This is a genomic window from Sphingopyxis sp. GC21 (assembly GCF_025727575.1).
Taxonomy (GTDB): domain Bacteria; phylum Pseudomonadota; class Alphaproteobacteria; order Sphingomonadales; family Sphingomonadaceae; genus Sphingopyxis; species Sphingopyxis terrae_A.
The window spans coordinates 509728-567006 of the sequence record NZ_CP095845.1; the positions used below are offsets into that span (position 1 = coordinate 509728).

The window sequence follows — 57279 nt, forward strand, 5'->3', positions numbered from 1 at the left end:
GATGCCGAACCGGTGCTTGCGCACGCCCAGCTTGGCGATGCGGTGGCGAGCCGCCTGCCCACGGCGCTGGCCTTCAACCATGTCATCGTCAAGGCGACCATCGGCGGCGAGCCGCTGTGGCTCGACGGGACGGGCCTTGGCACGCGGCTCGCCGATATTCGCGATACGCCGGCCTTCGGCTATGTCCTGCCGGTGCGCGCCGAAGGAGCGGAGCTGGAGAAGATCGCGCTGCGCCGTCCGGCGCGTCCGACGATCGACCTGGCGCTCGATGCCGACGAAAGCACCAGCATCGACCTTCCGTCGGTCATCAAGGTCGACATGGTCGTGCGCGGCCAGCTCGCCAGCCTGCTTACCCTGTCGACCGCGCAGCTCGGTCCCAAGGAGCAGGAGGACATGCTGAACGGCCTGCTGCAGAATTTCGTCGGGCAGGCGCAGTTCGACAAGCTGGAAGCCAAACCCGACGCCGCGGACGGCAGCGTGACGATCACCGCGCGCGGCGTGTTCGGATCGGGGTGGGAGCGCGAGGATAATCACAGCGAGCGCTGGCTATCGCGCGTCGGCAATCTGATCGAATTTTCGCCCGACCGCGCGCGCGCTTCCTGGGCGAATATCCCCGTAGCGACGGGCGCGCCTGACTATGCGCATTATCGTTTGCGCGTCCGGCTGCCCGACGGTGGCCGTGACTACAAGATCGAGGGCGAAGGCGCGCTCGACGCGCGGCTCGCCGGCGTCGATGTCAAGCGCAGCGTGACGATGGCCGACGGCTATGTCGTCGTCGACGAGGTGCTGGCGAGCAGTGGCGTCGAAATCGCGCCGACGGATGTCGCGGACGAGCGCGACCGCGTTGCCACCGTCATCAGCCAGACCCCGCGACTGGTCGCGCCCGAGGATGCGCGGCGGCGCTGGAACCTGAAAGGCGCACCATCGACGTCGCAGCTCGACGCAGTGCGGTCGATTTATGCGGTCAACGCCGCCAAGGCCGATGAGGAAAATGTGTCGGCGCTGATCAGCGAAGCGTCATTCCAGCGCGGCATCGGCGATTACAAGGGGGCGGAGCAGACGCTGACCCGCCAGATCGCGCTGCAGCCGTCGGAGGACGCCTATCTGTCCCGGTCGGGAGTGCGCAAGGAGTTGGGGAATATTGCGGGCGCGCTCGCCGATGCCGAAGAGGCGCGCAAGCTCGACCCCTCGTCGCTGGGCGCGATCGGGGCTGTCGCGATGCTGACCGCGGAAAAGGGCGATGTCGCCGCGGCGACGCGGATGTTCGACGATCGCATCGCGCTCGGCGGCAAATCGAAAAGCGACCTCCGGCTCGCCAAGGCGGCGATGGTCGGGGAATTCGGCGATCCCAAGGCTGCGATCGACGAACTCGATGCGCTCGTTGCGACAAAGCCGGGGTCGCCCGACCTGCTCAACGCACGCTGCTGGGTGAAGGCGTCGCGCGAAGTCGCGGTCGACAGCGCGCTCAAGGACTGCACCTCGGCGATGGAGCTGGCGGACAGCACGGCGCATATTCTGGACAGCCGCGCGCTGGTGTGGCTGCGCCTTGGCCGCAACGACGATGCGCTGCGCGATCTCGACGCGGCGCTGCTGCAGGTGCCGTCGCTCGCATCGAGCCGCTTCCTGCGTGCGATCGTCTACCAGCGGCTGGGCCGCGCCACCGATGCCGCGGCCGATCTTGCGATTGCGCGCCAGCTGTCGCCGTCGACCGAACGCGATTATGCCCGCTTCGGGCTGAAGCCGTAACAACAGCGAAATCGATGCGGGAAATGCATCCGGGGGGCGGGGCCTGAAGGCCGCTCCGCCCCCCGTCTGCGTCGGGGGCAAGTGGGGATGTCCCGGTGGGGGCAGGGGGCATCAGGGACCAGACCGATGCCCCCCACCGCTCCATTGAGCGGAACACTCGGGAACATATCTTACTATACAAGTGCCGTGCCATTTTCGGGCCGTCGCGCAAATCAGCGGGTTACGCTGGTTAGCGATTTCTTACCGCGCGCCCGACTTGTCAAAAATCCCGACACCGGCCGGAAAAATCCCGTTCATCGACCGTTCAGTCAATTGACTACATTTGTAGTCGCATAAATTGTCGCAGCCGAAGGGAGGGGTTCACCGTGGCGGAACGACCAAGCGAATCCGAAATGCAGGTGCTGGCCGCACTGTGGGACGACGCCCCGCAGTCCGCGGCCGATCTGACCGCGCGCGTCGGCCGGGCGAATGGCTGGACGCAGGCAACGGTCAAGACGCTGCTCGCGCGGCTCGTACAGAAAGGCGCCGTTTCGGCGGAGGCCGACGGCCGGCGTTATCTCTATCGTCCGGCGGTTGATCGCGACGCGGCGGTGGGCGACGAGTCGCAGCGTTTCGTTGACCGCCTCTTCGGCGGCCGCGTCAGCCCGCTCATCGCGCATCTCGCCGACCGCGAAGCCTTGACCGACACCGACATCGCCGAGATCGAGGCGCTGCTCCGGAAGCTCAAATCATGAGCGGCGCGACCATCCTCCAGATATGGGGCGACACGCTCGTCACCACCGCTCTGCTCGTCTTCGCGGTGCTGCTGGTGCGCAAGCCTTTCGCGCGCCAGTTCGGTCCGCGCCTGACCTATGCGCTCTGGCTCGTGCCGGCGCTGCGGCTGGTGCTGCCGCCATTGCCCTTGGCCGATCCGGTGGCAGCGCCGGTCGCGGCGAGCGTCCCGGCCGATGTGATGCTGATCGAGGCGACCGACGCGGCGCGGACGATCGGGACGCCGGCGGCGATGCCGCAACCGAGTTGGGGGCTGGCCGACGCGCTGCCGCTGCTGTTCACCCTGTGGATGGCGGGCGCGCTGTTGCTGATCGCGACGGCGATCGTGCGGCATATGCGTTTCCGGCGGCTGGTGCTGGAGCAGGCGGTCGCGCTCGAACCGATCGGATCGATCCGTCTCGTCATGAGCGGCGCCGTCGATGGTCCCGTCGCCTTTGGCCTTTTCAGCCGATATGTGGCGGTGCCCCACGACTTTTTCGCCCGCTACGCCGCCGAAGAGCGCGCGCTAGCGATCGATCATGAACTTGCGCACCATCGCCACGGCGATCTGTGGGCAAACAGCGCCGCGCTGCTGCTGCTCGCCTCGCAATGGTTCAACCCGCTCGCGTGGCGCGCGATCCGGGCGTTTCGTTTCGACCAGGAGGCGGCGTGCGACGCGCGCGTGCTGACGATGGCCGACACCGCCGAACGCCGCGTGCGCACCGCCCATTATGCCGCTGCCATCGCCAAGGCAGCGGTCGGTGCGCGCCTATCACTTGCCGCCCCGATGGCGGTTCACGATAATCTGCAGGAGAGGCTGACCATGTTGACGCAGCAGGATATTTCGAAAAAGCGACGCCTTGCCGGAAAGCTTCTCGTCGGCAGCGCAACGCTGGCCGTGCTCGGCGCGACCGCGACGCTCGTCCCCGCCGGGACCGCCACCGCGCATGTCCAGGACGCCGGCGTGATCGCGCCGCCCGCACCGCCGGCACCGCCCGCCGCGCCCGAAGCGCCCCCGGCCCCTCCCGCACCTCTTGAGCCGGTTGCGGACGGTCCGCACCATATCATGATCGTCACCACCAAGGGCGATGGCGAGAGCGAAACCGTGACGACCTCGGCCGACGGCACGCGGCGCGAAGTGAACCGCGTGGTCGTGCGCCAGATCGTCGATGGCGACGGCAAGGCGGCGCGTGTCGCGCTGGCGCCCGGTACCGGAGAGGGACGGCGGTTCGAGCTTCACTTGCCGGGGAATCTGTCGCGCGAGGACATTCTGGCGACGCTGAAAGAACAGGGCATCAGCGGCGCGCGCGCCGAGGCCATTGCGGACAAGCTGGAAGCCAAGCGCACCGAGCGCTTCCGCACCGCGCTGGCTCCAATGCCGCCGATGCCGCCACTCCCGCCGATGCCTCCGATGGGCGAAGGCGCCTGGCGCTCGAAGGATGGCAAGGCGATGGCGACGGCCACCTGCAAGGACGGGCAGAAATCGGTTCGGCTGTTTTCCAGCGACGAACAGGAACAGGGCGGCCGCAACCGCATGGTGATGATGGTGTGCGGCGATGCCGGGGCGAGCAAGGCCGATCGGGTCGCGGCGCTCAAAAAGGCGCGCGACCGGTTGGCGGCCGACAGCCGTAGCGCGATGTCCGGCGAAATGCGCGCCAAGGTGATCGCCGACATGGATCGCGCCATAGCCGAGGCCGAAAAGGGCCAATAACCGGATCAGCTTTGACGCCGGTCTTTGCTCCCCGGTTGGGATCGGCGGCAGGGGCGGGGAAAGGGAGCGCGGTTCTTCCCCGTTTCCTTTCTCCGCCCCCCCTTTTGCCCTTCTTTCGGCGGGCGCGGGCTTTTCCTTTCGCCCGCGCGATGCCACATGGGAAGGGTGAGCGAAGAAAAACCCTGGCCCGACACGATCCGTGCCGGCGACTGCGAACAGCATGAGCCGCTGGTGCGCCGCGTGCTTGCGCCCAATCCGTCCCCCTATACCTTCACCGGCACCCAGACATGGATCGTCGGTGCCGGGCGCGATGTTGCGATTATCGACCCCGGCCCGACGGGATCGGGGATGAGCATCGGCGATCCGCCCGACGCGAATGGCGCGGGCCATGTCGATGCGATTTTGCGCGCCGTCGAAGGGCAGCGTGTGGCGGCGATCCTCTGCACCCACACGCACCGCGACCACAGCCCCGCGGCAGCGCCGCTGAAAGAGGCGATGGGCGCGCCGATCATCGGCTGCGCACCGCTCGCGCTTTCGGACGATGGCCCGCGCGCCGATTCGGCCTTCGATCCCGATTATGCGCCCGACCGCGTGCTGACCGACGGCGAGCGGATCGCCGGTGATGGCTGGACGATCGAGGCGGTGGCGACACCGGGCCATACGTCGAACCATTTATGCTATGCGCTTGTCGAAAGCGGCGCGCTGTTCACCGGCGACCATGTCATGGCCTGGTCGACGAGCGTCGTCAGCCCGCCCGACGGCGACATGGCCGCCTATATGACGAGCCTTGCCAAGCTCTATGACCGCGACGACCGCGTCTATTATCCGGCGCACGGCCCGGCGGTCGCAAAGCCCAAACAGCTCGTCCGCGGCATGCTGGGGCATCGCAGGCAGCGCGAGCGCCAGATATTGCGGGAACTCGAAAAGGGGCCGCGCGTCGTCCCTGATATGGTGAAGCATATGTACAAGGGGCTCGACCCCCGCCTGACCGGCGCCGCGGGCCGATCGGTGCTCGCCCATCTTCTCGACCTTGAAAGCCGCGGCCGGGTGGCGCGCGACGCGGACTGCTGGCGTCTGGTGGCATGACCAGGGGATCGTTCCGCGTCCTGATCGTCGCGCTGCTGGCGCTCGCCATCTTTCTGGGATGGCGCGCGTGGGACGGGTGGCAGAAGAGCTATGATCCGCAAACCGTGGTCGCGGCGAGCCTGCAGGGGCTTCAGGAGCAGAATGTCCTCGTGCCCTTCACCGCCCGCTATGTCGCGGTCGTGACCTCGACGCAGAGCCGGCTGGGGCTGGAAGCCAAGAAGACGCTGATCATGCCGGGGACGGTGCGGTACGAGGTCGATCTCGCCAAGCTGAAGTCCGCCGATCTCGACTGGGATGCGGCGACCAACGCGCTGACCGTGACCTTGCCGCCACTACGCCTCGCGGGCCCGGAAATCGACATCGACGCGATCAGCGAATATCGCGACGGGCTGATCCTTCTGACGCTCACCGATGCCGAACGGGCGCTCGATGCCGCGAATCGCAAGGCGGGGCAGGCCGAATTGATCAGACAGGCGCGGGGCGACACGCCGATGCGGCTCGCCGAAAATGCCGCCCGGACGGCGATCGAGCAAAGCTTTTCGATGCCGCTCAAAGCCGCGGGGATCGACGCCAAGGTTACGGCGCGCTTCGGGCGCTGAGCCTCACCGAAATTCGGCTTTCGTCCGAGCGGGCTTCACGCTAGCTTCCGCCGCCTGTCCGGCCTGAGGGGGGTATGGCATGGCAACGACCGCAAATCGCGCGCTCGCCGGCGAGCGTTTCTGGCAGCGTATGGCAATCGGCCTCGCGCTTTTCATCTTTGTCGCATTCGCCCAGTTCGCATTTCGCGGGCTGGCCGATCCGGTAGCCGCACCGATTTGGGTGCATCTGCACGCGCTGGCGATGTTCGGCTGGCTCGGGCTTCTCGTAGTCCAGCCTCGCCTGGCGGCGGCGGGCAACCGGACGCTGCACCGCCAGCTTGGCTGGACCGGCGCCGCGCTGGCGACGATCATCGTCGGGCTTGGCATCTTCACCGGCTTTGCCGCGGTGATCCTGCACCGCCAGCCGCCCTTTTTCACCGCACCCTATTTTCTCGCGCTGACCGCAATCGAAGCGATCGCTTTCGGGGTGCTTGTCTATGCTGCGATCCGCCGCCGCCGTGCCACCGACTGGCACCGGCGCCTGATGCTGGGGGCGACGATCATCGTCCTCGAACCGGCGCTTGGGCGCGTCTTGCCGCTACCGCTGATGATCGGCTGGTCCGACATTCCGATCGGCCTCATCGAACTCGCGATCGTCGGCCTGATCGCGCTCCATGACCGCCGCACGATCGGGCGCGTGCACCCGGCGACGATCCGGGTCGCGCTCGCGGTCGTGGTAACCCGCATTGCGGTCTACTCGCTCGCATTGGCACCGCCGGTCGAGGAGCTTGCGCGGCGCCTTGGCGGCGGCTGACCGGCCGCAGCCGACATATGGCGCGGCGGGCGCGTTTGCCCTCGCGCTGACGGCGGTGTAGGGAGCGCCCGACAAGCACCGACAAGGAACCGCCATGACTGCTCCCGTCCGCGAAAATCTCTCCGGCCTCGACCTGCGCGCCGAGATCGATCGTCTGCGCAAGGAGCGCAATGCGGTGATTCTGGCGCATTATTACCAGAAGCCGGAAATTCAGGATCTTGCCGATTTCGTCGGCGATTCGCTCGAGCTTTCGCGCAAGGCGGCCGAGACCGATGCCGATGTCATCGCCTTTTGCGGGGTCAAGTTCATGGCCGAGACCGCGAAAATTCTCAGCCCCGAAAAGATCGTGATCTTGCCCGATCTCAACGCCGGGTGCAGCCTGGAGGACAGCTGCCCGCCCGAACAATTCGCGCGGTTCCGCGCCGCCCATCCCGACCATATCGCGCTGACCTACATCAACTGCTCAGCGGCGGTAAAGGCGCTCAGCGACGTAATCGTGACCTCATCGAGCGCCGAGACGATCATCAGCCAGATCCCGCCCGAACAGAAGATCATCTTCGGTCCCGACCGCCACCTCGGCGGCTATCTGAACCGCAAGTTCGGGCGCGACATGCTGCTCTGGCCCGGCGTGTGCATCGTCCACGAAGCCTTCAGCGAAACCGAGCTGCTGAAGCTGAAGGCGCAGCATCCGGACGCGCCGGTCGCGGCGCACCCCGAATGCCCGCCCTATATCGTCGATCATGCCGATTATGTCGGATCGACCAGCGGCATCCTGCAATTCGCCAAGACCTTCGACGGCGATACGCTGATCGTCGCGACCGAACCGCATATCATCCACCAGATGCAGCTCGCGCTGCCCGAGAAGAATTTCATCGGTGCGCCGGGTGCGGACGGCAACTGCAACTGTAACATCTGCCCCTATATGGCGCTCAACACGATGGAAAAGCTCTACATCGCGCTGCGCGACCTGAAGCCGCAGATCGAACTCGACGAGGACCTGCGCCTTGCCGCGCGCAAGAGCCTCGACAGGATGCTCGAAATGGCGTCGGGAACCGTCGGCAAGGGCGATCTGGGCGCCCGCTGAGTCGCGAGTCGTCGTCGCGCGGGGCGAGTCGGATCGGCGAGTCGTCGGTCAAACCGCCTCTGGGCGAATCCGAAAATGCTGCAGCGCTGTTACAAAAATGCTGCACCGAATCCGCTTGTTGCTAATGCCGGACTTATCCACAGAAGGCGGAGTGTACTGCGCGCGAAAGCGCGTTTTTTATTTGGCGCTCCGTGGCCTTCATGTCAGCTTCAAATCATCGGACGACAGAGACGTCGGACCGCCGGGACACGAAGGGTGGTTGCAAGACTAGCCAGAAGAGAACGGGCCGGTTGACGAGGAAATTGACCGATAGCTCGATCACGGAACGCCGCGATTCCCACGAGTTGAGGCGAACCCGATCGGGTACGGGAAAGCAGACCGTCGCTTGGACGGCGACCGCTTCGGCGGACGCGCAGACCGGATGACGAAGGGCTTTCCGGGTGAGGCCGGCCCCCGAAAGGGGGCCGACCGAACCATCGCCGGATCGAGCCGGCGCGCGCCGCGACGCATCGTTTGGCGGGCTGCTGGTCGCCAGGCCAGCGGTTCGGGATGAAGCGGAACGGACGCGCAACGATCGAAACCGGATAGTGGGGGTTGGCAGCGATGTCGGCCCCCATTTCGTTTGCGCGGTGCGCATTTCGCTGCCGCTGCCTGCCTTCGGCACTTTTTTTGGCGCCTGTGATGTCTGTCACAACCGCGGCGCACCAATCCCCCTAAATCCCGTCCTGCGACCCGGAGCAGTTCCCCGACCGGAACTGATCCCACTGTCCCGGCCGTGACCTTTCGGGGAAGCGGCCGGGAACTTTTCGCCCTCCATCGACATTATGATCGCATCGTTGAAGCGATGTCGCACCGCGACCGGCCGAGCGTCGGAACGGGTGCCGCATCGATGTTCGACTGTGTCCAAGGAGGAGATTGCAACATGATCGGCATTATCATCTGGCTCGTTGTCGGCGGTGTGGTCGGCTGGCTCGCCAGCATCGTCATGCGCACCGACGCGCAGCAGGGCATCCTGCTCAATATCGTTGTCGGCATCATCGGCGCCTTCATCGGCGGCTTGCTGATCGGCGGCGGTTCGATCAACAACGCGATTACGCTGTACAGCTTCCTCGTGTCGCTGCTGGGTGCGATCATCCTGCTGGCGATCGTGAATCTGGTGCGCCGCGGCAGCGTCCGCTGACGTCCGATGGCGGCGTCCTTCGGGTCGCCGCCAATTCGTTAGGCAATCGGGGCCGTTCGCGTTATCAAGCACATACCCGCAGACAGGCGGGCAACAATGATCGTAGGGGGTCAATGTCATGATCGATTTCATCATCGCTATCGTCGTGGGCGGCATCATCGGCTGGCTTGCCAGCATCGTAATGCGTACCGACGCACAACAAGGCATTTTCCTGAATATCATCGTCGGCTGCATCGGCTCTATTCTGGGTCGGTTTCTGCTCGGCGGTCTGATCGGCGGCGGCCATTTGCGTGGTGACGCGTTCGATCCGAAGACGTTGCTGACGGCCTTTCTGGGCGCCGTGATCCTGCTTGCCATCGTCAATCTGGTCCGGCGGGGCAGGGTGCGCTGAAGCGCTGAAACCGACATAGCTCCAAAACGGAGCGAAGGCTCGAAAAAGGGTGGTCTGCGGCAGCAGGCCGCCCTTTTTCATGGGCATAAACGCTGGAAAAGACGGATGATTTCGCCTAGTCGCGCGCAGCTGTGTGCGGGGTGTGCACGGGCTCAATCGCCTCTTGTATGTGGTGATGTAATAGGGTAATACACCTTCGACATATTTGTCCTACCGTTCGGAAGAGGGGGCGGTCGTCGTTGACGGCTGCGGCACACGTCGGCGCGGAGGGATGGGGAGTTCGATGTGAACTACGAGCGGAAAGTGGATTCGATGGATAGCCTGGCGGGTTCGACCCAAAGCTTTTACGAAGAGGCGGACAATCGCCGCAAGCGTACGATCCTGATCGTCGCGCTGGTGTTGACCGCGATCGTGCTTGCCGTCGCCTGGTTTGCGTTCGGTTCGGGCAAGGCCGGCGACGGCGCGGCCTCGGGCGGCGCCGCGGGCGCCGCTGCGGGCGCCAGCACGCCGACCGTGACGGTGATGATCCCGGGCCGCCAGTCGGTCGAAGCGGTCATCGCCGCCAATGGCACCATCGCCGCACGGCGCGAGATGCCGGTCGGTATCGCGGGCGAGGGCGGCCAGGTCGTCAGGGTTCTGGTCGAACCCGGTCAGTGGGTCGGCGCGGGCCAGACGCTCGCGGTGATCGACCGCTCGGTGCAGGCGCAGCAGGCCGCAAGCCTTTCCGCATCGATCCGCGTCGCCAGGGCGGACGCCGATCTGGCGCAATCCGAACTCGATCGCGCCGAAGCGCTGGTCGGACGCGGCTTCATTTCGAAAGCGGACCTCGACCGCAAGCGCGCGACGCGCGATTCTGCGAACGCGCGGGTTCGCGTTGCCGAAGCGCAGTATAAGGAAGCCGTTGCGCGCAACGGCCGTCTGAACATCGTCGCGCCTGCGGCGGGTCTGGTGCTTACGCGTCAGGTCGAACCGGGCCAGGTCGTCGGCGCCGGCAGCGGCGTGCTGTTCCGCATGGCCAAGGCCGGCGAAATGGAAATGCTCGCGCAACTGGCCGAGGGCGATCTCCAGCGCGTCCGCACCGGAACACGCGCGACCGTAACCCCGGTCGGCACCAACCTGCAGATCGCCGGACAGGTGTGGCAGGTGTCGCCGGTCGTCAATCCCGACACGCGGCAGGGCACCGTGCGCATTGCCGTCCCTTACAGCGATGCACTGCGTCCCGGCGGCTTCGCCGACGCTCGCCTGGTCTCGGGTTCGGCCGAGGCGCCTCTGCTTCCCGAAAGCGCGGTGCAGAGCGGTCCCGAGGGCAATTATGTCCTGATCGTCGGCAAGGACGACAAGATCGAACGGCGTCCGGTCAAGGTCGGCACCGTCACCGATGGCGGCGTGTCGATCGCGTCGGGTCTGACCGGCAACGAAAAGGTCGTCGTGCTGGCGGGCGCCTTCCTCAACGTCGGCGACAAGGTGAAGCCGACGATCCAGAAATCGCCGCAATAAGCCTTTCCCCGGACCGACTGCGCACAAGGGCGTTTGAATCATGAGCTTTCGCAACATCTCCGCCTGGTGCATCCGCAATCCGGTGCCGCCGATCGTCCTGTTCGCGCTGCTGTTGCTGGCGGGGATCGTCAGCTTCAACCGGATGGACGTCAACGACAATCCCGATATCGAATTCCCGGCGGTGCAGGTCATCGTCGCGCAGCCGGGCGCTGCGCCAGCGGAACTCGAAACGCAGGTGACGCAGCGCGTCGAAGCTGCGGTGCGCAGCGTCAGCGGCGTCGACGAATTGTCCTCCTATGTCAGCGAAGGCAGCAGCCGTACGATGGTGCAATTTGCGATCGGGACACCGATCGATCGCGCCTATAATGACGTCAATCAGGCGATTTCCCAAATCCGCAGCAATCTGCCCGACGGGATTCTCGAGCCGCAGGTGATCCGTGTCGATATCGCCGGCGGCCCGATCACCTATTTCTCGGTCGAAGCGACCGACATGACGCTCGAACAATTGTCGTGGTTCGTCGACAATACGGTCGCAAAAGAGCTGCTGTCGGTGCCGGGTATGAGCCAGGTGCGCCGTTCGGGCGGGGTCGACCGCGAAATCCGCGTGATCCTCGATCCCGCGCGGATGCAGAGCTATGGCCTGACCGCGAGCCAGGTGAACCAGCAGCTCCGTCAGGTCAATCTGAACGCGGCGGGCGGGCGCACCGAAATTGCCGGGTCGGAACAGGCGGTCCGCGTCCTCGGCAACGCGCAGAATGCATTCCAGCTCGGCGAAACGCGCATTTCGATCGGCAACGGCCGGACGATCCAGCTTTCCGACGTGGCCAAGGTGACCGACGGTTATGCCGAACAGCGTAATCTGGCGAAGATCAACGGCCGTCAGGTGCTGTCCTTCTCGATCGAAAAGGCGAAGGGCTCGTCCGACGTCAGCGTCCATGACGAGGCGATGAAAAAGCTGGCGGAGATCGAGAAGAACAACCCCAAGGTGAAGTTCAAGATCCTCTTCACCCGCACCGAATATACGAAGGAACAATATCGCAGCTCGATGGCCGCGATGATCGAAGGCGCGGTGCTCGCCGTCGTCGTCGTCTTCCTGTTCCTGCGCGACTGGCGCGCCACGATGATCAGCGCGATGGCGATCCCGCTGTCGGCCATTCCGACTTTCTGGTTCATGGATCTGATGGGCTTTTCGCTCAACAGCCTGTCGCTGCTGGCGCTCAGCCTTGTCGCCGGGGTACTGGTCGACGACGCGATCGTCGAGATCGAAAATATCGTCCGACATATGCGTATGGGCAAGACGGCCTATCAGGCTTCGATCGACGCCGCCGACGAAATCGGGCTCGCGGTTGTGGCGACGACGATGTCGATCGTCGCGGTCTTCCTGCCCGTCGCGCTGATGCCCGGCATCTCGGGCCAGTTCTTCATCCAGTTCGGGATGACCGTGGTGTTCGCGGTGCTGATGAGCCTTGCCGTCGCGCGTATGATAACGCCGATGATCGCGGCCTATTTCCTGGCCGCGCATGGCGAACAGGCGCACGCCGAAGGGCCGTGGATCGATCGTTACGAGCGCGTGCTGCGCTGGACGCTCGACAATGGCAAGCATCACGCGGTGCGCGCCCGCTACGAAGCGGTTCCGACCCGGCTCGCCTTCCTCGCTGTTCCCCTGATCCTGTCGGGCATCTTCGTCCTCTATTCGGCCTACGCCTATTTCCAGCCGGTGCCGGTCGGTCAGGATGCGCCGAATACGGCGCTGTATTTCCTGCTGCGCACGCCGGCGCTGACCGTGATCGTCTTCCTTGCGACCAGCTTGCTTGCGATCTTGCTCGGTGCGCTCGCCTGGATTGTCGGTATGCGCCAATGGGCCTTTACCGGCTGGGCCAAGTTCATGCTGCAGCGCGCCTGGGCACGGCTGTTCGATCACCGCGTGTGGATCGTCGGCATCGGCGCCGCGGCCTTCGTGCTGAGCATCGTCCTGTTCGCCACGCTGCCGCAGCAGTTCCAGCCGACGATCAACAGCGATTACAGCCAGATCAAATATGAGCTGCCGCCGGGATCGACGCTGGCGCAGAGCGAGCATATCGCGAACCAGGTTTCGTCGATCCTCAGCGCAAGCCCCGCCGTCGATACGGCCTTTTTCGACGTCAATGTCGGCGGCGGCAATGCCTTCCTGACGCTCAAGAAGGACCGCGATATCAGCAGCGTCGAATGGGAACGCAGCCTGCAGCCGAAGTTGACGGCGATTCCCGATGCGCGCGTGTCGTTCCAGAGCCAGTCGGGCGGCTTTTCGGGCCGCGACATCACGATGGTGATCGGCGGCGACGATCCGGTCGCGCTGGAAAAGCACGCGCTCAAGATCGTCGACGAAATGAGCAAGCTCAAGGAACTGCGCGCGCCGCGGATCGAGGGCGACATTCCGCGGCCCGAGATCATCGTCAATCCGCGCATGGATCTGGCCGCCGAACTCGGCGTGACCACCGCGGCGCTCAGCCAGACGATCCGCATCGCGACGCTGGGTGATATCGATCAGAATGCGGCGAAATTCTCCCTGTCCGATCGCCAGATACCGATCCGCGTGCTGCTGTCAGAAGATTCGCGCCGCAGCCTCGCGACGATCGAGAATCTGCCGGTGCCGACCTCGCGCGGGACGACCGTGCCGCTGAAATCGGTGGCAGAAATCGGCTTCGGCGCCGGTCCGACCGAATTGCGTCGCTACAATCAGACGCGGCGTATCGTCATCGGGGCGGATCTTGCGCCCGGCCTTGTCACGGGCAATGCGCAGCAAAAGATCGATGCGCTGCCCGCGGTCAAGAATATGCCGCAGGGCATCCGCAAGGTCATCCAGGGCGACCAGAAGTGGCAGGCCGAGCTGATCAAGAACTTCCTGATCGCGGTCGTGTCGGGCCTGATGCTCGTATTCTCGACGCTCGTGCTGCTCTATCGCCGCTTCCTGTCGCCGCTGGTCAACATGTCGTCGCTGCTGCTGGCACCGCTCGGCGGGTTGCTCGGCCTGCTCGTGACCGGGATGCCGATCTCGATGCCCGTCTATATCGGCCTGCTGATGCTGCTGGGGATCGTCGCCAAAAACTCGATCCTGCTCGTCGATTTCGCGATCGAGGAAATGGACAAGGGGATCGGCAAGGTCGAGGCCCTCGTCGATGCAGGGCGCAAGCGCGCGCAGCCGATCATCATGACGACCGTCGCGATGGTCGCGGGCATGGTGCCGACGGCGCTGTCGCTGTCGGGTGACGGTGCATGGCGCGCGCCGATGGGCGTGGTCGTCATCGGCGGCCTGATCCTGTCGACGATGCTGACGCTGCTGATCGTGCCCGCAGGCTTCAGCCTGGCCGACAGCATCGAAAAGCGCCTTGGCCGCTTCTTCTCGAGCAATCTGCTCACCTACAAGAAGGGCGACGATACGCGGCCGCACGGCGATGCCGCGCCGCAGCCGGCCGAGTAACCGGACGCGACCGGCGACCGCGCGCGCGGTCCGCCGGTTGCAACCTTTGGCGGGCTGCCCCATTTGAACGGCATGACCAGCGTATCGCCCCCGACCGAAAGCAGGCGCGCCCACCCCGCCGGAGTGGGCGTCGCCGTTCCGACCGGCGGCATCAACGTCCGCATTGTGGCAACCGGACTGCTGCTCTTCATGGCCGCGGTCTTCGTGACCGCAAAATATTATCAGGATGTGCATCCCGCCGTCGGCTTCGTCCGCGCCTTTGCCGAAGCGGCGATGGTCGGCGGGCTGGCCGACTGGTTTGCCGTGACCGCGCTGTTCCGTCACCCGATGGGGCTGCCGATCCCGCACACGGCGATCGTGCCGCGTAACAAGAATCGCATCGGCGACACGCTGGCGCGCTTTCTGCTCACCAATTTCCTGTTGCCGCGCCTGATCGCGCGCAAGATGCAGACGGTCGATGTTGCGGGCGCAGTCGGCAAATTCCTCTCGCAGCCTGCCGAGGGCGGCGGGCGGCTGAGGCTCGGCGCGTCGCGGATCATCGCCGACGGGCTCGGCGCGCTCGATCAGCAGCGGCTCGGCGGCATGGTCAAATCGGCGATCGCGGACCGGCTGCGCGAACTCGATGTCGCGCCGCTGCTCGGGCAGGCGCTGCAGGCGGCGCTGGCCGAGGGGCGGCATCAACCGTTGCTCGATGCGATGGTCAAATGGGGGTCGAAGACGCTCGACCTCAACGAGCATCTGATCCACCAGATGGTCCACGACAATTCGGGGGCCATCGTCCGCTTCACCGGCCTCGACGAGAGCATTTCGAACCGCATCGTCGCCGGCCTGTCGAAGCTGCTCAGCGAAATGGCGGTCGACGAAACCCATCCGATCCGCATCCGCGTCGAAGAGGGGCTCGCAAAGCTGGCGCTCGATCTGCAGCATGACCCGGAAATGCAGGAAAAGGTTGCGCGGGTGCGCGACGAACTGCTCGACAACCCGGCGGTCAAGCGCTGGCTCGACGGATTGTGGGAACAGGGGCGGGGCGCCTTGCTGCGCGCGGCGCGCGATCCAGAGACGATGCTCGCGGGCCGGATCGGCGAGCTGGTGACGCAGTTCGGCGCGATGCTGGGCGAGGACCAGGCGATCAAACGCACGCTCAACCGCTACGCCCGCCGCGCCGTCGTCGGCGCGGTCGACAGCTATGGCGAGACGGCGCTGAAGCTGGTGTCGGACACGATCCGCGGCTGGGACGCGAAAACGATCACCGACCGGCTGGAAAATGCGGTCGGCGACGATCTGCAATATATCCGCATCAACGGCACGCTGGTCGGCGGACTGGTGGGCGTTTTGATCCACACAATCGATATCTGGATTTGACCGTCGCCCCGTGGAGGGTGGAGCCGCTGGCCTAAAGACAGGCCGCCAGTCCCTCGCGAAAACTCGGGTAGCGCGGAATCCACCCCAGCAGTCGTTTCGCCTTGCCGTTCGCAACGCGGCGATTCTCGGCATAGAAGGCGCGCGCGGCGGGCGACAGGCCGGCGGCGTCGAGCGATTGCAGCGGCGGCAGCGACGCCCCCAGTAGCGCGCAGCCCCATTCGACGAGGCGGTTCTGGTGGCACGGCGCCTCGTCGGCAAGATTGTAGACGCCCGCCGGGCCGCGGAAGGCGGCGATCACGCAGCCTGCGATATCGTCGACATGGACGCGGCTGAAAACCTGGTCGTGCAGATCGATCCGGTGCGCACGGCCTTCGCGGATACGATCGAGGATGCTGCGGCCGGGACCATAGATGCCCGGCAGCCGAAAGACGCACATGTCGCCGCGCAGTGCGGCCCACGCCGCATCGGCGGCGTTGCGGTCGGGACGGCGGCCCTTCACCGGTCCGCTTTCGTCGACCCACGCGCCGCCGGTATCGCCATAAACGCCTGTCGAGGAAAGATATCCGGTCCACCCCGCCGGCGCGAGCGCCACCGCCTCGCCATAGCGGGCGAGCACTGGGTCGGTGCCGTCCGCCGGGGGCACCGACGACAGGATATGCGTCGCCGATCGCAGCGCGCCCAGCACCGCGGCCTCGTCGGCGAAGGCGATGCTGTCGCCGCGTCCGTCGCGCGTCGTCCCGCTCACCTCCCACCCGCGCGCGCGCAACCGGTCGGCGATATGGCCCGCCGCATAGCCCATTCCGAAAATCAGCATATGTCCCATCGCCGCCCTTATTGCGCGGCGCGCGGCGCAAGCCTAGACCCGCATTATGACCGACGCTTCTTCCTCCCCCGTTCCGCCCGTCACCATCCACCGCAGCGATTATCGCCCGCCCGAATGGCAGGTGCCCGACATCGCGCTCGATTTCGCGCTCGGCCTCGATACGACGCGCGTGGGTGCGGCGCTGTCGGTCGTGCGCCATGCCGATGCGCCGGCCGCGCTGACGCTGCGCGGCGACGGCCTGACCCCGCTCGCGGTGCGCGTCGATGGCGAAAGCTGGAACGATTGGCATATGGAGGGCCCCGACCTGATCGTCGATCTCGGCGACCGGGCCCGCGCTATCGTCGAGGTCGATACCGCGATCGATCCCACGGCCAATACCCAGCTCATGGGCCTTTATGCCTCGAACGGCATGCTCTGCACCCAGTGCGAGGCCGAGGGGTTCCGGCGGATCACCTTCCATCCCGACCGTCCCGACGTCCTCAGCCGCTACAAGGTGCGGATGACGGGCGACAAGACGGCCTTTCCGATCCTGCTGTCGAACGGCAATTGCGTTGCAAAGGGTGCGGGTGACGACGGCAGCCATTGGGCTTTGTGGGAAGATCCCTGGCCGAAACCTTCCTATCTTTTCGCGCTCGTCGCGGGCGATCTTGTCGTCAACCGCGACAGCTTTACCACCATGTCGGGGCGCAAGGTCGAACTGGGCATCTGGGTGCGCGCGGGCGACGAGGGCCGCACCGGCCACGCGATGCAGGCGCTCAAGGACAGCATGGCGTGGGACGAGCGCGTCTATGGCCGCGAATATGACCTCGACCTGTTCAACATCGTCGCGGTCAGCGATTTCAACATGGGGGCGATGGAGAACAAGGGCCTCAACATCTTCAACACGCGTTATATCCTGGCCGATCCCGACACAGCGACCGACCTCGACTATGACGGGGTGCAGGGGGTGGTCGCGCACGAATATTTTCACAATTGGTCGGGCAATCGCGTCACCTGTCGCGACTGGTTCCAGCTCAGCCTGAAAGAAGGCTTCACCGTCTATCGCGACCAGAGTTTTTCGGCCGATATGGGTTCCGCACCGGTCAAGCGAATCGAGGATGTCCGCCTGCTTCGCGCCGCACAGTATCCGGAGGATGCGGGGCCGCTCGCGCACCCGATCCGGCCCGACAGCTATCAGGAGATCAGCAACTTCTACACCGCGACCGTTTACAACAAGGGCGCGGAGATCATCCGGATGATGGCGACCCTGCTCGGTCCGCAGCGCTTCCGCGCCGGCACCGACCTCTATTTCGACCGCCACGATGGCGAGGCCGCGACGTGCGAGGATTTCGTGCGCGCGATGGAGGAGGGCGGGGCGATCGACCTGACCCAGTTCCGCCGCTGGTACGAGCAGGCGGGGACGCCGCGGCTCAAGCTGACGCTTTCAGAGGATCAGGGGCAGTGGGCGCTCGATGTGGTGCAGACCGTGCCGCCGACCCCCGGCCAGCCCGAAAAACTGCCGATGATGATGCCGCTGCGTATCGCGGCCTTCGATAGAAGCGGCGGTGCATCGCTGCCCGATACGCTGGTGACGCTGACCGGTGCGACGCAGCGGATCGCGCTCGGCGCCTTCGACGGGCGCCCTGCCTTGTCGGTCAACCGCGGCTTTTCGGCACCGGTCATCGTCGATTTCGATCGCGCGCAGGGGGAACTCGCCTGGCTTGCGGCGCATGATCACGACCCCTTCGCGCGCTACGAAGCCTTGCAGCAGCTCATGCTCGACACGCTTGTCGCGGCAGCGGCGGGGAATGAAGTCGATCATCGGGCGGTGGTCGATGCGGTGGCGCAGACGTTGCGTGGGCGCGGCGAAGATCCGGCCTTCGTTGCCGAGGCGGTGCTGCTGCCCAGCGAGGCGTTCATCGGCGACCAGATGCTCACCGTCGATCCCGACGCAATCCGCCGCGAACGGCTGGCGCTGCAGGCCGCGATCGGCCGCGCGCTCGAGGAGGAATGGCGCGCGATACTGGCGGGCAAGGCACCGCCGGCGACCGACCTGTCGCCGCACGCCAAGGGTGAACGGCGCCTGCGCGGCGTCGCGCTCGCCTATCTTGCCGCGACGGGGATCGCCGATATCCCGGCGCTTGTCTTCGGGGTGTTTTCGGATGCCGACGGCATGACTGAGCGTCAGGCGGCGCTGGCGACGCTCGCGCATGGCGACAGCGACGAACGCGCCCATGCGCTCGACATCTTCTATCAGCGCTACCGCGACAATCCGCTCGTGCTCGACAAATGGTTCCAGGTACAGGCGTGGTCGATGCGCCCCGACACGGTGGAGGCGGTGCGCCAGCTGGCCGAGCATCCCGATTTCACCCTGTCCAATCCGAACCGGGTGCGATCGCTTTATGGGGCGTTCACGGGCAATCAGGCGGCCTTTCATCAGGCCGATGGCGCGGGCTATCGGCTGATCGCCGACCTTGTCATCGCGCTCGATCCGCGCAATCCGCAGACCGCGGCGCGAATGATCCCGCCGCTCGGGCGGTGGAAGCGCTTCGACGAGGCGCGCGCCGCGATGATGCGCGCCGAACTGGAACGCATCCTCGCCCAGCCCGGCCTGTCGCGCGACACGACCGAACAGGCGTCGAAGAGCTTGCTGGGCTGAGCGATCAGGCCGGCGCCGACAGCTTGGTGCCGACGACGCCGATCACGATCAGCGCCATGAAGCCGATCTGCACGGTGCCGATTTTTTCGCCGAACAGGACGATACCGCCGATGATGACGCCGACCGCGCCGAGGCCGGTCCAGATTGCATAGGCGGTGCCGGCCGAAATCTCGCGCATCGCAAAGGCGAGCAGCGCCATGTTGAGGAAGCTGAGCGCGATCGGCACCGTCGAGGCCTGCCACGTGCCCAGCGTTGCGGCCCATTTCAGGCTGAGTGCCCAGCAAATTTCGGTGAAAACGGCGATTGCCAGGATGAACCATCCCATGCGCGAGTCCTTTCGTCAGGCGGGCTCGTGCGGGAGGCGCACGCCGGAAACCCGAAAGAGGCGATGCGCGAAAGAGGCGGCTATCGCGGCCGCGGCTCGCCCCTAAGGGGCAGGCGCGCAAAGTGCAAGAGTGGAGCGACGAAGAGGCGCGGCGCGCGTCAGCCTGCGAGCCAGGCCGCGACGTCCGCGGCGACCTTGTTAGCGGCGCGGGTCAGCGCCTCGCCGACCGGCTTTGCCTCGATCTTGCCGCCGATCGGTTCGCGCACCTCGAAGCGGCGCTGTGTGACCGTCTTGCCGCCCGCCGCGACGCGCATCGCCTGGAGCGAGACGACCGCTTCGTTGGTGCGCGCATCGACGCCGAACTCGAGCAGCTGGCTGGCAAGCTGTTCGCCCGGTGCGGTCAGATACTGACCTTCGTCGAGCACGACCAGCGGGGTTTTTGCCGCAACGGTTTCCGACAGGAGCCGCTGGAACAGGCGCTGCGGCGCCTCCACCCACTGGGCGTCCTTGACATAGGCGACGCTCGCATCGTCCTGCTGCACCGGGATGCGCGTGGTGCGCAGCTTTTGCGGCGCATTCGGGATCAGGATCGTCAGCGTCTGCGCTTCGCCCGCCGAGCGCGCCTCGCCGACGACCGGGGCGACATCGGAATCGAGCGTGAGCAGAAAGGGCGGCGCCTTGCCGCCGAAACTGACACAGGCCGAGAGCGACAGCGCGCCCAGCGCGAGCAGCGCGGGGGTGCGAAGACGGCGAAGCGGGTGGGGCATGGCGGTCGTCATCCTCATTTCTTGTAATCGGGCAGCTTGCTGCCGCCGAGCACCGCGCCCGCGCCTTGCTGATCGAGCTTGTCGGTCAGGCTCGAAAGCGAGGAGGAGGTGCGGCGCAGGTCGCGGATCAGCGCATTCGCTTCGGGAATCGTCGTTTCGCTGAAGGTCTTGAGGCCGGGCCGGGCGTCCGAAATCGCCGATTCGAGCGTCTGCATCGACTTGTTTGCGGAGGCGAGCGTGTCGCGCAGATTGCGCATCGCAGGATCGACATTGCGGTCGATCGTGCCCTGCGTCGCGGCGGCAAGATTGCCGATCTGTTCGGCCGCGGTCCCCGTCTGCTGGATCGCAACGCGCGTGTCGGCGAGCGCGGCTTCGATCGCCGGTCCGTTGCGCGCGAGGATCGCGGTCGATTGCTCGACATTCTTCAGGATCGCCGCGAAGCTCGCCTGATTCTTGTCGTCGGCCAGTTCGGCCAGCCGCTCGGTCAGCGTCGACAGGCGCTGGAGAAGCTGCGGCGCGGTGTTGAGCAGTTCGCCGAGCCCACCAACGCGCGTCGGGATGACCGGTTTGCCGGCGGGGCCCTTGTCGGCGATCGGCGGCGCGCCCTTGACCGCGCCGTCGAGCGAGATTTGCGATACGCCGGTGAAGCCGACGCCTTCCAGCGCCGCGGTCGTCCCCTGCAGCACCGGCACATGCTCGTCGACTTCGATACGCACGCGGACGAATTGCGGATCGTCGGGCCACAGCGCGATCTGCCGCACCTGGCCGACGGGAACGCCGGAGAATTGCACCTGTGCGCCTTTGTTCAATCCGTCGACAGACTGTTTGAAAAATATATCATATTCCTGACGCTTGCCGCCGCTGTCGTTCGCCAGCCAGACCACGAACAGCGCGAGCGCAACGGTGAACAGCAGGACGAAGGCCCCGACCAGAACATTGTTCGACCGCGTTTCCATCAGCTCTTCCTATCTGCCCGCGTCAGCGCGTCGTTGCTGCCAGAGGCGGCGCGTCCGCGCGGTCCGTTGAAATATTCCTGTATCCAAGGATGCTCGGTGGCAAGAAGTTCCGGAATCGTGCCGACCGCGATCACTTTTTTCTCGGCCAGCACCGCGACCCGGTCGCAGGTGGCGTAGAGCGAATCAAGGTCGTGGGTGATCAGGAACACGGTCAGCCCCATCGTGTCGGCCAGTTCGCGGATCAGCTCGTCGAACTTCGCGGCGCCGATCGGGTCGAGCCCCGCGGTCGGTTCGTCGAGGAACAGCAGCGCCGGATCGAGCGCCAGCGCCCGCGCCAGCCCCGCACGCTTGACCATGCCGCCCGACAGCTCGGCCGGATATTTGGGGCCGGCATCGTTTGGCAGGCCGACCATCGCGACCTTGTAGGCCGCGATTTCGTCGAGCAGTTCAGAGTCCATGCGCGGATAAAATTCGCGCAGCGGCACCTGGATATTCTCCGCAACGGTGAGCGTCGAGAACAGCGCACCGCCCTGGAACATCACGCCCCAGCGACGGCGCAGGTCGCGCGATTCCTCTTCGTCGACGATCGTGTCGAGCGTCTTGCCATAGACTTCGACCTCGCCCGCGGTCGGGATCTGCAGCCCGATGATCGACCGCATCAGCACCGACTTGCCAGTGCCCGATCCGCCGACGACTCCCAATATCTCGCCCGACCGCACGTCGAGATCGAGGTCTTCGTGGATCACCGCATCGCCGAACTGGTTGCACAGGCCGCGCACCTTGATCGCAATGTCGAATTTTTCGGGTTCGATGAGCTCGGCCATCAGTTCCAGCCCAGCGAGGTGAAGAAAACGGCGAAAAAGGCGTCGAGAACGATGACGAGGAAGATGGCGGCGACAACCGCCGAGGTCGTCCGCTTGCCGACTTGCTCGGCATTCTGGCGCACCTGCATCCCTTCGTAACAGCCGGTGACGCCGATCAGGATGCCGAAAACCGGTGCCTTGATCAGCATGATCCAGAAATCGGTCATCGGGATGATTTCACGGATGCGCTGGACATAGGTCAGCGGCGGGATTTCCAGCCCGACCCAGCAGAAGATGCCGCCTCCGATGATCGCGCAGATGCTGGCATAAAAGCCGAGCAGCGGCATGGTGATCGTCGATGCCGCGACGCGCGGCAGGACGATCGCCTCCATCGGCGACACGCCGATCGTGCGCATCGCATCGACTTCCTCGGTCAGCTTCATCGTTCCGATTTGCGCGGCGAAGGCCGAACCCGACCGGCCGGCGACCATGATTGCGGTCATCAGCAATCCCAGCTCGCGGATCGAGGCACGGCCGACGAGGTTGATCGTGAACACCTCGAGCCCGAATTGCTTGAGCTGCACCGATCCCTGCTGCGCGATGACGATGCCGATAAGGAAGCTCATCAGCCCGATGATGGGCAGCGCGTCGACGCCGACGGTCTGGAACCGCGTGACGATCGCATTCCAGCGGATCGCGCGGCGCGCGCGGATCTGGTTGAACAGCGCGACGACCATCGCGCCGAAAAAGCCGATGATGCCAAGCAGTTCGTTCCAGATCGCCACACTTGCGGTGCCGAGCTGTTCGAGCATACGCACCCAGGCAGGGCGCCGGTCGCCATGGATGCGATACTCGCTGGTGTCGTTCGCCAGCGCGTCGAGCAGCCGCTGCGCATCCTGGCTCGCGCCGACGACCTTCGCGTCGTGGCGATGCATCGTGCGCGTCACGATCCACGCCCCGACGGTGTCGATGCGGGTAATATTTGAAAGATCGAGGAGCGAAATCGGTCCAAGCTCGTCGAGCCGCTGCGGCAGGTCGCCCATCCGGGCGAGCGTCAACCGGCCCGAGAAGCGGACCTCTGCGCCGTCAGCGCCATCATTCGTTTCGAAGTCCGCCCAAACCGCCATGACGCGGGCGACATTGGATTATTTGCCAGGGCACGGCAAGCGAATTGGCCGCGCTTGCGGCAGGCTGCGCTCTTGGCCGGCGGTGGGCGCGCGGTTATAGCGGGGTCATGGAGGTTCCGACGCTCGATCCCGTCCGCGACTATGCGCATCGTGTCGCGATGTACGACATGGACCGCACGATCACGCGGTCGGGGACGTATAGCGGCTTTCTGATGCACGTTGCGCGGCGGCGCCAGCAATGGCGGCTGCTGTTGCTGCCGCTGGTGGCGCTTGCCGCCGCTGCCTATTCCTTGCGGCTGATCGACCGGTCGCGGCTGAAGGCGATCAATCTGCGGCTGCTGGTCGGAAAGAGTTTCAACCGCGCCGAGATCGCTCCGCTCGCCGAAAGCTATGCCGATCAGGTCATCGCGCGCGGCGTGCACGCGGCGGCGCTCGACCAGATCGCGGCCGACCGCGCGGCGGGTTACCGCGTCCTCCTCGCGACCGCGTCCTTCCATCTCTATGTCGATGCGATCGCGCGGCGGCTGGGCATCGACGATGTGCTGGCGACCCGCCTCGACGCACCCGACGGCGCCGATCATATCCACGCGCGGCTGGCGGGCGACAATTGCTATGGCGCGGCCAAGTTCGCGCGCATCGGCGAATGGCTCGCCGATAATGCCATCACCCGCGAAGACGCGCACATCCGCGCCTATTCGGATCATGTCTCCGATCATCCGATGCTGGGCTTCGCCGACGAGGCGGTGGCGACGACGCCGTCGCGCGTGCTGAAGAAGCTGGCGCCGCAGCGGGGATGGGCCGTCGTCGACTGGCGGCAGAAGACATAGTCATCCCGGCGGTGCGGGAGGGCTTGCCTCGCTTCCGCTCAGACCGCGTCCAGTGCCTGCGCGAAGTCGGCGATCAGATCGTCAGCATCCTCGATCCCGATAGAGATGCGGACGAGATTGTCGGTGATGCCCAACGCTTTCTTGCGTTCGTCGGGGACCGACAGATGCGTCATCGCCGCCGGATGGCTCGCGAGCGTTTCGGTGCCGCCGAGGCTGACCGCGAGCTTCGCGATCTTGAGCGAGTCGAGAAAGCGGAAGCTCTCTTCCTCGCCGCCCTTGATGAACAGCGAGAAGGTCGATCCCGCGCCGCTGCAGTGGCGGTCGAAGATGTCCTGCTGGCGCGGGTCGGCAATGAAGCCGAGATAGCCTAGTCCTTCGACCTTGGGATGATCGCGCAGGAAGGTGCAGATCTTCAGCGCATTCTCGCCCGCCCGGCTCATGCGCAGTTCGAGCGTCTCGAGGCTGCGCAGCAGCATCCACGCCGTGTTGGGATCGCAGATGGTGCCGATCGTGTTGCGCATCGGCCGGATGATGTCGATCAGCCGCTGATCGCCCGCCACACCGCCCGCGACCAGGTCCGAATGACCGCCGGCATATTTGGTCAGGCTATAGACCACGAGTTCGGCGCCCTGCTTGAGCGGCTGTTGCCAGAGCGGGCCGAGGAAGGTGTTGTCGATCGCGATCGCGGGCTTGTGGTCGCCGGGGAAGGCGGCATCGCGTGCGCCGCGCACCGCCTCGACATCGACGAGCGCGTTGGTCGGGTTGGCCGGGCTTTCGAGATAGACGAGCGCGACCTTGCCGCCCTTTTCGTCGGCGAGCGCCTGGGCGCGGGCCAGCACGTCGTCGAGTTGTTCGCGCGTCGCGCCCGCCGGGAAATCGACGAAGCCGACGCCGAAGCGCGACAGGGTGCGTGCAACCAACGTTTCGGTCGCGGCATAGAGCGGACCCGAATGAACGATCACGTCATTCTGTCCGACGAGCGCCAGCATCAGCGTCGCGATCGCCGACATCCCGCTCGAAAAGACGAGCGCATCATCGGCGCCGTCCCACAGCGCGAGCCGATCTTCGACGATCTCCTGATTGGGGCCGTTGAAGCGCGAATAGACGAGGCCGTCGGCGGGGCCCTGCCTTTTGCCGGTGATATGTTCGAAGAAGCGCTTGCCCGCCGCCGCGCTTTCGAACGCGAAGGTCGAGGTCAGGAAGATCGGCGGCTTCAGCGCGCCTTCGGACAGAAAGGGGTCATAGCCATGCCCCATCATCTGCGTCGCGGGGGTCAGCTTCTTGCCGCCGACTGCTTCGATATTCGCCTTGTTCTTGCCGCGCGTGGCCATGACATGCTCCTGAAAATGATCACGCAGCTATAGCAAGGCTGGTTACGATTGAAACCGGTTCGCGGTCAGCCGGGTCAGGCAAGCGCGGCGATGGCCCAGATAATGCCGATCAGCAGCGGTACGCCGAGCAGATCGAGCGCCAGCCCCGCCTTGAGCATACGCGGCAGAGCGATGTTGCCCGTCGCCCAGGCAAGCGCGTTGGGGCCCGTTCCCGATGGCAGCATGAAGCCCCAGCTTGCCGCCATCGCGACGGGCAGGGCAAGGAGGACGGGATCAGTGCCGGTGGCCGCGATCAGCGCGGCGAGCACGGGCATGATGCCGCTCGCCGTTGCGACATTGCTGGCGAATTCGGTGATCAGTATCGTCAGCGCGACAATCACCGCCGCAAGGAGGATTGTCGGGATCGAACCGAGCGGTGCGAGAACCGCGCCCAGCCAGGCAGCAAGTCCGCTCTCGGTGATTGCGGCGGCGAGGGCAAGCCCGCCACCGAACATCATGATGACGCCCCAGGGCGCGCGATCGGCTTCCTTCCAGACGAGCAGCGGCCGGCCGGTACCGTCGGGCACGACGAACAGCAGCAGGCTGCCCGCCACCGCGACGGTGCCGTCGGTCAGCGCGCCCTTCGGGAACAGCGGTTCGAGCCAGGGCTGCATCACCCAGGCGATCAGCACGAGCAGAAACACGGGCACGACGCGCCGCTCGGCGGTCGACCAGATTGCCTGGTTGCCGAGCGCGGCCGCCGCCGCGCGCCCGTCGAACGGATGCTCGGCAAGCCGCTGCACCCGCGCAAGGACGATCATCGCAAAGGGCACCGACACAAGCACCACCGGCACGCCATAAATCGCCCAGTCGAGGAAGGAGATGTGCAGCCCGAGCGTCCGCTCGATCAGGCCCGCGGCAATGGCGTTGGTCGGGCTGCCGACCAATGTGCCCAGTCCGCCGAGCGAAGCGGCGAAGGCAATCCCCATCATCACGGCGCCGGGGAAACCCTCGGTATCGCCCTCGCGGGCGCCGGCGGCTCCGACGACCGCCAGCGCGATCGGCACCATGATGAGCGCGGTGGACGTGTTGGAAATGAACATGCTGAGCAGCGCGGTCGCCGCCATGAAGGCGAAGAGCAGCCCGGTCGCGGTCGGCGACGCGCGCTTGAGCAGCGCCAGTGCGAGCCGGCGGTGCAGCCCGACGCGCTCGATCGCGAGCGCGAGGAACGCGCCGCCCAGGATCAGAAACAGGATCGGCGAATAATATTCCTTGGCGATGGCATTGGCGTCCATCACCCCGAAGGCCGGGACGGTCAGGAAGGGAAGGAGTGCGGTGACGGTCAGCGGCATCGCTTCGGTCATCCACCAGATTGCCATCAGGACGGTCAGCGCCGCAACGCGCCACGCCGTCGGTTCCATGCCCGCGGGGGCCGGCAGCGCCAGCATCGCGACGAAAGCCAGCAAGCCGCCGATCAGCCCGAGCAGGCGCGTGCGCGTCATCCGTCCCCCAATCCGATCACCGAAAGCTGCCGGCCATAGCTGTTCTCGCTTTTATGGCAGGCGCGGCGATAGCTGAAATATTCCTCTGCTTCGGCGTAGGTGTCCTGCCCGCCGATGGCAACCTTGGCGACGCCCGCGGCCGCGAGGCGCGCCGCGACATAGGCGGCGATGTCGAACATGGCGTGTCCCGGCTTGCCAGCCGCGAAGAAGCGTTCGTTCGCGGGATCGTCGGCGATGAAGCGCTGCACGAAGCCGTCATCGACCTCATAGGACGCGCGGCCGATGCAGGGGCCGATCGCCGCGACGACATCGCTGCGTCGCGCGCCGAGGCTTTCCATTGCGTCGAGCGCCGCGTCGGTGATCCCGGCGATCGCGCCTTTCCACCCGGCATGCGCCGCCGCGACGACCCCCGCCGAGCGATCGGCAAACAGCACCGGGACGCAATCGGCGGTGAGGATGCCGAGCAATATGCCCGGCGTGCGCGTCGCCAGCGCGTCGGCTTCGGGCCGGGCGGCAAGGTCGCTGTCCGCATCGACGATATGGCAGCGATTGCCATGCACCTGATAAAGCCCTGTCAGAGTAGCGCCGGGCAGCACGGCGGCGACGACGCGGCGGCGATTTTCCGCAATCAGCGCGGCATCGTCTCCCGATCCCACGCCGCAGTTGAGCGAGGCAAGCTCGCCGGTCGACACGCCGCCGCGCCGTCCGAAAAATCCGTGCGCGACCCCGGCGAGCGGCGCGGCGGTGGTGAAAGGCGGGGTCACAGGTCGAGCCTCCAGATCCGGTCTTCGTCGATATGGTTGCCGACGCGGAATGCGTTGCGGCCGACATCGACGAAGCCATAGCGGCGGTAAAAAGCCTGCGCGCGCTGGTTCTCGGTGAAGACCGACAGATAGAGGATCGATGCCCTTTGGCGCGCCCAGTCGATGCCCCATTGCATCAGCGCCGCGGCAACGCCCGTCCCTTTGGCTTCGGCGGCGACATAAAGCTGGTGGAGTTCGGTCGCGCCCTCCGCCGGCTGCCCATCGGGCAGATCGAAATCGATGGGGCCAAGCTTGATATAGCCGAGGATCGCCTCGTCGGCGCCGCGGACGAGCGCGACTACCATCGCGGGATCGGCGATCTGCGCGCGCAGTTTCTCGGGCGGATTCCAGTCCGCGAGAAAGCTCGCCAGGTCGGCGGGATCGTAGATATGACCGAAGGTATGGACGAAGGCGGCTTCGGCAAAGCGCGACAGCGCGTCGGCGTCGGCAGCGGTCGCGAGCGTGACGTTGGTCATGCAATCTCTCCCGAACTATCGAATCCGGCGGGCTGCGGCCAGCCGGCGCCGGTCAGCGCCATCGCCTGGAACAATGTTCCCATCTGATCGCCCGCGACCAGCCGGTCGCGCTGTCCCTGCAAATCGCGCGCGCGTGCGGGCGAGGCAGCGACCAACGTCTGCAAGCGGGCGTCAATGCCCATCGCCTGCAACCACGCGCCCTGATCAACGGGGCCGAAGACGTTCGTGCCGGGGCGCCGCGCGGCATGGGCGAGCGCTGCGAAGTCGACATGGGCGGTCAGGTCGACCTCGCCCGGATCGGCGAAGGGATCGGCGAAACGATGCGCCTTTACCGCCTGCAGCGTGTCGCCGGTGGCGGGGCCGCAATAGCCATAGTCGATCGCGAGCATTGCGCCGCCCTGCCGTGCGAGCCGTGCGCTGCACTGATGCATCACCGCGGCGGCGACGGGCGCGGTTTCGACAATCGTGCCTTCGGCGCGGTCGCGCAGCGCCGGCGGTATGGCCTCGTCCGCGGGAACCGTGTCCGGAGCAGCGGTTATGCCGTTGCCCCCACGCACGACGATGCGCTCGCGCCAGCCGTCCTTCGTTGCCACATATTGATGGACGGGCAGCGCGTCGAAAAATTCATTGGCGATGACGATCAGCGGCAGGTCGTCCGGCAGGCTGTCGATCTCGTCATGATGCTCTGCGTCCGGCAGGCGCGCCGACTGCGCCGCGCGCAGCGCCGGGCTCGTCTCGACGAGGTGGAGGCCTTGCGGCTTGCAGTCGAAGCGGGCGGCGGTGCGCAGCGCGTCGGCGGCGAGTGTGCCGCGCCCCGGCCCCAATTCGACATAATGAAAGGCGGGGCCGCCCGCACGGGTCCACAGGTCGGCGATCCAGACGCCGACCATTTCGCCGAACATCTGGCTGATTTCGGGCGCCGTGGTGAAATCGCCCGCGGCGCCGAGCGGGTCGCGCGTCGCGTAATAATGCGCGTTCGCCGCCGCCATATAATCGGCGACCGTCACCGTCCGCGCCGCGGCAATTTCCCTCATCAAATCGTCGGGGGTCGGCGGTCCGTCAGGCAACGCTCTCGGACCCCGCGACGGGTTCGACGCGCTTGCGCCGACCCTTGGCGGTCGCGACGAGCCATATGCCGGCGAGCAGCATCGGCACGGTCAACCACTGGCCCATCGACAGGCCGGTCATGTCGACGACCCACTGGCGCTGAACATCGGGTTCGCGGAAATATTCGACGACGAAACGGCTGACGCCATAGAGGATCGCGGCCATGCCGAACAGGAATCCGGGCTTGTAGCGCGCATCGGTGCGCCAGAAGAACCAGGCGAGCACCGCCATCATGACGATGCCTTCCAGTCCCGCTTCGTAAAGCTGGCTGGGATGCCGCGGGTCCATCGTTCCGCTTTCGGGAAAGATGATCGCCCACGGCACCGTCGTGGCGCGACCCCACAGCTCGCCGTTCACGAAATTGGCGAGGCGGCCAAAGAAGAGGCCGAAGGGCACAACGCACGCGACATAGTCGCAAAAGCGCAGAAAGCTGAGCTTCTCCTTGCGCGTTACATACCAGATCGCGACCAGCACGCCGAGTACGCCGCCGTGCAGCGACATGCCGCCGTCCCAGAGGCGGAAGACTGCGGCGGGATCGCGGATATAGGATTCCAGATTGTAGAACAGGACATAGCCGATGCGTCCGCCCAGGATGATTCCGAGCATTGCATAGAAGATCATGTCGTCGGCGTGACGGCGCGCCATCGGCGAGCCCGGCTGGTCGATCAGCTTGGTAAGATACCAATAGCCGACGAAAATGCCCGCGAGATAGGCGAGGGCGTACCAACGGATCGGAAGCCCGAATACCGAAAAGGCAATCGCGCTATTGTCTCCCATCAGGTCATGGAAGTTCACATATTGCGTTGCTTCGGCTAGGGTTGCAAAAAGAAACATATATTCTCGGAACCTTCCCCAGGAGAGGCCTCCCCATAAGGGGTAAGCGCCACGAGACCAAGAGGAGAGATACAGGATGCCATCCGCGCTCGATCTGCGCCTGGACGCCGCATATGAACTGATCACCGGCCCCGGCGGGCCGATCCAGGTCGGATCCATCGAAAAGGACGGGCGTTCGCTGCCCTTCATCACCAATGCGCCGACGAATCTGGGCGACTATGTTGCGTTTTTTTGTGCGCAGCATGGCGACGCCACCTTTCTGGTCGAAGGCGATGAAAGGCTGAGCTTCAAACAGGTCTATGCCGCCGCGCGGAAAGTTGCGGCGGGACTGATCGAAACGCACGGCGTCGCGCGCGGCGACCGTGTCGGGCTGGCGATGCGCAATGCCAATGTCTGGTGCGTCAGCTACCTCGGCATCCTGCTTGCGGGCGGCTGCGCGACCCTGCTCAACGGCTGGTGGCAGGGCGGCGAGCTGGCCGCGGGAATCGAGGATGCGGAGGCGAAGCTGGTGATCGCCGATCCGCAGCGCGCGGCGCGACTGGCCGAACCCGGCGCGACGCACAGTGCCAAGGTCGTGACGCTCGACATCACGCGCCCGATCGCCGAAGCGATCGCGCCGGTCAGCGGCAGCGCCGACACCGCCTTGCCCGCGCTGACGGGTGATGATCTGGCGACGATTCTCTTTACCTCCGGTTCGACGGGTCAGTCGAAGGGCGCCTATTCGCGTCACCGTTCGGTGGTCCAGGCGATCTTCAACTATGTCACCCAGACCGCGAGCATCGTCCATCTTCTGACCGAAGACGGGCAGATGTCCGATATTCAGCCCGCGACGCTGATCTGCACCCCGCTGTTCCACGTCACCGCCGAAATCCCCGTGTTCCTGCAAAGCTTCGCGCTCGGCCGGAAGCTTGTGCTGATGCCGAAGTGGAATGCCGAAGAGGCGATGCGGCTGATCCAGGACGAACAGGTCAATTATTTCGTCGGCGTGCCGCTGATGAGCTACGAGATTCTCGTCCATCCGAACCGCAAGAATTACGATCTGTCGACGTGCAAGAGCTACGCCGGCGGCGGGGCGCCGCGCCCGCCCGAACATGTGAAGCGCCTGGCGACCGAAATGGGCGAGGGCAAGCCGCTGCTCGGCTATGGCCTTACCGAAACCAACGCCGTGGGCTGCGGCATCATCAACGAAAATTACGTCGAAAAGCCGCTTTCGACCGGCCCGGCGTCGAAACCGCTCGTCGATCTTGCGATCCTCGACGACAATGGCGCGGCGCTCGCGCAGGGACAGGTCGGCGAAGTATGCATCCGGTCGATCTGCAATTTCGAAGGCTATTGGAACAATCCGGCGGCGACCAAGGCGGCCTTTTTCGACAATGGCTATTTCCGCACCGGCGACCTCGGCTATCTTGATGCCGACGGCTATCTGTTCATCGTCGATCGCAAGAAGGACATCATCATCCGCGGCGGCGAGAATATCAGCTGTCAGGAGGTCGAGGCGGCGATCTACGAACATGCCGACGTCAACGAATGCGCGGTGTTCGGCCTGCCCGACGAGCGGCTGGGCGAAGTAGTCGGCGCTGTCGTGTGGCTGAAACCCGAGAGCAGCGTCGATGCAAACGAACTGACGGCCTTCCTGCAGGAGCGGCTGGCGGCGTTCAAGGTGCCCTATCGCATCTGGATGGCAACCGATGCGCTGCCGAAGCTGGGCAGCGAAAAGATCGACAAGGTCAGCCTGCGCAACAAATATCGCGAGGAATTTGCGGCTCAGCCCGCGGCATGATCGCAACGACGGCGTAACCGGAGAGGGAGCGGGAGCGAATGAGGGATATGGAAGAGGACCAGTCCCCCGTCGCCCCCGCGGCCGCCCCGCCGCCGCGCGTCTATCGCCATCGGCTGCCGACGCGGCTTTGGCACTGGATCAACGCCGCGACGCTGCTCGTCATGCTGATGAGCGGGCTGATGATCTTCAACGCGCACCCGCGCCTCTATTGGGGGCAATATGGCGCGAACTACGACCAGCCGTGGCTGTCGATCGGGTCGAAGGCGAATCGCGGCTACCTCCGCATTGCCGCGGTCGAGATCGACACGACGGGTGTGCTTGGCCGCTGGACCGACGCCAATGGTGCGACGAAGACCTGGGCCTTTCCGGGCTGGGCGACGATTCCCACCAGCTACAGCCTTGCCGACGGGCGGCGCTGGCACCTCTTCTTCGCCTGGGTGCTGGCGATCAGCCTGACGCTCTATATGCTGTGGACCGCGATCGGCGGGCATTTGCGCAAGGATCTGCACGTCCGGCGCCCCGAATGGTCGCCGGGGCATATCTGGCAGGATATCAAGGATCACGCCCGGCTGCGCTTTCCGACGGGCGAAGCGGCGGCGCGGTACAATATCCTGCAAAAGCTCAGCTATATCGGCGTGATCTTCGTGCTGCTGCCGCTGATGATCGCAACCGGGCTGACGATGTCGCCGGGGATGAACGCCGCGGCGCCGTGGCTGCTCGACCTGTTCGGCGGGCGCCAGTCGGCGCGCTCGATCCATTTCATCCTGGCCTGGGCGCTCGTCGCCTTCTTCCTCGTCCATATCGCGATGGTGCTGCTCGCCGGGCCGGTCAACGAACTGCGCTCGATGCTTACGGGCTGGTTCCGTCTGCCGGCCGACAAGCCTCGCGTGGGAGAAAACGCATGACCGGCCTGATCCTGCCGCGACGCGAACTGATCGTCCGCGCGGGCGGTATGGCGGCCGCGCTGCCGCTGCTCGCTGCGTGCGATCGGGTCAACGAGGCGCCCGCAGTGCGCAAGATCCTGTCGATGGGCGAGGAGATGAACCGCGCCAGCCAGCGGGCGCTGACGGATCGCGACGCCCTCGCCCCCGAATATGGCCGCGCCGACCTGTCGCCCGTCTTTCGCGCCAACGGCACCCGCCTGCCCGAAGGGGCAGACTATGCCGCGCACGCCGCGAACGGCTTTGCCGACTGGCGTGTTCGCGTATCGGGGCTGGTCGCGCGGCCCTTGTCGCTGTCGCTCGCCGATTTGCGGGCGATGCCGCAACGTCGGCAGATCACCCGCCACGACTGCGTCGAGGGATGGAGCGCGATCGCCGAATGGATGGGGCCGCAACTGCGCCAAGTGTTGGCAGCGGCAGGGGTGCGCGATGCGGCGCGCTATATCGTCTTTCATTGTGCCGACCGGATCGGAGGCGCGGCTTATTATGAAAGCTGCGACATGGTCGATGCGCTTCATCCGCAAACCATCCTTGCGTGGGCGCTCAACGGATCGGTATTGCCGATCGCCAACGGCGCGCCGTTGCGGCTGCGGATCGAGCGGCAGCTCGGTTACAAGCATGCCAAATATCTGACCGGCATCGAAGCGGTCGCCAGCCTCGAAAAGGTGGGGGCGGGGAAGGGCGGCTTCTGGGAAGACCGCATTGATTATGAATGGTATGCGGGTATTTAGGGGGCCGCAGGGGGCAGGCAAGACGCAAAAAAAGGTCGCACCCATGTCCATTCTCCGCCCGTTCCTGGCCCGCGTCATCCGTCACGGCCAGCTGACCGTCCTGTCGCCGGACGGGAGCAGCGAAAGCTTCGGCGCGCCAGCCGCCGGCTATCCCGAAGTGACGGTGCGTTTTACCACGCGAAAGGGGATGCGCCGCATCATCCTCGATCCGCGGCTCGGCGCCGCCGAAGCCTTCATGGACGGCGAGATGGAGATCGTTCAGGGCGATATCATGGAGCTGATCGGCCTGCTGCGCGCGAACACGCCGTGGGACCGCGGCGCAAAGCTCAAGGACAAGACCGCGCTCGGCGAATGGATCGAGGGGATGAAGACGCGGCTCAATTCGATCAACCGCCGGCGCTCGTCGCGCGCGAATGTCGCGCATCATTACGACATCGGCAACGACCTCTACCGCCTCTTCCTCGACAGCGACATGCAATATAGCTGCGCCTATTGGCCGCGCCCCGACATGACGCTGGAGGAGGCTCAGGCGGCGAAAAAGGCGCATATCGCGGCCAAGCTGGCGCTCGCGCCGGGGCAGCGCGTGCTCGACATCGGCTGCGGATGGGGCGGCATGGCGATCGCCCTCGCGCAGCTCGAACGGGTCGAGGTGCTGGGGATCACCCTGTCCGAAGAACAGCTCGCGCTCGCCCGCGAACGCGCCACGGCGGCGGGTGTGGCCGACCGGGTGCGCTTCGAACTGATCGACTATCGCGACCTTGCCGAGCGCGAGGTCGGGGGTTTCGACCGGATCGTGTCGGTGGGCATGTTCGAACATGTCGGCGCCGCCAATTTCGAAACCTTCTTTCGCGCCTGCGCCAATCTGATGACCGCCGACGGCGTGATGCTGCTCCACACCATCGGCCGTTTCGGTAAACCCGGCGCGACCGACGCCTTCACGCGCAAATATATCTTCCCCGGCGGCTATATCCCCGCGCTCAGCGAAACGGTCGCGGCGAGCGAAAAGAGCCGGCTGATCGTCACCGACGTCGAAACGCTGCGGCTGCATTATGCGCTTACGCTGCGCCAATGGTATGCGCGCACGCTGGCGCATCGGGGCGAGATCGTCGCCATGATGGACGAACGCTTCTATCGCATGTGGACCTTCTACCTGGCCGGCGCCACCGCGGCCTTCGAAAGCGGCGGGATGGGCAATTACCAGATCCAGTTCGCCCGCAGCCGCCACGCCCTGCCGCTGACCCGCGACTATATGGCTGAAGCCGAGGGGCATTATCTTTAGCCTCGCGATGGGAAGGGCGACAGGGGTCTGCTTCGGGGTGGAAGGGGACTTCGCCGCTCACCGCTTCGTGTTCCCCGGCGAAAGCCGGGGTCCAGGGCGTCGAACGCTGACGTCGGTGCCGTAAAGCCCTAGGCCCCGGCCTTCGCCGGGGAACACATATAGATGCTGGGCTCCACCTCAGTCGTCATCCCGGACTTGATCAGGGATCCATTATTCCGACGCTGCGTGAATGGATCCCTGATCAAGTCCGGGATGACGAAGGAAAATAAGTCCGCAACCGGTCGGATGCCGCCATTTCATCCCAGAAAGTCGCTGTCCTACAAAACCGGGTCGCGCTAGCCTCCTGTTTATGCCGTTTATTTCCACCCATATTGATCGCTTCGCCGCTTCGCCGCTTCGCCGCTTCGCCGCTTCGCCGCTTCGACCCGATCGCCCCTAAAGCGAAGAGGGAGATAGTTTGACCCTGCGCCTCGGTTCTCTTGTCGCGTTTGGGCTGCCGTTGAGGCCGCCAGCGGCTGCGCGACTATGATTTGCGCGTGAAGTTTCGCAGTTTTCCGTCTCTTTTTCCGATCGGGCCGTTGCGCCGCGTCGGCAGTCCTGCTAGCCGCGCCCGCGTCATTTCCCGCCAGAAGGTGCTGCCATGTCCGAATCCATCAAGCGCGTCGTCCTTGCCTATTCAGGGGGACTCGACACCAGCGTCATCCTGAAATGGCTGCAGGTCACCTATGGGTGCGAGGTGGTGACCTTCACCGCCGATCTGGGACAGGGCGAGGAACTCGAACCGGCGCGGGCCAAGGCCGAGCTGATGGGGATCAAGCCCGAGCATATCTATATCGACGATGTGCGCGAGGAATTCGTGCGCGACTTCGTTTTCCCGATGATGCGCGCCAATGCGCGTTATGAAGGCGATTATCTGCTCGGCACGTCGATCGCGCGGCCGTTGATTTCGAAGCGGCTGGTCGAAATCGCGCGCGAAACGGGCGCCGACGCGGTGGCGCACGGCGCGACGGGCAAGGGCAATGACCAGGTGCGCTTCGAACTGTCCTGTTATGCGCTCAACCCCGACATCAAGGTGATCGCGCCGTGGCGCGAATGGGATCTGACGAGCCGCACCGCGCTGATCGACTTCGCCGAAAAGAACCAGATTCCGGTGCCGAAGGACAAGCGCGGCGAAAGCCCCTTCTCGACCGACGCGAACCTGCTGCACACGTCCTCGGAAGGCAAGGTGCTCGAGGATCCGTGGCAGGAAACGCCCGATTACGTCTATTCGCGCACCGTGAATCCCGAGGATGCACCCGACGCGCCCGAATATATCACGATCGATTTCGAACGCGGCGATGGCGTCGCGCTCAACGGTCAGGCGATGTCGCCCGCGACGCTGCTTGCGGCGCTCAACGACCTTGGCCGCAAGCATGGCATCGGCCGCCTCGACCTCGTCGAAAACCGCTTCGTCGGCATGAAGTCGCGCGGTATGTACGAAACGCCGGGCGGCGAAATCTATGCCCGGGCGCATCGCGGGATCGAAAGCATCACGCTCGATCGCGGCGCGGCGCACCTAAAGGACGAGCTGATGCCGAAATATGCCGAGCTCATCTACAATGGCTTCTGGTTCGCGCCCGAGCGCGAGATGCTGCAGGCCGCGATCGACCACAGTCAGGAAAAGGTGAGCGGCACCGTCCGCCTGAAGCTCTACAAGGGCAATGCCAGCGTCGTCGGCCGCAAGTCGCCGAACAGCCTCTACAGCGAAGCGCATGTAACGTTCGAGGATGATGCCGGCGCTTATGACCAGAAGGATGCGGCGGGCTTCATCAAGCTGAACGCGCTGCGTCTCAAGTTGCTCGCGAAGCGCGATCGGTGACGCAGACGGGCAAGACGGCGATCCGGCAGGCCCGGGTGCCGTGGCGCTTTGTGCTGTTCACCGTCCTGCTCGCCGACATACTGCTCTTTCATCTGCGCTTCGCTTGGCCCGAGGCGGCGCTGCTCGGCTTCGTCGCCGCAGCACTGGTCTTCTTCGCAACGCTGGTGCCGCTGTTCCGCGACGGCAATGGCGCGATCCGCGAACAGGCCCAGCGCAACGATCCCGATCAGCTCATCTCGCTCGCGATCACCGTCGCGGTGCTGATGCTTGTGCTGTTCGGCGTCGGCTTCATTCTCCACGGCCGCGCCGACGCGCCGCTGCTCTGGCAGAAGATTTTGGTGCTCGGCACGCTGCTCGTCGCCTGGCTGTTCTTCAACATGGTGTTCGCGCTGCACTATGCGCATCTGTTCTACGCGCCCGATCGCAAGGGCGAGTATCGCGGCGGCATCGAATTTCCCGGCGAGCGCCAGCCCGGATATTGGGATTTCGCCTATTTCGCCTACACGCTGGGGATGACCTTTCAGACCAGCGATGTGGAGATCCACAGCCCGCATTGGCGCCGCATCGCGCTGGTCCAGAGCTTTGCCGCTTTCGTCTTCAACATCGGCGTCATCGCTTTCACGATAAACAGTCTCAGCGGCGGTTGAACCGGATTGCCGGGCCGATGGTCGCGCGACATGCCGTTTCCGGTCTTCATTTCCGGTCGCCTATGCTAATTTGCGGCATGGGGCGGACTCGGAGAACAGCATATGGATGCGCCGCCCGCCCATGATTCCGCCCGTCACGAATGGATGCCCTGCCTTGTCTGGCTGCCACGCTTTGCCCTGATCGTAACGACGCATGGCATCGCCACGCGCCTGCTACTGCCCGGCGCTTATTACGTGCGCTGGTCGCGCTCGCTGGGCCGGAAAATCTATCGCCGTCGCCATTAACTTCCTTTGGAAAGTATATTGTCTCGATTTCGCGAACGAATGGCACTGAATTTCACAAATAACGGCTTAGCATGACGTCACATCCTGCGCTAAGGGCGACGTCATGACCGCCATGCGCTTTTTTTCGGACAATGCCGCCGCCGTCCATCCCGCCGTAATGGAGGCGCTCGTCGCCGCCAATCATGTCGACACCGCCTATGACGGCGACGCGATCAGCCGGTCGCTCGACGCGGCCTTTTCAGACCTGTTCGAAACCTCTTGCGAGGTGGTGTGGATCGCGACCGGCACCGCGGCGAACAGCATCATCCTCGCCCATTTCGTGCGGCCGTGGCAGGGCATCCTCTGCTATGAAGAGGCGCATATCGAAGTCGACGAATGCGGCGCGCCGACCTTCTATTCGGGCGGCGCCAAGCTGATGACGCTGCCGGGCGCGGGCGCGAAGATCGACGCCGATGCGCTGAAGGCGCGGATCGCCGGTATCCGCAGGGATGTGCATCAGGTGCAGCCCGCCGCGATCAGCATCACCAACGCCACCGAATATGGCCTGGCGTGGCGGCCGGACGAAGTGCGCGAAATCAGTGAAATAGCGCGCGCCAATGGCATGAAGCTGCATATGGATGGCGCGCGTTTTGCCAATGCAGTCGCCTTCGCCGGCTGTTCGCCCGCCGATGTGACGTGGCGCGCGGGAGTCGATGCGCTGTCGTTCGGTTTCACCAAAAATGGTGCGATGATGGCCGAGGCACTGGTTTTCTTTGGTGGCAGCGGCGGGGCGGGGGTGCGCGAGCTCAAGAAGCGCGGCGGACATCTGCTCAGCAAGGGACGCTTCGTCGCAGCGCAGATTCGCGCGATGCTGAAGGACGATCTGTGGCTCGCCAATGCGCGCGCCGCCAACGCCGGCGCGCAGGCGCTCGCGCAGGCGTGCGGCGACCGGCTGATGCACCCCGTCGAGGCGAACGAACTCTTCGTGCGGCTGAGCGCCGAGGAAGCCGCCGACCTGCGCGCCCGGGGCTTCGACTTTTACGATTGGGGCGAGGGCGCCGCTCGTCTTGTCACGAGCTGGGACCAGGATGCCGCCGCAGTGGCGCCGCTCGCCGCCGCGATCGCGGCGCTATGACCGCACCGTCGGCGTCGCTGCTCAGCCCGCGCGTCCTGCTTCCCTTTGCGCTGGTAACGCTGATCTGGGGGTCGACCTGGATCGTCATCAAGGGACAGCTTGGCATCGTACCGCCGAGCTGGTCGGTCACCTATCGTTTTGCGGTTGCGGCGGCGGCAATGTTCGCCTTTGCCGTCGTCCGCCGTGAGCAATTGATGCCGGGTCCGCGCGCGCTGGCATTTGCCGCCATGCTCGGCGTCGCGCAATTCGCCTTCAACTTCAATTTCGTCTACCGCGCCGAACAGCATATCACGTCGGGGCTGGTGGCGGTGCTGTTCGCGTTGCTGATCGTTCCCAACACGTTGCTTGGCCGCCTGTTCCTCCGCACGCCGGTCGAGGGGCGCTTTCTGGCGGGGGCGGGGATTGCGATCGTCGGGGTGGCGATGATGATCCTGCACGAATATCGCGCCGCCGCGCTCGACGCGCACGCCGTGCTGATCGGAACCGCGCTCACCCTGTCGGGGGTGCTCAGCGCCTCGATTTCCAATGTGATGCAGGGGACGCATTTCGCGCGCGCGCAGTCGATGATCGTGATGATCGCGTGGGCCATGCTGTTCGGCGCGCTTGCCGACGGCGCCTTTGCGTGGATCACCACCGGTCAGCCGCAGATCGACGCGACGCCGGCCTATATCGGCGGCGTCTTCTATCTCGGCGTCATTGCGAGCGCAGTGACCTTTCCGCTCTATTTCGGCGTCATCCGCGCGGTGGGGCCGGGCCAGGCGGCGTGGTCGAGCGTGCTCATACCGATCATCGCGATGGGCTTTTCGACCGCGCTCGAGGGGTATCACTGGGCGCCGCTGTCGATCGCGGGCGGCGCGGTCGCGCTTGTCGGACTGGTGATCGCGGTCGCGAAACGGCCTGCCAAACCCTCCGTCAGCGGCAATATGGTGTCGATGCCGGTCGAGAGCGACTAGCCCGCGCTGATCCGTTCGATATCGGCGCCGACCGCCTGCAGCTTTTCCTCCAGCCGCTCATAGCCGCGGTCGAGGTGATAGACGCGGTTGACCTCGGTCTGGCCCTGCGCCGCCAGCCCCGCGATGATCAGGCTCATCGATGCGCGCAGGTCGGTCGCCATCACCGGCGCGCCGACCAGATGATCGACGCCGCGGACGATCGCGGTGCGGCCCTTGACCTGGATGTCGCAGCCCATGCGCGCGAGTTCGGGGACGTGCATGTAGCGGTTTTCAAAGATCGTCTCGGTGAACAGCGAGGCGCCCGTACCGAGCGTCGCCATCGCCATGAACTGCGCCTGCATGTCGGTGGCAAAGCCGGGGTAGGGCGCGGTCGATAGCGTGACGGGCTCGGCGCGGCCGTCCATAGCGACGCGGATCCCGGCCTTGGTCGTCTCGACCGTCGCACCGGCTTCGCGCAGCGCGGCGAGCGTCGCTTCCATCTCGTCGGCCTTGGCACCGACCAGTTCGACATCGCCCTGGGTGATCACCGCGGCGCAGGCGTAGCTGCCCGCCTCGATGCGGTCGGCCATCACGCGATAGGTCGCGCCATGCAGGCGGTCGACGCCTTCGATCGTCAGCGTTTCGGTCCCGATGCCGTCGATATGCGCGCCCATCGCGACCAGGCAGTTGCACAGATCGACGATCTCGGGCTCGCGCGCGGCGTTTTCGAGAACGCAGGTGCCCTTGGCGAGAACTGCCGCCATCACCGCATTTTCGGTCGCGCCGACCGAGACGACGGGGAAGGTGAACTTGCCGCCGGCAAGGCGCCCGCCGGGGGCGACGGCCTTCACATAGCCCGACGCGAGCTCGATCTCGGCGCCGAACGCTTCCAGCGCCTTCAGATGCAGGTCGATCGGGCGATTGCCGATGGCGCAGCCGCCCGGCAGCGACACGGTGGCTTCGCCCGCGCGCGCGAGCAGCGGGCCGAGCACGAGGATCGACGCGCGCATCTTGCGGACGATGTCATAGGGTGCGACGGTCGAGGTCAGCGTCGTCCCGCGCGCGGTCATCACGCGGCCGAAATCCTCGGGCCGCGATCCTTCGATCGTCGTCGAACAGCCGAGCTGGTTGAGCAGATGCCCGAAGCCATCGACGTCGGCGAGCCGCGGCAGGTTGCGCAGGGTCAGCGGCTCGTCGGTCAGCAGCGCACAGGGTAGAAGGGTGAGCGCGGCGTTCTTGGCGCCCGAGATGGGGATACGGCCCTTGAGTCGCTGGCCGCCGCGAATGACGATCTGATCCATCGGGCGTCTTTAGCGGATGCGTGGGTGCGTGCAAGCGGATGCGGTGGTCGGGTTGCGACCGAAGTACGATATTTACGGCATCGTCATCCCGGACTTGCACCCCGGCTTGCGCCGGCGAACGCAAGGCGATTTGCCGCAACGTCCGCTCTCCAACCCAATGCCGCCAATCCGCCAAACGCCGCCGCAGTCGCCACCGACCCGCCATTTGTTGCAGCTTGCCAGCGGCGCCGCGCTCGGCCAGACGGTTTTGAAATGAAACCAGAGGAGCGATGCATGAGCGGCGATTTCGATCAGGTGCGGGTCAGGCTGGCGACGGGGGTCGAACTCGACGTTGTTGATATGGGGCCGCGCGATGCGCCGGTGCTGATATTCCTCCACGGCTTTCCCGAATCGCACCGCACCTGGCGCTTTCAGCTGCCGCATTTCGCGCAGCATTTCCGCTGCATCGCGCCCGATCAGCGCGGCTATCGCGGGTCGTCGAAGCCGCAGGACGCCGCCTCCTACACCCCCGACAAGCTGATCGCCGATATCTTTGCGCTCGCCGACGCGCTGGACGTCGGCGATTTTACGGTCGTCGGGCATGATTGGGGTGGGGCGATCGCGTGGGGCGTGGCGCTCGGCGGTCAGCCAGGAGGGCTGCATCCCGAATGGTCGGGCCGCGTCACGCGGGCGGTCATCGCCAATGCGCCGCACCCTGCGATCTTTCAGCGCCTGCTGCTGACCAATGCCGAGCAGCGCGCCGCGAGCCAGTATATCCGCACCTTCCGCGATCCTGCCAGCGATGCGATTATCGAGGAGCATGGCATCGCGGGCATCCTTGCCCATGCCTTTGCGGGCAGGGTGCCGAGCGGCGGGATCCAGCCGCCCGACGAGATCGCCCGGCTGCTCAAGGATTGGGAGGATCGCGACACCTGCCGCGCAATGATCAACTGGTATCGCGGTTCGCCCGCCAATGTGCCCGCAATGGACGACCCCTATGCCGAGCCGCCCGCGATGCCTTTTCCGAAGCTGACGATCCCGACGCTGGTCGTCTGGGCGCTCGACGATGTCGCGCTGCCCCCGTGCAATCTCGACGGGATCGAAGAACTGGTGCCCGATATCTCCATCGTGAAGGTGCCGGGCTGCGGCCATTTTGTGCCTTGGGAAGCGCCCGATGCGGTCAACGCCGCGATGGACGAATTTCTCGCCGCAAACTGACCCGCGTCGCCGTTTAGCGGAGCCCGAAAAACGGCGGACGACTATAACAGTCGCCCGCCGGAGGGGTCGGTTTTGGGGTGCACCTTCAGTCCGTCCACTGGTTTGCGACCCAAAAACTGAAGGTGCGATTTAACCATAGATTTGGCCTATATTGCAGGCTTTCAGATTCTCCCGCATTCGGCATATTCGCTGGATGAACGCGGGAGAAGTCAGGGCAATCGCCAAGGTCGACCGGATCGACGGCCCGAGCAGTTGGACGGTGTCTGGCGATTGTCACATGCTGATCCTTTACGAAGCGGGCAGCTACCACTGGCTCGAGACCTGGCTCGACGGACGGCGAACATCGCTTGGCGATCCGATCCCCGGCGAAATGTGGCTGGCGCCCTTCGGTCACGAATATCGTGCGACGGCGCAGGGCGGCGCGGTGCGTAGCATCGAGGTCGAAATTCCGCACCACCGGCTCGCCGTTTCGCCCCATGCGCGGGCGATCGCGGGGCATGACGATCCGGCGATGGCGGCGCTCGCCCGCGCGCTCGCGGCGGGCGATGCCCAGGCGGGCGACGCGCTCATCGCCGCGATCGCCGAACGGCTCGCAACCACGGCAACGCTTCCGGTACAGCCGGGCATCGCGCGGCGCATCGACGATCTGATGCGTTATATCCAGAAGGGCCTCGAAACCCAGCTGTCGGTGCACGAACTTGCCGAGGAAGCCGGCATGTCGGTCAATAATCTGATCGTCCAGTTCGCGCGCGCGACGGGGCGCACGCCGGCGCAATATGTGCTGCATCAGCGGCTGCGCCGCGCCTGCTGGTTTCTGCTCAACCGGCCGCTGAGCGTCGCCGAAATCGCCTTTGCAACCGGCTTTTCGAGTCACGCGCATCTTTGTTCTGTGTTTCGGCGCAGGCTTGCTATGTCTCCCGGCCAGTGGCGCAAACTTATGAAGGGGAGGGCGAGCGTCGATGGCGAGGACCAATCTGTTTCGGGCGCGTGACGCGCACGGCCATGCGCCAGTCACCTATATCGAGCTGTTCTTCGACCTCGTTTTCGTCTTCGCGATAACCCAGCTTTCGCACGGTCTGCTCGCGCATCTGTCGCTGATGGGGGCGTTGCAGGCGCTGATCCTGCTGTTCGCGGTCTGGTGGGTGTGGATTTACACGACCTGGGTTGCGAACTGGCTCAACCCCGACCGCGCCAATGTCCGCCTGATGCTGATCCTGCTGATGCTCGCGGGGCTCGCGCTGTCGAGTGCCATTCCCTACGCGTTCGGCAAGAATGGCTGGCTGTTCGCCGCCGCTTATTGTTCGATGCAATTGGGGCGGTCGCTTTATGTCGTCTGGGCAAGCTGGGGGATCCACGACGGGCGCGCACGCAATTTCGCGCGCATCGCCTTCTGGTCGCTGCTCACCCTGCCCCTGTGGATCGCGGGCTGCTTCGCCGATGCCGAGGTGCGGATGCTGTGCTGGGCGGCGGCGCTCGCCATCGAATATGCCGGTCCCTTCGCCTTTTTTGCGACGCCAGGGCTGGGCCGGTCGAACGCGGCTGACTGGGACATCGCCGGGGCGCATATGGCCGAACGCTGCGCGCTGTTCATCATCATTGCGCTGGGTGAGGGGGTGCTCGTCACCGGCGCGACCTTTGCGACGTTGCCACAGGACGCGCTCCACTGGACGGCTTTCGTGACCTGCTTCCTGGGCAGCGCGGCGCTGTGGTGGCTCTATTTCGACACCGGCGCGGTGCGCGGGAGCAAGCTGATCGAGGTGAGCGGCGACGCCGGCCTTCTCGCGCGCAACGCCTATACCTATTGGCATATCCCGATCGTCGCGGGGCTCGTCGTCTCGGCGGTCGCCGACGAAATGCTGCTCGCCCACCCCAAGGGGCATATCGAGCCGGCCTATCTCGCCGTTGCCGTCGGCGGCGCGCTGCTCTTCCTCGTCGGCAATATGGGGTTCAAGCGCGCGACGAACGATCGGCCGCTGCCGCCCTTTTCGCATATGCTCGGCTGCGCGCTGCTGCTCGCGATCGGCGCCGCGGCCTGGTTCGGCCATTGGCAGCCGCTGACGCTCGGCATGGGAATTTTCGGCGCGCTGTTGTTCACCGCGATCTGGGAATGGGGATCGCTCAACGGCGGCTGGCAGCGCTGGGCGCCCGGGCTCGGCCGCTTGTTCGGCGCCGATCCCGATGCCTAGCCGGATGTTTCAGGGGAGGAATCCATGTCGCACACCATGATCATGCTCATCGCCGCGCTGGCCCTGCTGGTCCTGCTACGCCTGTCCATTCGCGATGCCGCCCGCGCGACCCGGCTTTTTCTGGTCCTGTGGTTGGTCGTATCGGTCGCCAATCTGCTCTTCGGCGTGCTTTCCGCCGGCTATGGCTGGGACGAGGAGGCGACGGTGTGGCTGCTCGTCTTCGGCGTCCCCGCGGCTTTCGCGCTGATCACGAAGCGGTTCAGGGTGCGGGATTGATCAGGCAGCCATTGGCGCCGGCATAGCGCGCGCTGCGTGATGCGAGCAGCGGCACGCTGCCCGTCACCGTCTTCGTCGCCGGATCGTCGCTGAGCGACACCAGTTCCATGCCGGGTTCGAAGTCCGTCTGGCAACTGTCGAGGCTGCGTCCCTGGACATAGCGGCACGAACAACCGACGCGCGCGGCATAGGCCGAGCCGAGTTCGGCCTGCGCCTTGAACGACGGAAATTGCCAGATCAGGAAGATCAGCAACAGGGCGCCGAACCCCGCAGCCCACGGCAGGCAGCCGCCCCAACGGCTCGCCCGGCGCTTGCGGCCGTGCAGGCGGCGCGGCACGTCGGGGCGCTCGCCGGTCGGTGTCGGCGCCGCGGCAGGTTCGCCCGTTGCCGTTTCGGGTGGGTTGGTGTTACTCACGGGCGGCCATGATCACGAAAAAACTCTTGCTGGCAAGTGCCGCGCTCGCGCTTCTGGGTGGCTGGTCGCTGACGCACGCCGCCGGTCAGGGCAGCATGGCGCCGCCCGCACCAGCACCGCGGCTGGGCGCGTCGATCGACGATGTCGTGCCGGTCGCTGCGTCGCCCGCGCTCCCGGCGCTCGATCCGGTGGTGAAGGCGAAGGCCGATGCGCTGTTCGACGATGCCGGCGATGTCGGCGAGACGCGCGCGCTGTTGGTCCTGCGCGACGGCAAGCCAATCTACGAACGCTATGGCGCCGGCTTCGGCCCCGATACCAAGCTTATCAGCTGGTCGATGGCCAAGAGCATCACCGCGGTGCTGACCGGTTTTCTGGTCGCCGACGGCCAATTGTCGCTCGATGGCCCGGCGCCAGTCGCGGCGTGGCAACGCAGCGGCGATCCGCGCGGCACGATCGCGCTCAGGGATCTGTTGCACATGTCATCGGGCCTTGAGCATGTCGAGGAAGGCGACCCGGTGTGGCGCGGCGACACGGTCGACATGTTGTTCGGCAAGGGCGCGCAGGATATGGCCGCCTTTGCCGAGGGCAAGCCCGCTATCGCCAAACCGGGTGAAGTCTTCAACTATAGTTCGGCGACCAGCGTCATCCTTGCCGATATCCTGACCGATGCACTGACCCCGTCCTCGAACCCCGACGCGCGGCGCGACGCGATGCTCGATTTCATTCACGGCCGTTTGACCGAGCCGCTGGGGATGACCAGCCTGACCCCCGAATTCGATGCGCATGGCACGATGGTCGGCGGATCGATCATGCACGCGACCGCACGCGACTATGCGAAGTTCGGCGAATTCCTGCGCAATCATGGTGTTGCGAACGGCCAGCGCCTGCTCCCCGAAACCTGGATGCGCTTCATGCTGACGCCGTCGCCCAACGATGCCGGCTATGGCGGGCACATCTGGCTCAATCGCGCGCGGCCCGCGGGCGTGGGGGCAGCGCTATGGCCCGATCGCGGGCCGAACGACCTGTTCGCCTGCATCGGGCATCAGGGGCAATATATCATCGTGTCGCCGTCGCAGCGGATCACGATGGTGCGGCTCGGCATAACGAAGGACAAGCAGTTCCCGGCGCTCCGCCGCCATCTCGCCGATCTGACTGCCGCGCTCTAAGGCGCTACGCCGCGATCGTCAGAGCAGGAATTCGCCGGTCAGCGTCGTGACGCAGCGACCCGAAAGCTCGACCTGATCGCCGTCGATATGACAGCCGACTCGCCCGCCGCGCTCGCTCGCCTGCCAGGCGGTAAAGCGGTCGCGCGCCAGTCGGCGCGTCCAATAAGGGGTAAGGACGCAGTGCGCCGACCCGGTGACGGGATCTTCATCGATCCCCGCGCTTGGCACGAACACGCGGCTCACGACATCGGCGCCTGCTGGGTCGCCCGCGCCGTCGGCGGTGGCGATCGCCTGTACGTCGCCCAGCGCCTTGAGCGCCGCCATGTCGGGCGCCAGCGCGCGCACCTCGCGCGGATCGGCATAGACGAGCAGCGCATAGCGCCCCTCATGCCACAGCGTTTCGACCGGCGACCCGCCGACCGCGGCCGCGATCTTCGCCAGCGGCTTGGGTTCGGGGCGATAGGCGGGCAGGCGCATGCGATATCCGTCCTCGTCATCGCGCGCGACAACGAGGATGCCCGCGTGGCGCGTGCGAAAACGCATGTCGCCGCGCCACTGGGCGGTGGTCAGCAGCACATGTCCGCTCGCCAGCGTCGCGTGGCCGCACAGCGCGACCTCTTGCTTGGGCGTGAACCAGCGCAGTTCGTAATCGGCCTCGCTCGTTTCGTCGGGAACGACGAAGGCGGTTTCGGACAGATTATTCTCCCCCGCGATCGCCTGAAGCATCGCGTCGCTCATCCACTCATCAAGCGGCATGACGGCCGCCGGATTTCCCTCGAACGCCCGCTCGGCAAAGGCGTCGACGCGCGTGATCGGCAGGCGGCGCCAGCTCATGGGTAGAGCAGTCCGCTCGTCCAGCCATCGCCCGCGCGCACGAACAACGTGCGTTCGTGCAGGCGATGCGCCCGGTCCTGCCAGAATTCGATTCGCTCGGGCGTCACGCGCCAGCCCGACCAGCGTGGCGGACGCGGCACGTCCTGTCCTTCGAAGCGCGCCTGCATTTCGGCAAAGCGGCTTTCGAAGCTTTCACGCGCGTCGAGCGGACGCGACTGCTGGCTGGCCCAGGCGCCGAGCTGGCTGTCGCGGCTGCGCGTCGCGAAATAGGCATCGGCGGTTGCGTCGTCGACGGTCGATACCGGGCCTTCGATGCGAATCTGTCGGCGCAGCGACTTCCAGTGAAAGAGCAGTGCGACATGCGGGTTCGCCGCAAGTTCGCCGCCCTTGCGGCTGTCGAGATTGGTGTAGAAGACGAACCCGTCGGGGCCATGCCCTTTCAGCAGGACCATCCGCACCGACGGATGGCCGTCCGCCGTCGCGGTCGCCAGCGCCATCGCATTGCTGTCATTGGGTTCACTCGCGCGTGCCTCGCCATACCATAGGTCGAATAGCGCGAAAGGATCGGTCGTCGTCATGCCGGCTCAATACTCCGCGTCGCGCCTCTGGTCGAGCAAAAGCGTCGGGAACTTGACCCTCTGCGCGGCCATTACCACATGGCTCGCAATCGGCCCTTCACGGCCAGTCACTTATCGGGCTACAGGAGACAGATGGCAGATCCCTATTCCACCCTCGGCGTGGCGAAAAACGCGAGCGAAGCGGAAATCAAATCCGCTTATCGCAAGCTTGCAAAAGAGCTGCATCCCGACCGGAACAAGGAAAATCCGAAGGCGTCGGAGAAATTCTCCGACGTCACCAAAGCCTATGACCTGTTGTCCGACAAGGAAAAGCGCGCGCAGTTCGATCGCGGCGAAATTGATGCAGAGGGCAATCCCGCCATGCCGTTCGGTTTCGGAGGTGGCGGCGGCGGCTTTCGGGGCGACCCGCGCGGCGGGCCGCAGGGGGGCTTCGGCGGTTTTGGTGGCGAGGGCGCCGACTTCGGCGACATATTCGAAGGCCTGTTCGGCGGTCGCGGTGGTGGCGGCGGATTTGGTTTCGGCGGGGGACGCAGCGCACCGCCGCAAAAAGGCGCCAATGTCGCCTATCGGCTGAGCGTTTCGTTCGTCGACGCGGCGACCCAGGCGATGCAGCGGATTACGCTTGCCGACGGCAAGACGATCGACCTCAAGCTGCCGGCCGGGGTCGAAACCGGAACGCAGATGCGCCTCGCGGGCAAGGGGCAGCCGGGGCCCGGGGGCAATGGCGACGGCATCGTAACTATCAGCGTCAAGGATCATCCCTTCTACGAACGCGATGGCGACAATATCCGGCTCGACTTGCCGATCACGCTGAACGAAGCGGTCAAGGGCGCGAAGATCAAGGTGCCGACCGTCGACGGACCGGTGATGTTGTCGATCCCAGCGGGTTCCTCGTCGGGCAAGGTGATGCGCCTCAAGGGCAAGGGGTTCAGCAGCAAGGGCGGCGGCCGCGGCGACCAGCTCGTCCGGTTGATGGTGGACATTCCTTCGGGCGACACCGCGCTCGAAAAGGCGCTCGAAGGTTGGACCGATACGCGGCCGGTGCGGGCCGATCTTGGCGTGTGATGTGTGGTTGAACGTCCCGGGCAGCAAGACGCCGCAGCGCTCGAACGTCAGGTCGCCGAAGAGGTCGGCAGGGAATTTCTGGCCGAAGGCCACTCGCCCCATTCGCCCGAGGCACGCGCCGAGCGCGCCAAGCGCATGCACCTTCGCGGGCGGGCGCAGGGCGTCATCGAACGCGGACGCGAAACGCTCGGCCCCGGGACGCGTATCTTTCGCGTCGCGCGCCGGGTGGTGGTCGGCACATACACCGACGGGTTCATCCACGCCGGAAATCTTGCCTATCTTGCGCTGATCGCGCTCTTTCCCTTCTTCATCCTGCTCGCTGCGGTGCTCAGTCTCGTCGGTGGCGCTTATGGCAGCGAGCGGGCGATCGAAGCCGTCTTTTCGACGATGCCGCCGTCGGTTGCGCGCGCGCTCGCGGGGCCGATCGCCGAGGTGATGAGCGCGCGGACGGGCATTTTCCTCTGGCTCGGCGCGCTCGTCGCGCTGTGGACCGTCGGCAGCCTGATCGAAACGATCCGCGACATCTTGCGCCGCGCCTACGGCACCCATTTTTCCAAAGGCTTTTTCCACTATCGGCTGGTGTCGATCGGCATCATCACCGGCGCGGTCGTGCTGATGCTGATCTCGTTCAGCTTGCAGGTACTGATTGTCGGCATCGAACAGTTCGTCGAACGCGTCCTGCCCTCTGCCTATCAGTCGGCGGGCGTCGTCGCCATTTCGCGCGGCGTATCGGGGCTGGGGCTGTTCGCCGCCATCTATTTTCTCTTCCTGTCGCTGACGCCGTCGAAATATCGCGGGCGACAATTTCCCAAATGGCCCGGCGCGCTCTTCACCACCCTGTGGTGGATGGCGGTCACTCTGGCGCTTCCGCCTTTGCTCGCCAGCCTGTTCCGCTATGACGCGACCTACGGCAGCCTTGCCGGCGTCATGATCGCGCTGTTCTTTTTCTACCTCGTCGGATTGGGTATGGTGATCGGCGCCGAACTCAATGCAGCGCTCGTCGAGGTTGAGGATTTGGGCCACGACGCTATTGGGCGCGTCGATGATATTGTGGTCGGTAACGACAAGACCGGAGAATGACATGGGGCTGATGAAGGGAAAGCGCGGGCTGATCATGGGGCTTGCGAACGACAAGTCGCTTGCCTGGGGCATCGCGAAGGCCCTGCATGCGCAGGGCGCCGAACTTGCCATTTCCTATCAGGGCGAGGTGATGGAAAAGCGGGTGAAGCCGCTCGCCGACGAGCTCGGCTGCGATTTCCTGATCGATTGCGACGTCAGCGACATGGCCAATCTCGACCAGGCGTTTGCCACGCTCGCGGCGCGTTGGCCGACGATCGATTTCATCGTCCACGCGATCGGCTACACCAACAAGGAGGCGCTGCGCGGTGCCTATGCCGATGTCGGGCTCGAAGATTTTCTGATGACCATGAACATCAGCGTCTACAGCTTCACTGCGGTCGCCAAGCGCGCGGCGGCGATGATGACGCCCTATGATCCCGAAACGGGGCAGGGCGGCGGCGCGATGCTGACGCTCAGCTATTATGGCGCCGAAAAGGTCATTCCGCATTACAATGTGATGGGCGTCGCGAAGTCGGCGCTCGAAACCAGCGTCAAATATCTCGCCAACGACTATGGGCCGCAGGGCATTCGCGTCAACGCGATCTCGGCGGGACCGATCAAGACGCTGGCGGCGAGCGGAATCGGCGATTTCCGCCTGATCCTGAAGTGGAACGAATATAACGCGCCGCTGCGCCGCAATGTGACGATCGACGACGTCGGCGGCTCGGCGCTCTATCTGCTCAGCGACCTGTCGAGCGGCGTCACCGGCGAAACGCATCATGTCGATGCGGGCTACCACACTATCGGCATGAAGCAGGAAGACGCGCCGGACATCGCGCTTGCCTGATGCAATCGCGGTCCGCCGCGCCCGCGCTAAGGACGCGGCGGCAATCGCGGCGGTGCATCGGGAGGCTTTCACCGCAACCGGCTTCGGCTATCAGGGCGAGGCCGAACTCGTCGCGATGATCGAGGCCGATGGCGATGCGCTCGTTTCGCTCGTTGCCGAGCGTGCTGGTACGGTCGCCGGGCATATCCTCTTCAGTCGCATGAGTGCGGTCGCAGACGACCGGCCTCTTGCTGCGGCCGGACTCGCGCCGGTAGCTGTGCTTCCCGATTGGCAGGGACAGGGCGTCGGCGGCCTGCTGATCCGCGGGGGACTCGCGGCGCTGCGCGATCAGGGGATAGCGTTGTGCGTCGTGCTTGGCGATCCGGCCTACTACACGCGCTTTGGCTTTTCCGCCGATCTTGCGGCGCGCTTCGCTTCGCCGTTCGCGGGCGAGCATCTGATGGCGACGATGCTCGATCCGGCGGCTGTCTGGCCGGTCGCGGGCCGGGCCGATTATGCCCCTGCCTTTGCGCGGATGGGCTGAGCGCGCTTGAATTGCGGCGCGATTCCCGCCATCGGCGGGGCATGGATTTCGCGCTTGCCCTCGATCATGTCCAGATCGCCATTCCGGTGGGCGGCGAAGCGCGGGCGCGCGCTTTCTATGGCGCGCTTCTCGGCCTCGCCGAATTGCCCAAGCCCGCCGACATGGCGGCGCGCGGGGGCTGCTGGTTCGCGCTTGGCGACCGGCAATTGCATCTGGGGGTCGAGGGCGATTTCCGGCCTGCCAGAAAGGCGCATGTCGCGCTCGCCACCGACGGGCTCGACGCGTTGCGCGCACGGGTCGGGGCGCATGGGCATCCGACGAAGGATGACAGCCCCGTCGATGGGCGTTACCGTTTTTTCACCGAAGATCCTTTCGGCAACCGCATCGAGTTCATGGACAGGACGCCGCGCACATGAGTTTCAACAGCTTCGGTCGCGTTCTGCGCTTCACCACCTGGGGTGAGAGCCACGGGCCGGCGCTCGGCGCGGTGGTCGATGGCTGTCCGCCGCGCCTCGCGCTGTCTGAAGCCGATCTTCAGCCTTGGCTCGACAAGCGCCGCCCGGGCCAGTCGCGGCACACGACGCAGCGGCAGGAGCCCGATCAGGTGCGCATCCTGTCGGGGGTGTTCGAGGGCAAGACCACCGGCACGCCGATCAGCCTGATGATCGAGAATGTCGACCAGCGGTCGAAAGATTATGGGGAGATTGCCCAGGCCTATCGCCCCGGCCACGCCGATTATGCCTATGACGCCAAATATGGCATCCGCGACTATCGCGGCGGTGGCCGGTCGAGCGCGCGTGAGACCGCCGCGCGCGTCGCGGCCGGCGGGGTCGCGCGGCTGATCCTGCCCGAGGTGCAGATCCATGCGTGGGTCGCCGAAATCGGCGGCGATGCGATCGACCCGGCGAACTTCGATCTCGAAGAGATTGATCGCAATCCCTTTTTCTGTCCCGACCCGGCCGCGGCGCAGCGCTGGGAAGGGCTGATGGACGCCGCGCGCAAGTCGGGCAGTTCGCTCGGCGCGGTAATCGAATGTGCCGCGAGCGGCGTTCCGGCGGGCTGGGGCGCGCCCATCTATGCCAAGCTCGATGCCGACCTCGCCTCTGCGATGATGGGTATCAATGCCGTCAAGGGCGTCGAAATCGGTGCGGGCTTCGGCGCGGCGCGGCTGCGCGGCGAGGAAAATGCCGATCCGATGCGCCCCGCGAGCGACGGCAGCAACCGCCCCGATTTCCTCTCGAACAATGCCGGCGGCATTGCGGGCGGCATCTCGACCGGCCAACCCGTCGTGGTGCGCGTCGCCTTCAAGCCGACCAGTTCGATCCTGACCCCTGTGCCGACGGTGAACAAGGCGGGCGAGGCGACCGACATCGTCACCAAGGGGCGCCACGATCCCTGCGTGGGTATCCGCGGTGCGCCGGTGGTCGAAGCGATGATGGCGCTCGTCCTCGCCGACCACAAGCTGCTCCAGCGCGCGCAGTGCGGATAGTCGCCGAATGATCGCCGCGGCGCAGGCCTTTATCGCCCAGCATCAGGCGATCATCGGCCTTGTCGTACTCGCCCTGATGTTCGTCGGCTTCGTGATGGAGCGCTTCCCGGCGACCGTCGTCGCGATCCTCGGGACCTGCACCTTCCTCTTCCTCGGCATCCTGTCGGGCAAGGATCTTTTTTCGGTCTTTTCCAATTCGGCGCCGGTGACGATTGGCGCGATGTTCATCCTATCGGGCGCCTTGCTGCGCACCGGCACGCTCGACGCGATCGCGAACCGCATCATCGCCCGGGCGCAGCGACACCCGAAGCTGGCGCTCGCGGAGATGTTCTTCGGCGTCTATGTCGCCTCGGCCTTCCTCAACAACACGCCGGTCGTGGTCGTGATGATCCCGATCATGCTCAAGCTGGCGAGCGCGCTGGGGATCAGCGCCAAGCGGCTGCTGATGCCGCTGTCCTTCGTCTGCATCCTCGGCGGCACGACGACGCTCATCGGCACCTCGACCAACCTGCTCGTCGCCGCGGTGGCACAGGATAATGGCCTCGATCGCTTCGGCATCTTCACCATCACCCCGGTCGGGCTCGTTGCGGGGGTAGCGGGGACGCTGGCGCTGCTGCTGATCGCGCGCCGCTTTCTGCCCGACGATTCACCGTCGCAGATCGCGCTCAGCCAGGAACATCGCACCTTCCTCTCCGAAGTGCGCATCCTGAAGGACGGCAATCTGGTCGGGCGGCGTGTCGGCGACGTGCCCTTCGTCAAGCGCGCCAATGTGAAGCTCGTCGCGATGAAGCGCGGTGCGACGCTGCGCCGGTCGAACCTTGCCGACGATATATTGGAGCCCGACGACCGCCTCGTCCTGCGGCTTGAGCTTGCCGAACTCCTGTCGCTGCGCGCGAACAAGAATGTCGCTATCGGCCTGACCGCCGGGCACGACAATGCCGACCAGAATGACGAGGCGATCGTCGAGGCGATGATCGCCCCCAGCCACCCGGCGATCGGTCGCCGGCTGATCGAAATACCCTTTCTCTCGTCGCTTAAGGTCCGCATCCTCGGCATGGCGCGCTTTCGCAAGACGCCGGGCCCCGACCTCCCCAATGCGCGCGTTCAGGCGATCGATCGTGTGCTGGTAACGGGGCCGGCGGACCAGATCAAACAGCTCTACGGCCATCCGCACCTCTATGGCGTGGGCTCGACCAGCGAGCGCGAGTTTCGCCGCAACAAGGCGCCGATCGCCATCGGCGCGCTCGTCGGCGTCATCCTGCTGGCGACCTTCAATGTCATGGACATCGGCGTCGCCGCGATCATCGGGGTCGGGCTGATCTTGGTGACGCGCTGCATCGACGCCGACGAGGCGTGGGATTCGATCGATGGCAATGTCCTTGTCCTGATCTTCGCGATGCTCGCGGTCGGGCTGGCGCTCGAAAATTCGGGTAGCGTCGAACTGGTCGTCGGCGAACTGACGCCGTTGCTGCGCAGCGTACCGCCGTGGGGGCTGGTCGTTGCGACCTATATCCTGTCGGTGCTGCTCACCGAAATCGTCACCAACAACGCGGTCGCCATTCTGGTGACGCCGCTGGCGATCGCGGTGGCGCGGCAATTGGGGGTCGATCCCTATCCGCTGGTGATCGCGGTCATGTTTGCCGCATCGGCCAGCTTCGCCACACCGATCGGCTATCAGACGAACACGCTGGTCTATGCGGCGGGCAATTACCGCTTCATCGATTTTTTCCGCGCGGGCATTCCGCTGACGCTTGCCGTCGGCGCCGCGACCTGCGCAGCCATTACTTTTCTTGTGTAGGCTCTGAAGATTCTGGCGATTGCTCCGCGGGCACCGGGCTGTTAGGCCCCCCATTTACATTCGGCGGGGACCGGAACAGGGGAGCGAATTGATGGCGAAACGCCTCACAATTTACATTTTGATCGGCATGGTTCTGGGGGTCGTCGCCGGCTATCTGGTGCGCGTTATGGTGCCCGCGGGCAGCGAGGCCTTCGATAATTGGCTGCGCGGCTTTTCGATGCTCGCCAATATTTTCCTCAATCTGATCAAGATGCTGGTTGCGCCGCTGATCCTGGGCACGCTTATCGCGGGGATCGCGCATATGGGCGACAGCTCGGCGCTCGGCCGCATCGGGGTCCGCGCCATTTCGTGGTTCATCATCGCCAGCTTGATCTCGATCAGCCTCGGCCTGATCATGGTCAATGTGCTCGAACCGGGCGCCGGGCTGCATCTGACCGTCGGCGCCCATTCGGCGGCCGAAGTCGGCGAGGTCAAGAAACTCGACCTGTTCGAATTCGTCGAACATATCTTTCCCAAGAATATCGTCGCCGCGATGGGCGAAAATAACGTCCTCCAGATTCTGGTCTTTGCGCTGTTCGCGGGCGTCGGCCTGTCGGCGATCGGCGAGAAGGGCGCGCCGCTCGTCCGCGGGGCCGAGGCGCTTGCCGAGCTGATGCTCCAGATCACCGGCTATGTCATGCGCCTCGCGCCGCTCGCGGTGTTCGGCGCGCTCGCCAAGGTGGTGGCGCAATATGGGCTCGGCATCCTTGCGACCTACGCCGAACTGCTCACCGAATTCTACATGTCGCTCGTCGTGCTGTGGGCGCTGCTGCTCGGCATCGGGGCGATCTTCCTCGGCAAGCGGATCGTCGAACTGATCCGCTATATCCGCGAACCGATCCTGATCGCCTTCTCGACCGCCTCATCCGAAGCCGCGATGCCGAAGCTGTTCGAACAGCTCGACCGCTTCGGGGTTCCGCGCCGCATCTCGGGCTTCGTGCTGCCGCTCGGCTACAGCTTCAACCTCGACGGATCGATGATGTACGCCAGCTTCGCGACCATCTTCATCGCGCAGGCCTATGGCATCGAACTGTCGATCACGACGCAGATCCTGATCCTGCTGACGCTGATGGTGTCGTCGAAGGGGATTGCCGCGGTGCCGCGCGCCAGCCTGGTCGTCATCACCGCGACGCTCGCCATGTTCGATCTTCCGGTCGAGGGGGTCGCGCTCGTCTTCGCGATCGACCAGTTCCTCGACATGGGGCGCACCGCGACCAACGTCGTCGGCAATGCGGTGGCGACCAGCGTCATCACCAAATGGGAAGGCATGCTGGAGGTCGAGGATCCGGCGTTCGACGACCGTCCGCATGCGCCGGCGCATACGTCGCATCACGGGATGCGGGGGCTGGACCTTCAGGAAGATATGGTCGAGGATAGGACCACGCCCCCGGCCGACCGCGCCTGACGCCCAGCTTTTCGGCCGCTCCCACCCACGGGCGCGCAAGGAGCTGAGCCATGACCGAAACCAAAGCCCCGCCCGGCGGGGATGAGGAGGCGCGCGCCAAGCAATTGCAATGGCGTATGCTGTTCGGTTTCGTCGGCGGCCTGATCGCCGGACTTGCCGCGCATTATGGTGCGGCGGGCGCCGGCTGGGTCGACAGTGCGACGACTTACGTCACCGGTCCGATCGGCCAGATTTTCCTGCGCCTGCTGTTCATGCTCGTGATCCCGCTGCTGGTGTCGGCGCTGATCGTCGGCGTCGCCGAAATGGGCGAGATGCGGGCGTTGAAATCGGTGGGCATCCGGACGCTGCTCTACACGGTCGTCGTCTCGTCGATTGCCGTCGCGATCAGCCTGCTGCTCGTCAATCTCATCCAGCCCGGGGCGGGGGTCGATCCGGCGCTGGCCCGGAATCTGATCGCCGAGGGCGCGGAGGGCGCCAGGGCGATTACCGACCGCGCGGGCGAGGCGAAGTCGGGGATGGATGCGCTGGTCGCGATCGTACCGAGCAATTTCATCGGCGCGATGAGCGAGAATGACGTGCTCGCCGTGATGTTCTTCGCGCTCTTCTTCGGTATTGGCCTGATGCTCGTCCGGACGCCGCAGACGGCGGCCCTCAAGACCGCGATCGAGGGTGTGTTCGAAGTGTCGATGAAGCTGATCGGCCTCGTCATCCGGCTCGCACCGATCGCCATCTTCTGTTTCATGTTCAATCTTGCCGCGCAGTTCGGCTGGGATCTGATGGTGCGCCTGTCGGCTTATGTCGGGGTCGTGCTGCTGGCGCTCGGGCTCCAGATGTTCATCGTCTTTCCGGTGATGTTGCGGCTGCTTGCGAACAAGTCGCCGACGGCCTTCTTCCGTCAGACGCAGGAAGCGTTCGTGATGGCCTTCGCGACATCGTCGTCGAACGCGACGCTGCCTACCGCGCTGCGCGTTGCGCACGACCGGCTGCGCCTGCCCGACCGGGTGGCGCGCTTCGTGCTGACGCTCGGCGCCACCGCAAACCAGAACGGCACCGCCATGTTCGAAGGCGTGACCGTGATCTTTCTTGCGCAATTCTTCGGCATCGACCTGACACTTCAGCAGCAGCTGATGGTGATGCTCGTCTGTATCCTCGGCGGTATCGGCACCGCGGGCGTGCCGGCGGGGTCGCTGCCGGTGATCGCGCTGATCCTCGCCTCGGTCGGGGTGCCGCCCGAAGGGATCGGCCTCGTGCTCGGCGTCGACCGCTTCCTCGACATGTGCCGCACGACGCTCAACGTGATTGGCGACCTTGTTGCGGCGACCGTGGTGTCGGCGGGCACGAAGGACGAAGCGCGGCCATCACCCGCCTGATCGGGGCTGGCAGCCCGGCATCGGTCAGTTTTCGCGAATGTGTCCCGACCGGTCGCCGCGGCTAGGGCGCGGCGCATCGCGGGAGGGTCGCGCCGGCGGTGCACTTGCCGCAGGCGGCGGCGGCGCCGGCGTTCGCGCGGCTGGCGCGGGTCGCTGCGGTGCGGGAGCCGCACTGGTGGCAGGCGGTGTATTGATGACCGGAGACGGGCG

Annotated in this window: 55 protein-coding genes (2 of these 55 cut by a window edge); 38 read left to right on the forward strand and 17 right to left on the reverse strand. The window is 65.5% G+C overall.

Annotation, left to right across the window (positions count from 1 at the left end):
• The 12 genes from MU856_RS02430 to MU856_RS02485 all read left to right on the forward strand — a co-directional run.
• On the forward strand, positions 1–1746 hold the 3' portion of the coding sequence (locus MU856_RS02430) for a DUF3857 domain-containing protein (protein ID WP_062901996.1). The gene continues 1047 nt to the left of window position 1, outside the view; the window shows 1746 of its 2793 coding nt (coding positions 1048–2793); its start codon lies beyond the left edge, outside the window; the stop codon is at positions 1744–1746.
• 365 nt (positions 1747–2111) lie between these two features.
• A complete protein-coding gene (locus MU856_RS02435) occupies positions 2112–2480 on the forward strand; it encodes a BlaI/MecI/CopY family transcriptional regulator (RefSeq protein ID WP_062901997.1) in 369 nt (122 codons plus the stop codon).
• A complete protein-coding gene (locus MU856_RS02440) occupies positions 2477–4207 on the forward strand; it encodes a M56 family metallopeptidase (protein WP_263588285.1) in 1731 nt (576 codons plus the stop codon). The genes MU856_RS02435 and MU856_RS02440 overlap by 4 nt, the downstream gene beginning before the upstream one ends.
• 156 nt (positions 4208–4363) lie before the next feature.
• Positions 4364–5293 carry an MBL fold metallo-hydrolase gene (locus MU856_RS02445; RefSeq protein WP_234179419.1) on the forward strand — a complete coding sequence of 310 codons (930 nt, stop codon included), beginning with the start codon at positions 4364–4366 and terminating at the stop codon, positions 5291–5293.
• The gene (locus MU856_RS02450; RefSeq protein WP_062902000.1) at positions 5290–5892 is read left to right on the forward strand and encodes a DUF4230 domain-containing protein; all 603 of its coding nucleotides are present in this window, start codon (positions 5290–5292) and stop codon (positions 5890–5892) included. Before MU856_RS02445 ends, MU856_RS02450 begins: the two co-directional genes overlap by 4 nt.
• A gap of 79 nt (positions 5893–5971) precedes the next feature.
• The gene (locus MU856_RS02455; protein WP_263588286.1) at positions 5972–6685 is read left to right on the forward strand and encodes an adenylate cyclase; all 714 of its coding nucleotides are present in this window, start codon (positions 5972–5974) and stop codon (positions 6683–6685) included.
• 94 nt (positions 6686–6779) lie between these two features.
• The gene (nadA, locus tag MU856_RS02460; protein WP_263588287.1) at positions 6780–7769 is read left to right on the forward strand and encodes a quinolinate synthase NadA; all 990 of its coding nucleotides are present in this window, start codon (positions 6780–6782) and stop codon (positions 7767–7769) included.
• 925 nt (positions 7770–8694) lie between these two features.
• On the forward strand, positions 8695–8949 hold the full coding sequence (locus tag MU856_RS02465) for a GlsB/YeaQ/YmgE family stress response membrane protein (RefSeq protein WP_058812925.1): 255 nt from the start codon (positions 8695–8697) through the stop codon (positions 8947–8949).
• Between the two features lie 118 nt (positions 8950–9067).
• Positions 9068–9340, forward strand: coding sequence for a GlsB/YeaQ/YmgE family stress response membrane protein (locus tag MU856_RS02470; protein ID WP_058812897.1), 273 nt, complete (start codon positions 9068–9070; stop codon positions 9338–9340).
• A gap of 312 nt (positions 9341–9652) precedes the next feature.
• Entirely contained in the window at positions 9653–10837 is a 1185-nt protein-coding gene (locus tag MU856_RS02475; protein ID WP_062902003.1) for an efflux RND transporter periplasmic adaptor subunit, read from the forward strand.
• Positions 10838–10877: 40 nt separating this feature from the next.
• A complete protein-coding gene (locus MU856_RS02480) occupies positions 10878–14294 on the forward strand; it encodes an efflux RND transporter permease subunit (protein WP_263588288.1) in 3417 nt (1138 codons plus the stop codon).
• A 72-nt stretch (positions 14295–14366) separates the two neighbouring features.
• Positions 14367–15656 (forward strand): DUF445 domain-containing protein, encoded by a 1290-nt coding sequence (locus MU856_RS02485; RefSeq protein WP_255265884.1) that lies wholly within the window; start codon positions 14367–14369, stop codon positions 15654–15656.
• Between the two features lie 31 nt (positions 15657–15687).
• On the opposite strand, the gene MU856_RS02490 is transcribed toward MU856_RS02485, so the two are convergent.
• A complete protein-coding gene (locus MU856_RS02490; RefSeq protein WP_263588289.1) occupies positions 15688–16479 on the reverse strand; it encodes an SDR family NAD(P)-dependent oxidoreductase in 792 nt (263 codons plus the stop codon).
• Between the two features lie 46 nt (positions 16480–16525).
• Between MU856_RS02490 and pepN the strand changes: the two genes are divergently transcribed.
• Entirely contained in the window at positions 16526–19117 is a 2592-nt protein-coding gene (gene pepN, locus MU856_RS02495; RefSeq protein WP_263588290.1) for an aminopeptidase N, read from the forward strand.
• 4 nt (positions 19118–19121) lie between these two features.
• Here the strand turns inward: pepN and MU856_RS02500 are convergent, their stop codons facing one another.
• The 5 genes from MU856_RS02500 to MU856_RS02520 all read right to left on the reverse strand — a co-directional run bounded on the left by MU856_RS02500 (position 19122) and on the right by MU856_RS02520 (position 23095).
• Positions 19122–19442, reverse strand: a complete 321-nt coding sequence (locus MU856_RS02500) for a DMT family transporter (protein WP_003049205.1) — start codon at positions 19440–19442, stop codon at positions 19122–19124.
• 158 nt (positions 19443–19600) lie between these two features.
• Positions 19601–20209 carry an ABC-type transport auxiliary lipoprotein family protein gene (locus MU856_RS02505; RefSeq protein WP_234179427.1) on the reverse strand — a complete coding sequence of 203 codons (609 nt, stop codon included), beginning with the start codon at positions 20207–20209 and terminating at the stop codon, positions 19601–19603.
• A gap of 14 nt (positions 20210–20223) precedes the next feature.
• Positions 20224–21165 carry an MlaD family protein gene (locus MU856_RS02510; RefSeq protein ID WP_003049211.1) on the reverse strand — a complete coding sequence of 314 codons (942 nt, stop codon included), beginning with the start codon at positions 21163–21165 and terminating at the stop codon, positions 20224–20226.
• Complete coding sequence (locus MU856_RS02515; RefSeq protein ID WP_003049215.1) at positions 21165–21989, reverse strand: ABC transporter ATP-binding protein; 825 nt, start codon at positions 21987–21989, stop codon at positions 21165–21167. Before MU856_RS02515 ends, MU856_RS02510 begins: the two co-directional genes overlap by 1 nt.
• Entirely contained in the window at positions 21989–23095 is a 1107-nt protein-coding gene (locus MU856_RS02520) for an ABC transporter permease (RefSeq protein ID WP_003049217.1), read from the reverse strand. The genes MU856_RS02515 and MU856_RS02520 overlap by 1 nt, the downstream gene beginning before the upstream one ends.
• A gap of 107 nt (positions 23096–23202) precedes the next feature.
• On the opposite strand from MU856_RS02520, the gene MU856_RS02525 reads away from it, so the two are divergent.
• Entirely contained in the window at positions 23203–23922 is a 720-nt protein-coding gene (locus MU856_RS02525) for an HAD family hydrolase (RefSeq protein WP_263588291.1), read from the forward strand.
• A gap of 38 nt (positions 23923–23960) precedes the next feature.
• Here the strand turns inward: MU856_RS02525 and MU856_RS02530 are convergent, their stop codons facing one another.
• From MU856_RS02530 to lgt, 6 genes are all read right to left on the reverse strand, one after another.
• Entirely contained in the window at positions 23961–25253 is a 1293-nt protein-coding gene (locus MU856_RS02530) for a cystathionine gamma-synthase family protein (protein ID WP_263588292.1), read from the reverse strand.
• A 74-nt stretch (positions 25254–25327) separates the two neighbouring features.
• Positions 25328–26734, reverse strand: a complete 1407-nt coding sequence (locus MU856_RS02535; RefSeq protein ID WP_058812904.1) for an SLC13 family permease — start codon at positions 26732–26734, stop codon at positions 25328–25330.
• A complete protein-coding gene (gene pgeF / locus MU856_RS02540; RefSeq protein WP_263588293.1) occupies positions 26731–27498 on the reverse strand; it encodes a peptidoglycan editing factor PgeF in 768 nt (255 codons plus the stop codon). Before pgeF ends, MU856_RS02535 begins: the two co-directional genes overlap by 4 nt.
• Positions 27495–28013, reverse strand: coding sequence for a GNAT family N-acetyltransferase (locus tag MU856_RS02545; protein ID WP_263588294.1), 519 nt, complete (start codon positions 28011–28013; stop codon positions 27495–27497). Before MU856_RS02545 ends, pgeF begins: the two co-directional genes overlap by 4 nt.
• A complete protein-coding gene (locus tag MU856_RS02550; protein WP_263588295.1) occupies positions 28010–29047 on the reverse strand; it encodes a class I SAM-dependent methyltransferase in 1038 nt (345 codons plus the stop codon). The genes MU856_RS02545 and MU856_RS02550 overlap by 4 nt, the downstream gene beginning before the upstream one ends.
• Before the next feature lie 25 nt (positions 29048–29072).
• Complete coding sequence (gene lgt, locus MU856_RS02555; protein ID WP_412072808.1) at positions 29073–29954, reverse strand: prolipoprotein diacylglyceryl transferase; 882 nt, start codon at positions 29952–29954, stop codon at positions 29073–29075.
• Between the two features lie 76 nt (positions 29955–30030).
• Here lgt and MU856_RS02560 point away from each other — a divergent pair, with 76 nt between their 5' ends.
• The 9 genes from MU856_RS02560 to MU856_RS02600 all read left to right on the forward strand — a co-directional run bounded on the left by MU856_RS02560 (position 30031) and on the right by MU856_RS02600 (position 39542).
• A complete protein-coding gene (locus MU856_RS02560) occupies positions 30031–31734 on the forward strand; it encodes a class I adenylate-forming enzyme family protein (protein ID WP_263588296.1) in 1704 nt (567 codons plus the stop codon).
• 47 nt (positions 31735–31781) lie between these two features.
• A complete protein-coding gene (locus MU856_RS02565; protein WP_062902014.1) occupies positions 31782–32639 on the forward strand; it encodes a cytochrome b/b6 domain-containing protein in 858 nt (285 codons plus the stop codon).
• A complete protein-coding gene (locus MU856_RS02570; RefSeq protein ID WP_234179433.1) occupies positions 32636–33406 on the forward strand; it encodes a molybdopterin-dependent oxidoreductase in 771 nt (256 codons plus the stop codon). The genes MU856_RS02565 and MU856_RS02570 overlap by 4 nt, the downstream gene beginning before the upstream one ends.
• Before the next feature lie 43 nt (positions 33407–33449).
• The gene (locus MU856_RS02575) at positions 33450–34685 is read left to right on the forward strand and encodes an SAM-dependent methyltransferase (RefSeq protein WP_234179435.1); all 1236 of its coding nucleotides are present in this window, start codon (positions 33450–33452) and stop codon (positions 34683–34685) included.
• A 640-nt stretch (positions 34686–35325) separates the two neighbouring features.
• Entirely contained in the window at positions 35326–36543 is a 1218-nt protein-coding gene (locus MU856_RS02580) for an argininosuccinate synthase (RefSeq protein ID WP_062765536.1), read from the forward strand.
• The gene (locus MU856_RS02585; protein ID WP_062902017.1) at positions 36540–37190 is read left to right on the forward strand and encodes a DUF1345 domain-containing protein; all 651 of its coding nucleotides are present in this window, start codon (positions 36540–36542) and stop codon (positions 37188–37190) included. The genes MU856_RS02580 and MU856_RS02585 overlap by 4 nt, the downstream gene beginning before the upstream one ends.
• Positions 37191–37292: 102 nt before the next feature.
• Positions 37293–37475 carry a hypothetical protein gene (locus MU856_RS02590; protein WP_062902018.1) on the forward strand — a complete coding sequence of 61 codons (183 nt, stop codon included), beginning with the start codon at positions 37293–37295 and terminating at the stop codon, positions 37473–37475.
• A gap of 112 nt (positions 37476–37587) precedes the next feature.
• Positions 37588–38589, forward strand: a complete 1002-nt coding sequence (locus MU856_RS02595; protein ID WP_062903144.1) for a threonine aldolase family protein — start codon at positions 37588–37590, stop codon at positions 38587–38589.
• Positions 38586–39542 (forward strand): DMT family transporter, encoded by a 957-nt coding sequence (locus tag MU856_RS02600; RefSeq protein ID WP_263588297.1) that lies wholly within the window; start codon positions 38586–38588, stop codon positions 39540–39542. Before MU856_RS02595 ends, MU856_RS02600 begins: the two co-directional genes overlap by 4 nt.
• On the opposite strand, the gene murA is transcribed toward MU856_RS02600, so the two are convergent.
• Positions 39539–40822 carry a UDP-N-acetylglucosamine 1-carboxyvinyltransferase gene (gene murA, locus MU856_RS02605; protein WP_234179436.1) on the reverse strand — a complete coding sequence of 428 codons (1284 nt, stop codon included), beginning with the start codon at positions 40820–40822 and terminating at the stop codon, positions 39539–39541. The two genes, MU856_RS02600 and murA, sit on opposite strands and share 4 nt — an antisense overlap.
• Positions 40823–40850: 28 nt before the next feature.
• Here murA and MU856_RS02610 point away from each other — a divergent pair, with 28 nt between their 5' ends.
• The 5 genes from MU856_RS02610 to MU856_RS02630 all read left to right on the forward strand — a co-directional run bounded on the left by MU856_RS02610 (position 40851) and on the right by MU856_RS02630 (position 44481).
• Entirely contained in the window at positions 40851–41078 is a 228-nt protein-coding gene (locus MU856_RS02610) for a hypothetical protein (RefSeq protein ID WP_202988254.1), read from the forward strand.
• A 17-nt stretch (positions 41079–41095) separates the two neighbouring features.
• Entirely contained in the window at positions 41096–42019 is a 924-nt protein-coding gene (locus tag MU856_RS02615; protein ID WP_062902020.1) for an alpha/beta fold hydrolase, read from the forward strand.
• 193 nt (positions 42020–42212) lie between these two features.
• Complete coding sequence (locus tag MU856_RS02620) at positions 42213–43010, forward strand: AraC family transcriptional regulator (protein WP_062902021.1); 798 nt, start codon at positions 42213–42215, stop codon at positions 43008–43010.
• The gene (locus tag MU856_RS02625) at positions 42979–44205 is read left to right on the forward strand and encodes a low temperature requirement protein A (RefSeq protein WP_062902022.1); all 1227 of its coding nucleotides are present in this window, start codon (positions 42979–42981) and stop codon (positions 44203–44205) included. The genes MU856_RS02620 and MU856_RS02625 overlap by 32 nt, the downstream gene beginning before the upstream one ends.
• Positions 44206–44229: 24 nt before the next feature.
• Positions 44230–44481, forward strand: a complete 252-nt coding sequence (locus MU856_RS02630; RefSeq protein ID WP_234179438.1) for a hypothetical protein — start codon at positions 44230–44232, stop codon at positions 44479–44481.
• Here MU856_RS02630 and MU856_RS02635 read toward each other — a convergent pair.
• Entirely contained in the window at positions 44465–44896 is a 432-nt protein-coding gene (locus tag MU856_RS02635; protein ID WP_202988256.1) for a hypothetical protein, read from the reverse strand. The two genes, MU856_RS02630 and MU856_RS02635, sit on opposite strands and share 17 nt — an antisense overlap.
• Before the next feature lie 8 nt (positions 44897–44904).
• Here MU856_RS02635 and MU856_RS02640 point away from each other — a divergent pair, with 8 nt between their 5' ends.
• Positions 44905–46062 carry a serine hydrolase domain-containing protein gene (locus tag MU856_RS02640; protein WP_062902023.1) on the forward strand — a complete coding sequence of 386 codons (1158 nt, stop codon included), beginning with the start codon at positions 44905–44907 and terminating at the stop codon, positions 46060–46062.
• Positions 46063–46080: 18 nt separating this feature from the next.
• On the opposite strand, the gene MU856_RS02645 is transcribed toward MU856_RS02640, so the two are convergent.
• A complete protein-coding gene (locus MU856_RS02645; protein ID WP_263588298.1) occupies positions 46081–46896 on the reverse strand; it encodes a PhzF family phenazine biosynthesis protein in 816 nt (271 codons plus the stop codon).
• Positions 46893–47474 carry a pyridoxamine 5'-phosphate oxidase gene (gene pdxH / locus MU856_RS02650; protein ID WP_003047963.1) on the reverse strand — a complete coding sequence of 194 codons (582 nt, stop codon included), beginning with the start codon at positions 47472–47474 and terminating at the stop codon, positions 46893–46895. The genes MU856_RS02645 and pdxH overlap by 4 nt, the downstream gene beginning before the upstream one ends.
• A 132-nt stretch (positions 47475–47606) precedes the next feature.
• Between pdxH and MU856_RS02655 the strand changes: the two genes are divergently transcribed.
• From MU856_RS02655 to MU856_RS02695, 9 genes are all read left to right on the forward strand, one after another.
• Positions 47607–48539 carry a DnaJ C-terminal domain-containing protein gene (locus MU856_RS02655; protein WP_003047962.1) on the forward strand — a complete coding sequence of 311 codons (933 nt, stop codon included), beginning with the start codon at positions 47607–47609 and terminating at the stop codon, positions 48537–48539.
• A 3-nt stretch (positions 48540–48542) separates the two neighbouring features.
• Positions 48543–49619 carry a YihY/virulence factor BrkB family protein gene (locus MU856_RS02660; RefSeq protein ID WP_062902025.1) on the forward strand — a complete coding sequence of 359 codons (1077 nt, stop codon included), beginning with the start codon at positions 48543–48545 and terminating at the stop codon, positions 49617–49619.
• A gap of 1 nt (position 49620) precedes the next feature.
• Complete coding sequence (gene fabI, locus MU856_RS02665) at positions 49621–50445, forward strand: enoyl-ACP reductase FabI (RefSeq protein ID WP_263588299.1); 825 nt, start codon at positions 49621–49623, stop codon at positions 50443–50445.
• Positions 50438–50968, forward strand: coding sequence for a GNAT family N-acetyltransferase (locus tag MU856_RS02670; RefSeq protein WP_082819917.1), 531 nt, complete (start codon positions 50438–50440; stop codon positions 50966–50968). The genes fabI and MU856_RS02670 overlap by 8 nt, the downstream gene beginning before the upstream one ends.
• A gap of 41 nt (positions 50969–51009) precedes the next feature.
• Positions 51010–51384: a VOC family protein gene (locus MU856_RS02675; protein WP_062902026.1), complete on the forward strand. Its 375-nt coding sequence runs from the start codon at positions 51010–51012 to the stop codon at positions 51382–51384.
• Positions 51381–52457 carry a chorismate synthase gene (gene aroC / locus MU856_RS02680; protein WP_062902027.1) on the forward strand — a complete coding sequence of 359 codons (1077 nt, stop codon included), beginning with the start codon at positions 51381–51383 and terminating at the stop codon, positions 52455–52457. The genes MU856_RS02675 and aroC overlap by 4 nt, the downstream gene beginning before the upstream one ends.
• Before the next feature lie 7 nt (positions 52458–52464).
• On the forward strand, positions 52465–54255 hold the full coding sequence (locus MU856_RS02685; protein ID WP_062902028.1) for an SLC13 family permease: 1791 nt from the start codon (positions 52465–52467) through the stop codon (positions 54253–54255).
• Between the two features lie 91 nt (positions 54256–54346).
• Positions 54347–55699 (forward strand): dicarboxylate/amino acid:cation symporter, encoded by a 1353-nt coding sequence (locus MU856_RS02690; protein ID WP_003047950.1) that lies wholly within the window; start codon positions 54347–54349, stop codon positions 55697–55699.
• 50 nt (positions 55700–55749) lie between these two features.
• Positions 55750–57069, forward strand: coding sequence for a dicarboxylate/amino acid:cation symporter (locus MU856_RS02695; protein WP_058812761.1), 1320 nt, complete (start codon positions 55750–55752; stop codon positions 57067–57069).
• Between the two features lie 24 nt (positions 57070–57093).
• Here the strand turns inward: MU856_RS02695 and MU856_RS02700 are convergent, their stop codons facing one another.
• A protein-coding gene (locus tag MU856_RS02700) for a hypothetical protein (RefSeq protein WP_263588300.1) crosses the window boundary here: on the reverse strand, positions 57094–57279 show its 3' end. It continues 711 nt past the right edge of the window; 186 of the gene's 897 nt are visible here — the last part of the coding sequence; the start codon falls outside the window, past its right edge; it ends in the stop codon at positions 57094–57096.

Bases quoted from the DNA above. Each gene is read 5' to 3' on its own strand.
- MU856_RS02510 (WP_003049211.1), bottom strand. From the start codon at position 21,165: ATGGAAACGCGGTCGAACAATGTTCTGGTCGGGGCCTTCGTCCTGCTG.
- lgt (WP_412072808.1), bottom strand. From the start codon at position 29,954: ATGTTTCTTTTTGCAACCCTAGCCGAAGCAACGCAATATGTGAACTTC.
- MU856_RS02485 (WP_255265884.1), top strand. From the start codon at position 14,367: ATGACCAGCGTATCGCCCCCGACCGAAAGCAGGCGCGCCCACCCCGCC.
- MU856_RS02520 (WP_003049217.1), bottom strand. From the start codon at position 23,095: ATGGCGGTTTGGGCGGACTTCGAAACGAATGATGGCGCTGACGGCGCA.
- MU856_RS02625 (WP_062902022.1), top strand. From the start codon at position 42,979: ATGGCGAGGACCAATCTGTTTCGGGCGCGTGACGCGCACGGCCATGCG.
- MU856_RS02450 (WP_062902000.1), top strand. From the start codon at position 5,290: ATGACCAGGGGATCGTTCCGCGTCCTGATCGTCGCGCTGCTGGCGCTC.
- MU856_RS02530 (WP_263588292.1), bottom strand. From the start codon at position 25,253: ATGGCCACGCGCGGCAAGAACAAGGCGAATATCGAAGCAGTCGGCGGC.
- MU856_RS02645 (WP_263588298.1), bottom strand. From the start codon at position 46,896: ATGAGCTGGCGCCGCCTGCCGATCACGCGCGTCGACGCCTTTGCCGAG.
- MU856_RS02600 (WP_263588297.1), top strand. From the start codon at position 38,586: ATGACCGCACCGTCGGCGTCGCTGCTCAGCCCGCGCGTCCTGCTTCCC.
- MU856_RS02685 (WP_062902028.1), top strand. From the start codon at position 52,465: ATGATCGCCGCGGCGCAGGCCTTTATCGCCCAGCATCAGGCGATCATC.
- MU856_RS02615 (WP_062902020.1), top strand. From the start codon at position 41,096: ATGAGCGGCGATTTCGATCAGGTGCGGGTCAGGCTGGCGACGGGGGTC.
- MU856_RS02470 (WP_058812897.1), top strand. From the start codon at position 9,068: ATGATCGATTTCATCATCGCTATCGTCGTGGGCGGCATCATCGGCTGG.
- aroC (WP_062902027.1), top strand. From the start codon at position 51,381: ATGAGTTTCAACAGCTTCGGTCGCGTTCTGCGCTTCACCACCTGGGGT.
- MU856_RS02565 (WP_062902014.1), top strand. From the start codon at position 31,782: ATGGAAGAGGACCAGTCCCCCGTCGCCCCCGCGGCCGCCCCGCCGCCG.
- MU856_RS02695 (WP_058812761.1), top strand. From the start codon at position 55,750: ATGACCGAAACCAAAGCCCCGCCCGGCGGGGATGAGGAGGCGCGCGCC.
- MU856_RS02445 (WP_234179419.1), top strand. From the start codon at position 4,364: ATGGGAAGGGTGAGCGAAGAAAAACCCTGGCCCGACACGATCCGTGCC.
- MU856_RS02500 (WP_003049205.1), bottom strand. From the start codon at position 19,442: ATGGGATGGTTCATCCTGGCAATCGCCGTTTTCACCGAAATTTGCTGG.
- MU856_RS02475 (WP_062902003.1), top strand. From the start codon at position 9,653: ATGGATAGCCTGGCGGGTTCGACCCAAAGCTTTTACGAAGAGGCGGAC.
- MU856_RS02440 (WP_263588285.1), top strand. From the start codon at position 2,477: ATGAGCGGCGCGACCATCCTCCAGATATGGGGCGACACGCTCGTCACC.
- nadA (WP_263588287.1), top strand. From the start codon at position 6,780: ATGACTGCTCCCGTCCGCGAAAATCTCTCCGGCCTCGACCTGCGCGCC.
- murA (WP_234179436.1), bottom strand. From the start codon at position 40,822: ATGGATCAGATCGTCATTCGCGGCGGCCAGCGACTCAAGGGCCGTATC.
- MU856_RS02630 (WP_234179438.1), top strand. From the start codon at position 44,230: ATGTCGCACACCATGATCATGCTCATCGCCGCGCTGGCCCTGCTGGTC.
- MU856_RS02535 (WP_058812904.1), bottom strand. From the start codon at position 26,734: ATGACGCGCACGCGCCTGCTCGGGCTGATCGGCGGCTTGCTGGCTTTC.
- pdxH (WP_003047963.1), bottom strand. From the start codon at position 47,474: ATGACGACGACCGATCCTTTCGCGCTATTCGACCTATGGTATGGCGAG.
- MU856_RS02515 (WP_003049215.1), bottom strand. From the start codon at position 21,989: ATGGCCGAGCTCATCGAACCCGAAAAATTCGACATTGCGATCAAGGTG.
- MU856_RS02690 (WP_003047950.1), top strand. From the start codon at position 54,347: ATGGCGAAACGCCTCACAATTTACATTTTGATCGGCATGGTTCTGGGG.
- MU856_RS02505 (WP_234179427.1), bottom strand. From the start codon at position 20,209: ATGCCCCACCCGCTTCGCCGTCTTCGCACCCCCGCGCTGCTCGCGCTG.
- MU856_RS02655 (WP_003047962.1), top strand. From the start codon at position 47,607: ATGGCAGATCCCTATTCCACCCTCGGCGTGGCGAAAAACGCGAGCGAA.
- MU856_RS02490 (WP_263588289.1), bottom strand. From the start codon at position 16,479: ATGGGACATATGCTGATTTTCGGAATGGGCTATGCGGCGGGCCATATC.
- MU856_RS02545 (WP_263588294.1), bottom strand. From the start codon at position 28,013: ATGACCAACGTCACGCTCGCGACCGCTGCCGACGCCGACGCGCTGTCG.
- MU856_RS02480 (WP_263588288.1), top strand. From the start codon at position 10,878: ATGAGCTTTCGCAACATCTCCGCCTGGTGCATCCGCAATCCGGTGCCG.
- pepN (WP_263588290.1), top strand. From the start codon at position 16,526: ATGACCGACGCTTCTTCCTCCCCCGTTCCGCCCGTCACCATCCACCGC.
- MU856_RS02580 (WP_062765536.1), top strand. From the start codon at position 35,326: ATGTCCGAATCCATCAAGCGCGTCGTCCTTGCCTATTCAGGGGGACTC.
- MU856_RS02640 (WP_062902023.1), top strand. From the start codon at position 44,905: ATGATCACGAAAAAACTCTTGCTGGCAAGTGCCGCGCTCGCGCTTCTG.
- MU856_RS02595 (WP_062903144.1), top strand. From the start codon at position 37,588: ATGCGCTTTTTTTCGGACAATGCCGCCGCCGTCCATCCCGCCGTAATG.
- MU856_RS02560 (WP_263588296.1), top strand. From the start codon at position 30,031: ATGCCATCCGCGCTCGATCTGCGCCTGGACGCCGCATATGAACTGATC.
- MU856_RS02550 (WP_263588295.1), bottom strand. From the start codon at position 29,047: ATGAGGGAAATTGCCGCGGCGCGGACGGTGACGGTCGCCGATTATATG.
- MU856_RS02590 (WP_062902018.1), top strand. From the start codon at position 37,293: ATGGATGCGCCGCCCGCCCATGATTCCGCCCGTCACGAATGGATGCCC.
- MU856_RS02675 (WP_062902026.1), top strand. From the start codon at position 51,010: ATGGATTTCGCGCTTGCCCTCGATCATGTCCAGATCGCCATTCCGGTG.
- fabI (WP_263588299.1), top strand. From the start codon at position 49,621: ATGGGGCTGATGAAGGGAAAGCGCGGGCTGATCATGGGGCTTGCGAAC.
- MU856_RS02570 (WP_234179433.1), top strand. From the start codon at position 32,636: ATGACCGGCCTGATCCTGCCGCGACGCGAACTGATCGTCCGCGCGGGC.
- MU856_RS02525 (WP_263588291.1), top strand. From the start codon at position 23,203: ATGGAGGTTCCGACGCTCGATCCCGTCCGCGACTATGCGCATCGTGTC.
- MU856_RS02620 (WP_062902021.1), top strand. From the start codon at position 42,213: ATGAACGCGGGAGAAGTCAGGGCAATCGCCAAGGTCGACCGGATCGAC.
- MU856_RS02575 (WP_234179435.1), top strand. From the start codon at position 33,450: ATGTCCATTCTCCGCCCGTTCCTGGCCCGCGTCATCCGTCACGGCCAG.
- MU856_RS02455 (WP_263588286.1), top strand. From the start codon at position 5,972: ATGGCAACGACCGCAAATCGCGCGCTCGCCGGCGAGCGTTTCTGGCAG.